General features: G+C 63.4%; 51 protein-coding genes and 1 pseudogene (1 of these 52 running past the window's edge). 28 read left to right on the top strand and 24 right to left on the bottom strand.

The features are described from left to right. The first annotated feature begins 310 nt into the window (after nucleotides 1-310). Nucleotides 311-1726, top strand: coding sequence for a 3-isopropylmalate dehydratase large subunit (gene leuC, locus AC4PTT_RS02220; RefSeq protein WP_113153480.1), 1416 nt, complete (start codon nucleotides 311-313; stop codon nucleotides 1724-1726). A 187-nt stretch (nucleotides 1727-1913) separates the two neighbouring features. Here leuC and AC4PTT_RS02225 read toward each other — a convergent pair whose 3' ends face one another. The 4 genes from AC4PTT_RS02225 to AC4PTT_RS02240 all read right to left on the bottom strand — a co-directional run bounded on the left by AC4PTT_RS02225 (nucleotide 1914) and on the right by AC4PTT_RS02240 (nucleotide 6580). After that, nucleotides 1914-3254, bottom strand: coding sequence for a cytochrome c (locus AC4PTT_RS02225; RefSeq protein ID WP_492162027.1), 1341 nt, complete (start codon nucleotides 3252-3254; stop codon nucleotides 1914-1916). Nucleotides 3255-3265: 11 nt separating this feature from the next. Further along, complete coding sequence (locus AC4PTT_RS02230; protein ID WP_113153478.1) at nucleotides 3266-5035, bottom strand: GMC family oxidoreductase; 1770 nt, start codon at nucleotides 5033-5035, stop codon at nucleotides 3266-3268. Nucleotides 5036-5037: 2 nt separating this feature from the next. Then, on the bottom strand, nucleotides 5038-5739 hold the full coding sequence (locus tag AC4PTT_RS02235) for a gluconate 2-dehydrogenase subunit 3 family protein (protein WP_206548013.1): 702 nt from the start codon (nucleotides 5737-5739) through the stop codon (nucleotides 5038-5040). A 223-nt stretch (nucleotides 5740-5962) separates the two neighbouring features. Continuing rightward, a complete protein-coding gene (locus AC4PTT_RS02240) occupies nucleotides 5963-6580 on the bottom strand; it encodes a hypothetical protein (protein WP_492162028.1) in 618 nt (205 codons plus the stop codon). 83 nt (nucleotides 6581-6663) lie between these two features. On the opposite strand from AC4PTT_RS02240, the gene AC4PTT_RS02245 reads away from it, so the two are divergent. Continuing rightward, the gene (locus AC4PTT_RS02245; protein ID WP_297563361.1) at nucleotides 6664-7209 is read left to right on the top strand and encodes a DUF2975 domain-containing protein; all 546 of its coding nucleotides are present in this window, start codon (nucleotides 6664-6666) and stop codon (nucleotides 7207-7209) included. A 5-nt stretch (nucleotides 7210-7214) separates the two neighbouring features. Continuing rightward, nucleotides 7215-7433, top strand: a complete 219-nt coding sequence (locus AC4PTT_RS02250) for a helix-turn-helix domain-containing protein (protein WP_206553241.1) — start codon at nucleotides 7215-7217, stop codon at nucleotides 7431-7433. Nucleotides 7434-7727: 294 nt separating this feature from the next. Here the strand turns inward: AC4PTT_RS02250 and AC4PTT_RS02255 are convergent, their stop codons facing one another. The 3 genes and pseudogenes from AC4PTT_RS02255 to AC4PTT_RS02265 all read right to left on the bottom strand — a co-directional run bounded on the left by AC4PTT_RS02255 (nucleotide 7728) and on the right by AC4PTT_RS02265 (nucleotide 10282). Beyond that, nucleotides 7728-8507 carry a COG3904 family protein gene (locus tag AC4PTT_RS02255; RefSeq protein ID WP_412033264.1) on the bottom strand — a complete coding sequence of 260 codons (780 nt, stop codon included), beginning with the start codon at nucleotides 8505-8507 and terminating at the stop codon, nucleotides 7728-7730. A gap of 47 nt (nucleotides 8508-8554) precedes the next feature. Then, nucleotides 8555-9879: pseudogene (locus tag AC4PTT_RS02260) on the bottom strand (hypothetical protein). Between the two features lie 37 nt (nucleotides 9880-9916). Further along, the gene (locus tag AC4PTT_RS02265) at nucleotides 9917-10282 is read right to left on the bottom strand and encodes a hypothetical protein (protein WP_283800565.1); all 366 of its coding nucleotides are present in this window, start codon (nucleotides 10280-10282) and stop codon (nucleotides 9917-9919) included. A gap of 134 nt (nucleotides 10283-10416) precedes the next feature. Here AC4PTT_RS02265 and AC4PTT_RS02270 point away from each other — a divergent pair, with 134 nt between their 5' ends. The 6 genes from AC4PTT_RS02270 (at nucleotide 10417) to AC4PTT_RS02295 (ending at nucleotide 14948) form a co-directional block, all read left to right on the top strand. Next, nucleotides 10417-10908, top strand: a complete 492-nt coding sequence (locus AC4PTT_RS02270; RefSeq protein ID WP_113153472.1) for a GNAT family N-acetyltransferase — start codon at nucleotides 10417-10419, stop codon at nucleotides 10906-10908. A 7-nt stretch (nucleotides 10909-10915) separates the two neighbouring features. Then, on the top strand, nucleotides 10916-11278 hold the full coding sequence (locus tag AC4PTT_RS02275) for a hypothetical protein (protein ID WP_113153471.1): 363 nt from the start codon (nucleotides 10916-10918) through the stop codon (nucleotides 11276-11278). 225 nt (nucleotides 11279-11503) lie between these two features. Further along, a complete protein-coding gene (gene sdhC, locus AC4PTT_RS02280; protein ID WP_113153470.1) occupies nucleotides 11504-11911 on the top strand; it encodes a succinate dehydrogenase, cytochrome b556 subunit in 408 nt (135 codons plus the stop codon). A gap of 2 nt (nucleotides 11912-11913) precedes the next feature. Next, a complete protein-coding gene (gene sdhD / locus AC4PTT_RS02285; RefSeq protein WP_113153469.1) occupies nucleotides 11914-12297 on the top strand; it encodes a succinate dehydrogenase, hydrophobic membrane anchor protein in 384 nt (127 codons plus the stop codon). An 8-nt stretch (nucleotides 12298-12305) separates the two neighbouring features. Next, nucleotides 12306-14153 carry a succinate dehydrogenase flavoprotein subunit gene (gene sdhA, locus AC4PTT_RS02290; protein ID WP_113153468.1) on the top strand — a complete coding sequence of 616 codons (1848 nt, stop codon included), beginning with the start codon at nucleotides 12306-12308 and terminating at the stop codon, nucleotides 14151-14153. 12 nt (nucleotides 14154-14165) lie between these two features. After that, nucleotides 14166-14948 carry a succinate dehydrogenase iron-sulfur subunit gene (locus tag AC4PTT_RS02295; protein WP_113153467.1) on the top strand — a complete coding sequence of 261 codons (783 nt, stop codon included), beginning with the start codon at nucleotides 14166-14168 and terminating at the stop codon, nucleotides 14946-14948. Nucleotides 14949-15154: 206 nt separating this feature from the next. Here the strand turns inward: AC4PTT_RS02295 and AC4PTT_RS02300 are convergent, their stop codons facing one another. Next, nucleotides 15155-16468 carry an MFS transporter gene (locus AC4PTT_RS02300; protein WP_492162029.1) on the bottom strand — a complete coding sequence of 438 codons (1314 nt, stop codon included), beginning with the start codon at nucleotides 16466-16468 and terminating at the stop codon, nucleotides 15155-15157. Between the two features lie 184 nt (nucleotides 16469-16652). Between AC4PTT_RS02300 and msrA the strand changes: the two genes are divergently transcribed. Then, nucleotides 16653-17294, top strand: a complete 642-nt coding sequence (gene msrA / locus AC4PTT_RS02305; RefSeq protein ID WP_394374062.1) for a peptide-methionine (S)-S-oxide reductase MsrA — start codon at nucleotides 16653-16655, stop codon at nucleotides 17292-17294. 61 nt (nucleotides 17295-17355) lie between these two features. On the opposite strand, the gene AC4PTT_RS02310 is transcribed toward msrA, so the two are convergent. The 3 genes from AC4PTT_RS02310 to AC4PTT_RS02320 form a co-directional block, all read right to left on the bottom strand. Next, complete coding sequence (locus AC4PTT_RS02310) at nucleotides 17356-18486, bottom strand: Glu/Leu/Phe/Val family dehydrogenase (RefSeq protein ID WP_492162030.1); 1131 nt, start codon at nucleotides 18484-18486, stop codon at nucleotides 17356-17358. Nucleotides 18487-18614: 128 nt separating this feature from the next. Then, nucleotides 18615-19052 carry an OsmC family protein gene (locus AC4PTT_RS02315; protein WP_113153463.1) on the bottom strand — a complete coding sequence of 146 codons (438 nt, stop codon included), beginning with the start codon at nucleotides 19050-19052 and terminating at the stop codon, nucleotides 18615-18617. A gap of 56 nt (nucleotides 19053-19108) precedes the next feature. Then, the gene (locus AC4PTT_RS02320) at nucleotides 19109-20353 is read right to left on the bottom strand and encodes a ubiquinone biosynthesis hydroxylase (RefSeq protein WP_113153462.1); all 1245 of its coding nucleotides are present in this window, start codon (nucleotides 20351-20353) and stop codon (nucleotides 19109-19111) included. A gap of 131 nt (nucleotides 20354-20484) precedes the next feature. On the opposite strand from AC4PTT_RS02320, the gene tesB reads away from it, so the two are divergent. From tesB to AC4PTT_RS02350, 6 genes are all read left to right on the top strand, one after another. Further along, complete coding sequence (tesB, locus tag AC4PTT_RS02325; RefSeq protein ID WP_492162031.1) at nucleotides 20485-21351, top strand: acyl-CoA thioesterase II; 867 nt, start codon at nucleotides 20485-20487, stop codon at nucleotides 21349-21351. A 219-nt stretch (nucleotides 21352-21570) separates the two neighbouring features. Beyond that, the gene (locus AC4PTT_RS02330; protein ID WP_113153460.1) at nucleotides 21571-21909 is read left to right on the top strand and encodes a P-II family nitrogen regulator; all 339 of its coding nucleotides are present in this window, start codon (nucleotides 21571-21573) and stop codon (nucleotides 21907-21909) included. 25 nt (nucleotides 21910-21934) lie between these two features. Beyond that, entirely contained in the window at nucleotides 21935-23281 is a 1347-nt protein-coding gene (gene amt / locus AC4PTT_RS02335; RefSeq protein WP_492162032.1) for an ammonium transporter, read from the top strand. 393 nt (nucleotides 23282-23674) lie between these two features. Continuing rightward, nucleotides 23675-26287, top strand: coding sequence for an FtsK/SpoIIIE family DNA translocase (locus AC4PTT_RS02340; RefSeq protein ID WP_492162033.1), 2613 nt, complete (start codon nucleotides 23675-23677; stop codon nucleotides 26285-26287). 108 nt (nucleotides 26288-26395) lie between these two features. Then, a complete protein-coding gene (locus tag AC4PTT_RS02345) occupies nucleotides 26396-27031 on the top strand; it encodes an outer membrane lipoprotein carrier protein LolA (RefSeq protein ID WP_224924896.1) in 636 nt (211 codons plus the stop codon). 144 nt (nucleotides 27032-27175) lie between these two features. Next, a complete protein-coding gene (locus AC4PTT_RS02350) occupies nucleotides 27176-27985 on the top strand; it encodes an exodeoxyribonuclease III (protein WP_113156068.1) in 810 nt (269 codons plus the stop codon). Nucleotides 27986-28080: 95 nt separating this feature from the next. Here AC4PTT_RS02350 and AC4PTT_RS02355 read toward each other — a convergent pair whose 3' ends face one another. After that, nucleotides 28081-28536 (bottom strand): Crp/Fnr family transcriptional regulator, encoded by a 456-nt coding sequence (locus AC4PTT_RS02355; protein ID WP_206553236.1) that lies wholly within the window; start codon nucleotides 28534-28536, stop codon nucleotides 28081-28083. A 53-nt stretch (nucleotides 28537-28589) separates the two neighbouring features. After that, entirely contained in the window at nucleotides 28590-29273 is a 684-nt protein-coding gene (locus AC4PTT_RS02360; protein WP_113153456.1) for a response regulator transcription factor, read from the bottom strand. 154 nt (nucleotides 29274-29427) lie between these two features. On the opposite strand from AC4PTT_RS02360, the gene AC4PTT_RS02365 reads away from it, so the two are divergent. Then, a complete protein-coding gene (locus AC4PTT_RS02365) occupies nucleotides 29428-29976 on the top strand; it encodes a L,D-transpeptidase family protein (RefSeq protein WP_206553235.1) in 549 nt (182 codons plus the stop codon). 19 nt (nucleotides 29977-29995) lie between these two features. Here AC4PTT_RS02365 and AC4PTT_RS02370 read toward each other — a convergent pair whose 3' ends face one another. After that, nucleotides 29996-30577, bottom strand: a complete 582-nt coding sequence (locus AC4PTT_RS02370) for a peroxidase-related enzyme (protein ID WP_492162034.1) — start codon at nucleotides 30575-30577, stop codon at nucleotides 29996-29998. A gap of 125 nt (nucleotides 30578-30702) precedes the next feature. On the opposite strand from AC4PTT_RS02370, the gene AC4PTT_RS02375 reads away from it, so the two are divergent. Beyond that, nucleotides 30703-35502, top strand: coding sequence for an NAD-glutamate dehydrogenase (locus AC4PTT_RS02375; RefSeq protein ID WP_492162035.1), 4800 nt, complete (start codon nucleotides 30703-30705; stop codon nucleotides 35500-35502). A gap of 28 nt (nucleotides 35503-35530) precedes the next feature. Continuing rightward, nucleotides 35531-36931: an MFS transporter gene (locus AC4PTT_RS02380; RefSeq protein ID WP_113153452.1), complete on the top strand. Its 1401-nt coding sequence runs from the start codon at nucleotides 35531-35533 to the stop codon at nucleotides 36929-36931. Nucleotides 36932-37046: 115 nt separating this feature from the next. Here the strand turns inward: AC4PTT_RS02380 and purH are convergent, their stop codons facing one another. Further along, nucleotides 37047-38663, bottom strand: coding sequence for a bifunctional phosphoribosylaminoimidazolecarboxamide formyltransferase/IMP cyclohydrolase (purH, locus tag AC4PTT_RS02385; protein ID WP_206545692.1), 1617 nt, complete (start codon nucleotides 38661-38663; stop codon nucleotides 37047-37049). 141 nt (nucleotides 38664-38804) lie between these two features. Here purH and AC4PTT_RS02390 point away from each other — a divergent pair, with 141 nt between their 5' ends. The 3 genes from AC4PTT_RS02390 (at nucleotide 38805) to AC4PTT_RS02400 (ending at nucleotide 40576) form a co-directional block, all read left to right on the top strand. Continuing rightward, nucleotides 38805-39230: a GNAT family N-acetyltransferase gene (locus AC4PTT_RS02390; protein ID WP_206548001.1), complete on the top strand. Its 426-nt coding sequence runs from the start codon at nucleotides 38805-38807 to the stop codon at nucleotides 39228-39230. A 268-nt stretch (nucleotides 39231-39498) separates the two neighbouring features. After that, a complete protein-coding gene (locus AC4PTT_RS02395; RefSeq protein WP_206548000.1) occupies nucleotides 39499-39951 on the top strand; it encodes an Lrp/AsnC family transcriptional regulator in 453 nt (150 codons plus the stop codon). Nucleotide 39952: 1 nt separating this feature from the next. Beyond that, nucleotides 39953-40576, top strand: coding sequence for a LysE family translocator (locus AC4PTT_RS02400; protein WP_113153448.1), 624 nt, complete (start codon nucleotides 39953-39955; stop codon nucleotides 40574-40576). Here AC4PTT_RS02400 and AC4PTT_RS02405 read toward each other — a convergent pair. Next, on the bottom strand, nucleotides 40567-41580 hold the full coding sequence (locus AC4PTT_RS02405) for a helix-turn-helix domain-containing protein (RefSeq protein WP_492162036.1): 1014 nt from the start codon (nucleotides 41578-41580) through the stop codon (nucleotides 40567-40569). The genes AC4PTT_RS02400 and AC4PTT_RS02405 overlap by 10 nt on opposite strands. A gap of 446 nt (nucleotides 41581-42026) precedes the next feature. Next, entirely contained in the window at nucleotides 42027-43070 is a 1044-nt protein-coding gene (locus AC4PTT_RS02410; protein WP_492161578.1) for an IS110 family RNA-guided transposase, read from the bottom strand. Between the two features lie 309 nt (nucleotides 43071-43379). On the opposite strand from AC4PTT_RS02410, the gene AC4PTT_RS02415 reads away from it, so the two are divergent. Then, complete coding sequence (locus AC4PTT_RS02415) at nucleotides 43380-44399, top strand: alpha/beta hydrolase family protein (RefSeq protein ID WP_492162037.1); 1020 nt, start codon at nucleotides 43380-43382, stop codon at nucleotides 44397-44399. Between the two features lie 11 nt (nucleotides 44400-44410). Here AC4PTT_RS02415 and AC4PTT_RS02420 read toward each other — a convergent pair whose 3' ends face one another. From AC4PTT_RS02420 to htpX, 3 genes are all read right to left on the bottom strand, one after another. After that, nucleotides 44411-46132, bottom strand: a complete 1722-nt coding sequence (locus AC4PTT_RS02420) for a heparinase II/III family protein (protein WP_492162038.1) — start codon at nucleotides 46130-46132, stop codon at nucleotides 44411-44413. Nucleotides 46133-46237: 105 nt separating this feature from the next. Then, a complete protein-coding gene (locus tag AC4PTT_RS02425; protein WP_492162581.1) occupies nucleotides 46238-47638 on the bottom strand; it encodes an RsmB/NOP family class I SAM-dependent RNA methyltransferase in 1401 nt (466 codons plus the stop codon). Continuing rightward, nucleotides 47629-48675 (bottom strand): zinc metalloprotease HtpX, encoded by a 1047-nt coding sequence (htpX, locus tag AC4PTT_RS02430; RefSeq protein ID WP_492162039.1) that lies wholly within the window; start codon nucleotides 48673-48675, stop codon nucleotides 47629-47631. The genes AC4PTT_RS02425 and htpX overlap by 10 nt, the downstream gene beginning before the upstream one ends. A 119-nt stretch (nucleotides 48676-48794) precedes the next feature. Here htpX and AC4PTT_RS02435 point away from each other — a divergent pair, with 119 nt between their 5' ends. Next, nucleotides 48795-49001 carry a DUF1674 domain-containing protein gene (locus AC4PTT_RS02435; RefSeq protein ID WP_206547995.1) on the top strand — a complete coding sequence of 69 codons (207 nt, stop codon included), beginning with the start codon at nucleotides 48795-48797 and terminating at the stop codon, nucleotides 48999-49001. 40 nt (nucleotides 49002-49041) lie between these two features. Next, nucleotides 49042-49497: a thermonuclease family protein gene (locus tag AC4PTT_RS02440; protein ID WP_492162040.1), complete on the top strand. Its 456-nt coding sequence runs from the start codon at nucleotides 49042-49044 to the stop codon at nucleotides 49495-49497. 10 nt (nucleotides 49498-49507) lie between these two features. On the opposite strand, the gene AC4PTT_RS02445 is transcribed toward AC4PTT_RS02440, so the two are convergent. The 3 genes from AC4PTT_RS02445 to acs form a co-directional block, all read right to left on the bottom strand. Beyond that, a complete protein-coding gene (locus tag AC4PTT_RS02445; protein WP_492162041.1) occupies nucleotides 49508-49927 on the bottom strand; it encodes a hypothetical protein in 420 nt (139 codons plus the stop codon). Then, complete coding sequence (locus AC4PTT_RS02450; protein ID WP_492162042.1) at nucleotides 49920-50393, bottom strand: Panacea domain-containing protein; 474 nt, start codon at nucleotides 50391-50393, stop codon at nucleotides 49920-49922. The genes AC4PTT_RS02445 and AC4PTT_RS02450 overlap by 8 nt, the downstream gene beginning before the upstream one ends. A gap of 415 nt (nucleotides 50394-50808) precedes the next feature. Next, a complete protein-coding gene (acs, locus tag AC4PTT_RS02455; protein WP_113153442.1) occupies nucleotides 50809-52764 on the bottom strand; it encodes an acetate--CoA ligase in 1956 nt (651 codons plus the stop codon). 296 nt (nucleotides 52765-53060) lie between these two features. On the opposite strand from acs, the gene AC4PTT_RS02460 reads away from it, so the two are divergent. Both AC4PTT_RS02460 and AC4PTT_RS02465 read left to right on the top strand, forming a co-directional pair. Then, nucleotides 53061-53333 (top strand): usg protein, encoded by a 273-nt coding sequence (locus tag AC4PTT_RS02460; protein WP_113153441.1) that lies wholly within the window; start codon nucleotides 53061-53063, stop codon nucleotides 53331-53333. 177 nt (nucleotides 53334-53510) lie between these two features. After that, entirely contained in the window at nucleotides 53511-53894 is a 384-nt protein-coding gene (locus tag AC4PTT_RS02465) for a hypothetical protein (RefSeq protein WP_113153440.1), read from the top strand. A gap of 120 nt (nucleotides 53895-54014) precedes the next feature. Here the strand turns inward: AC4PTT_RS02465 and AC4PTT_RS02470 are convergent, their stop codons facing one another. Beyond that, complete coding sequence (locus AC4PTT_RS02470) at nucleotides 54015-54677, bottom strand: YggS family pyridoxal phosphate-dependent enzyme (protein ID WP_206545699.1); 663 nt, start codon at nucleotides 54675-54677, stop codon at nucleotides 54015-54017. Nucleotides 54678-54787: 110 nt separating this feature from the next. On the opposite strand from AC4PTT_RS02470, the gene leuS reads away from it, so the two are divergent. Next, nucleotides 54788-55920: the 5' end (the start) of a leucine--tRNA ligase gene (leuS, locus tag AC4PTT_RS02475; protein WP_492162043.1), read on the top strand. It continues 1498 nt past the right edge of the window; the window shows 1133 of its 2631 coding nt (coding positions 1-1133); the start codon lies at nucleotides 54788-54790; its stop codon lies off the right edge, out of view.

Here is a 55920-nt window from a genome sequence, read left to right on the forward strand (position 1 = left end):
CGTGGCAGACATTTGCCTTCTGCCGAAGACGCCCGGCACGGATAGATTGCCGAGCCCGGGAAAGGCTGGTATTAGCCCTCTCATGGAAGCACTTTTTGGAAATCCGGCCTACAAGGGCTTTGTTCTGCAGGACGTCAAGCGCCTGCCGGGCCGCTTCTTTGCGCGGGTTTCCGGCTCGCTTCTGAGCCGACTGCCTTAGGCGGACACGCCAACCGGCTCGGCCTTCCCGTCCGCAACGCGCCGCGGGAACGCAACGAGACAAGAGATTAGCCGGCCAGCCTTCCATTTCGCTCCGCTAGGGATGAACAAAATGACCAAAGCACGCACGCTCTACGACAAGATTTTCGACGACCACCTGGTTGATCAGCAGGACGACGGCACCTGCCTGCTCTACATCGACCGCCACCTCGTGCACGAGGTGACGAGCCCGCAGGCCTTCGAGGGCCTCCGCATGGCCAGCCGCGATGTGCGCCATCCGGAAAAGACGCTCGCCGTCGTCGACCACAACGTGCCCACCTCGCCCGACCGCAAGTTCGGCATCAAGAATGAGGAAAGCCGCATCCAGGTTGATGCGCTGGCAAAGAACGCCGCCGATTTCGGCATCGAATATTACGACGCCAATGACGAGCGTCAGGGCATCGTCCACATCGTCGGGCCGGAGCAGGGCTTCACTCTGCCGGGCATGACCATCGTTTGCGGCGACAGCCACACCTCCACCCATGGCGCGTTCGGCGCTCTGGCGCACGGCATCGGAACCTCCGAGGTCGAGCACGTTCTGGCCACGCAGACGCTCATCCAGCGTCGCGCCAAGAACATGCTGATCCAGGTCGATGGCGCGCTGCCCGCCGGTGTCACCGCCAAGGACATCATCCTTGCCATCATCGGCGAGATCGGCACCGCCGGCGGCACCGGCCACGTCATGGAATATGCCGGCGAGGCAATCCGCGCGCTTTCCATGGAAGGCCGCATGACCGTCTGCAACATGTCGATCGAAGGCGGCGCACGCGCCGGCCTCATCGCGCCGGACGAGACCACCTACGCCTACATCAAGGACCGCCCGCGCGCGCCGAAGGGCGATGCATGGGAGAAGGCGCTTGCCTACTGGGATTCGCTGCGCACCGATGAGGGCGCGGAGTATGACCGCATCGTTCGTCTCGATGCCGCCAACCTGCCGCCCATCGTCACCTGGGGTTCCTCGCCCGAGGATGTCATCTCCGTCACCGGCGTCGTGCCGAACCCGGACGACATCGCCGAAGAGACCAAGCGTATCTCCAAGAAGCGCGCGCTTGAGTATATGGGTCTGACGCCGGGCACGAAGATCACCGACATCGCCGTCGACCGCGTCTTCATCGGCTCCTGCACCAATGGCCGCATCGAGGATCTGCGCGAAGCCGCGAAGGTCGCCGAGGGCCAGAAGGTCAAGGACAGCGTCAACGCCATGATCGTGCCGGGCTCCGGCCTCGTGAAGGCGCAGGCCGAGGCCGAAGGTCTCGACAAGATCTTCAAGGCTGCCGGCTTTGACTGGCGTGAGCCGGGCTGCTCCATGTGCCTTGCCATGAATGACGACCGCCTGAAGCCGGGCGAGCGCTGCGCTTCCACCTCGAACCGCAACTTCGAGGGCCGTCAGGGCTTCAAGGGCCGCACGCATCTCGTGTCGCCGTCCATGGCCGCCGCTGCCGCCATCGCCGGTCACTTCGTCGACATCCGCGAGTGGCCGAAGGGCTGATCCGCGCACCGCATCGCGCACCAATAAAAAAGGCCGGTCCCAGCGACCGGCCTTTTCTTTTGCTGTCTTGAAACGATGAACCGCTCTAGAGCGTTTCCGCTTTTCGCTGAGTCTTGAAAACGCTCTAATTCATTGTTTTCGTGCAATTCCGGACGGAAAACCGGTTCCCACTTTTCCTGGAATTGCTCTAGTGCGTCGACTGCGCCGCGCGAACCTTGGCCACGTCCTCCGCCGAGATGGCGGCTGCGTCATTGCCCCAGGAGGAGCGCAGGAAGTTGACGAGTTCGGCAACCTCCGCGTCGTCCAGACGCTCTGCATAGCCCTGCATCACGAGCTTCATTGGCCGCTTCTCGGTCGAGGGAACCTCTGCGCCATTCAGAATGACGGAGATCAGCGGGCCAACCTCGGCGCTCACCACCATCGGGTTGTTCTCGAGCTCCGGGAAGATCTCCGGCGCGCCCTTGCCGGTCACGAAGTGACAGCCCGAGCAATTGTCGAGATAGAGGCGCGGTCCGAGCGGCATGTCGGGGCTGGCTTCCGTCAGCATGGCTGCGGTTTCTTCACCTGCCGCATCCGCTTCCGGCTGCGGCATCGCCTTCATCACGCCGGCCACCTCGGTGGTCTCCGCATCCTTGCCCTTAAGGAAGGCGGCGATGGCGAGATTGTCCGCGTCGGTCAGATGCTGGAGCGAATGCTCCACCACCAGCGCCATTTCGCCATTGGCGGCAGAATGCGCGTTGCGGCCGGTGGCCAGATAGTTTGCCGTCTCTTCAACGCTCCAGCCCGCAATGGTCGAATTGGGACCATAAAGCGCCGGCGCTTCCCAGCCGTCGATCACGCCACCGGCGAGAAACGTCTTCTGGCTCGCCGTCACACCGTCCTGCATCATCAGCTCGTTGCGCGGGCTGTGGCAGGCGGCGCAATGGCCCGCACCCTCCACCAGATACTGCCCGCGATCCTGCATCTCCGATGCGCCCAGCGGCTTGAACCCGGCCTCATGCGAGAGCGCCATCCAGTTCCAGGCGCGCAGGCCCCAGCGCTGGTTGAACGGGAAGGCGAGTTGCGTCGCCTGCACCCGGTTCTCCACCGGCTCCACACCGTTCATGAGATAGTCGTACAGCGCGCGGATGTCCGCCTCGCTCATGAAGCGGAAGTTCTCATACGGCATGGCCGGATAGAGATGCGTGCCGTCCGGCATCAGGCCGTCGACCATGGCCGCGCGGAAATCGTCAAGCGACCAGCCGCCGATACCGGTCTTCGGATCGGGCGTGATGTTGGTGGACCAGATCGTGCCCATGGGGCTTTCGATGGGGCGGCCGCCGGCCAGCGGTTCGCCGCCTTCCGCCGTGTGGCAGGCCACGCAGTCGCCCGCATACATCACATACTGGCCCTGGCCCTCTTCCGGCTGCCAGTCGGCCGTCAGGTTCTGGGTGGGGGCGGAGCGTTTCACCGGAACGAACACGAATGCCAGAAGGGCGATGACGCCCACCACAACGAGCCCGGCGAGGATTCTGAGAAAGGTTTTCATCTGTATGCTCCTCAGACCAGCGGACGCGGATTGGGCAGATACTGGGTGCGGATCGCCTGAACCGTCCAATAGGCCAGGCCGCCGAGCAGGCCCGTCGGGTTGTACTGCGTGTTCTGCACGAAATTGCCTGCGCCCATGACGAAGACATTGTGCTTGTCCCAGGCTTGGCAGTAGCGGTTGACGACACCTTCCTGCGGGGTTTCCGACATGATGTGGCCGCCGGTGTTGTGCGTCGTCTGGTAGGGGCGCACGTCATAATGCGCGCCCGGTCCCTTGAAGCCGACCTGCATGATGTCCGGGTTCATGGATTTGGCGAGCGGCTCCATTTTGCTCTTCATGAACTGGTTCATGCGCAGATCATTGTCGTGCCAGTCGAAGGTCATGCGCATCAGCGGACGGCCATGACGGTCCGTATAGTTCGGATCGAGGTCGAGATAGTTGTTCGCATAGGCAAGGTTCGAGCCGTGCGAGCCGATCGACATGGCGTGGCCGTACCAGCGCCCGATGCCCTCTTTCCAGCCTGCGCCCCATGCGGGCGTGCCCTTGGGCAGCGGCATGTTGCGGATCGGCTGGCCGTTGAACGTGCCCGAGCGCCAGTAAGCGCCGCCAATGAAGCCTTCTTCGCCGAAATCGATCTGGTTGATCGCGAAATCGTCGATGCAGGTGCCGTTGGCGCCATGCCCGACGAACGGGTTGAAATTGTCGTCCTCGAAGAACATCGAGATGCCGCCATTCATCTGGTAGGCATAGTTCTTGCCGGTAACGCCCTTGCCCGTGGCCGGGTCATAGGGTTCGCCGATGCCGGAGACGAGCATCAGGTGCACATTGTTCAGCTGATAGCTCGACAGGATCACCAGATCCGCCGGCTGGAACACCTCTTCCTGCGCTTCCTCATCGAAATAGGTCACGCCCGTCGCCGTCTTGCCGTCTTCGGCCATTTCCACCCGCAGCACTTCGCAATGGGTGCGGTAGGAGAAGTTCGGCTTGCGCTTCAGCGCATCGAGGATCGTCGTCTGCGGCGAGGATTTCGAATACTGGTAACAGCCATAGCGCTCGCAGAAGCCGCAGAAATTGCACGGCCCCATCTGCATGCCATAGGGGTTCACATAGGCGGTGGAGGCGATGCCCGCCGGCGCAGGGAAGGGATGGTAGCCCGACGCGATACAGGCATCGTGGAACTTCTGGCTGTCCCATGTGCGCGGCAGCGGCGGCATCGGGAAGTCCTCGGAGCGCCAGCCCTCAAACGGGTTGCCGCCTTCGCGGATCTCGCCGTTGAGATTGCCCGCATAGCCGGAAATGCCCGCCACTTTCTCGAACTGCGTGAAATACGGCTCGAGTTCGTCATAGCTCACCGGGTAGTCGCCGATGGTCATGTCTTCGGCAATGATATCCTCGCCCCAGTTTTCGATGACGTAGGATTTCAGCTTCAGCTCTTCCGGCATCGGACGCCAGTTGAGGCCGTTCCAGTGGGTGCCTGCGCCGCCAACGCCATTGCCCGGCAGGAAGGAGCCGAGCTTGCGGTAGGGGCGGGCGGTCTCGTCTTCATTGCGACGCACCGTCACCGTCTGCTGGCTCAGCTTCTGCATCATTTTCAGACGCACGCCGTATTTCAGCTCATCAATCTGGTTGGGATACTTGAAGTTCGGCACGGTCGACTGGTCCGGGCCGCGCTCCAGCGCGACGATCTCAAGGCCGTCCTGCGCCAGCTCGATGCCGGCAATGGCGCCGGTCCAGCCCAGGCCGACGATGACGACGTCTTTCTTCTTTTCCTGACGCGCCATGATCAAGCCCTCTCGCCGCTGATGGAAACCGGTCCGAGCGGATATCTGATGTTGTGGCGCTCGGGCCATTCGCGGAATGCGGCGCGCGCGCCGGGAAAGCCGATATAGACCCACGACTGCATGCCGTGATTGCCGCCATACATCGGGTCGGCGAAATAGCCTTCCTTCGTGTTGGCAAGCAGAATGGAGAAGAAGTCGCGCACCTCCGGCTGCAGTTCCACATCGCCGTTCTGCAGCGCAGTCAGCGCCTCGTCCTGCTGGCTGGCTTCAAGCCCGGCGAAGACGTCGCCATGGGTTTTTGAGCACCAGGCGTCGAAGGCTGGAATGGCCTGACGGTAGACTTCGGCAGGCGTCAGCGGCGTCTGCCAGCCCAGTTGAGGCGAAGCGGACGCATCGTGCGGGCCTTCCATGTACCAGTCTTCGGCGCTGCCATAGTCGCCTGCGAGCTGGCGGTCGATGAACACGGGAACGCGCGCCTCGATCGCGCCGGGACCGTCGCCTTCGGACGGGATGAGCCGCGCGGTCGCGGCCATCACGAACGCCCATTCGGCGTCGTTCAGAAATTCACGCTTGTAGTCTTCGAGGGAAACCGGGGCTTCGGCCTTCTCGGCGCTTGCACTGGTCGCGAGCGCGGAAAGGGCCACGCCAGCTGCAGAGCCTTTGAGAAAGCTTCTGCGGCTGGGCAGACCGGGAATGTCAGTCATGGGAAGGTGTCCTGCCAGCGGGTTGAACATCAATCTGCCTGGGAAAGGCAGCATGTTCCTCTCCTAGGACGAGCCCGCTCGACAAACAACTTCAATTTATTGCTCCAGAAAACATAACGCGACGTAATGTTTTTTCATTCAGTGAATTGTATCGATTTAAACTTCGCTTTTTAAATCCTTGGTTGTAGGAATAATTTTATTCTTCAGAGGATTGTTTTGTTTTTTATTTCGATAATTTTATTTCGCAGGAGGGGATTCGAATCGTTGACGATTTTTTATTTCCCAGAACTTCTGTGATTTTCATCTCTCCCGTCAGCGGAAAGAAGCGCCCGCCTGCCTGTGTGCGCATATAGCTGCGCACCGTTGTTTCCTTCAGGTCCAGCGGGCTGCTTGTGCAGCCGCCATTGATCGAGACGCTGATCGAGCCCTTGCCTTCCGTTGCATCTTCGGCCCGCGCCGCGCGGGCTCTGGCCTGTGCAGCCCTGAAGCGCTGCCGGTCTTCTGCCGCGATGGCGGCGGAGAGGACATGCTCATTGGGCTTCAACGCCTGACCGAAGCCCGCAGGCTCCTTGTCTTCGATCACCGTCAGCACGAAGCGTTCATCGAAAGCCCTGTTCTTGTCCTCGCTCGCGAGCGCCATGCGCACCATCACGTCTCCCTGCCTCAGATGAAGCGTCCTGTCCGTTTTGACCGCCACGGCGATGCCTGCCGGGTCGGCGCTGAGCGGATCGAACTTTGACAGTTCGTAAAGCGTACGGGGATTGCCCGAAACACAGGCGGAAAGCGCGGCAGCGCAGAAGATGCCGGCAAGGCTTGTCACGGTGCGTTTGCGAAAAAACATCGGTATGGCCCTTTTCATGAGAAACGAATCGAGATAATTAATTATCGTAATACATTAATTAATTCAATCAAACGGAGATTGGTATGCAAGACGTGACGCGCCTGCGGCGGCTCAGCCGGCTGATGCAGGGCATTGTTCTGGTGTGCGGGGCTTTGATCGCCCTTGCGGTGGCGGTGTTCTTCTTCGCGTCGCTGAACGACGCAGTGTTCTTTGAGGAACAGGTGCGGGAGAAGCTCGACCTGTCAGGCCCGCTTGTGTTCACCTCGTCTGCGGTTGCCATCACCGCAGCGCTGATTGCCATCCAGCTTGGTCTTCTGTTTGCCGCGCTCTATAGCGTCTGGCGCATGTTCGGTGCGTTTTCTGCCGAAGAGCCCCTTTCGGGCGAATCCGCGCACTGGATGGGGCGCGCCAGCACGGCCTTTGTCGCCTTGGCCGCCGGCGGCATTCTCCTGCGCATGCTGATGATCCTGGCGCTCACCATGGGCAATCCGCCCGGAGAAAAGATGCTGACACTTGGTTTCGGCAGTTCGGAGCTGCTGACGCTTCTCATTGCCTGCATCATGTACATGACGGGCCGGCTCATGGCCGTTGCGGCCGATGTCCGCGCCGAACAGCGCGACTTCGTGTGATCGCCATGCCGATAGTCGTCAATCTGGATGTCATGCTGGCGCGCCGCAAGATGCGCTCCAAGGAACTCGCCGAGATGATCGGCATTACGGAGCAGAATGTGTCCCTGCTCAAGTCCGGCAAGGTGCGCGGTGTGCGCTTCGAGACGCTGGAAAAAATCTGTCAGGCGCTCGATTGTCAGCCGGGCGACCTGCTCGAATATCAGCCTGCGCCCGAGGAAGGCTGAGAAGACAGGCTTTAGACCGTGCAGCGGGCGTGACCTCCGGGTTCACGCCCGTTTCTGTTGAAGGGGGCTCTATCGAGGCACCGCCTTCAACGCCCCCTTCTCCCCGCGAGCGGGGAGAAGGTGAGGATGAGGGGCGAGCGCCAGGTTCTGTGAATGCACAATACGGCGAGGTTCTCATGCGCCGCGCCAGCCCCTCATCCCCCCTTGCCGGCCCCTGCCGGGACCTTCTTCCCTCCGGCGGGTAGAAGGACGCTGTCATCCGGCCAGAGCGTTCCCGCTTTTGCTGGACTTGCTCTAGTTCCGCGCCAGTTTCAGCGGGCCGGTGACGAGGCGATAATCCTTCATCTGCTCGGGCGTCAGATAGTAGAGCGCGCGCGGTGGCGTATCGAGCGCGTGCAGCCAGAGCGCCGGGTCAACGCCCATCTCGTCCAGATGGCGGGAGATCCGGGCCGTGATGATCTGCGCATCGGCCATCGCCTGCGCCGGGTTGTTCATTTCTTCCGCTGCATAGAACTGGTGCACGCCAATGGCGGCCCTGTCTCCGGCCTGCCGCTCCACGCCGCCGGCCAGAATGAGCGGGCATGACGAGGCGCAGATCGCGCCATCGGCAACACTGGTCGCCAGATTGCGTTCCCGCACCAGGCGGGAAATCGCCATCGCGTCCTCAAGCGAACCGCCGGGCGAATTGAGCGCCACATGCGTCACATATTCGCCGCGCGCCTCCAGCTCGCTCTCAAAGCGCGCCGCCGCCCCCTGGTCGATTGCGCCATTGGCGGCCAGCACGCCGCCCGCCTTCAGCGTGAAGCTGATCGGGTCACGCAGCGCATCGCGATCCGTCCGCACGAACCGGCGCGGATCGGCCGACTGTTCGCGCGCGCCATGCGTTTCCACCGCCGGCGGAAGAACCGTCACGCTGCGCTTCATCGGGTCGGCGCTCTCCGCCGGCCATAGCCCGCCATTGCGGTCCACCATCTCGCGCAGATCCATGCCCAGCACGGCTGCCGAGCCAATCAAAACGCCCACAAAGGCCCAGCGCATCAGCTTGCCGTCATCGAAGCGGCTGAAATAGCGCATCAGAAGGCCGCGCTGCGGTTTCTCGTCGAGGGAAGCCAGATGGTCGCTCATGGTTCCTGCCGTTTGCGGTCGGTGAGTGTGGAAAGCGGGGTGATGTTGCGCGCCGGCTGCGGCTCGGCCTCGGGCGGAGCAGGCTGCGCTTCTGTCGGTTCGGGCGGTGTCTGCGTCTCCGCAGCAGCCTTGCGGTCCACGATCGCGTCATGCAGCTCGAGCGAGCGCATCATGTCCGCCGCCGTGATCCGGTCTGCCGGGGTCAGCTCGGCCTCGCCCCGGCGGATCGAGGCGAACACCACTGCAAGCACGCCCACCAGAACAGCCGGCAAAAGGTCGATGGAGATCGCGCCTGCCCAGCTCGGGAGGAAGCTGCCTGCGTAGCGCAGCACGGCTTCAGCCGAGGAAAGCGGCACATAGCGGCGTTCCGCCACTTTCGGCTGTGCGAGAATTTCCTCCGCCGCATCCGACAACGCCTTGGACTGGGCGGCGACCGAGCTGCGCACCGTCGCCATCACCGCATCCTGACGGTCTGCCAGATCGCCTGAGCGGCCATCCGCAACCGGCGCGATGAAGCCGGCGGAAAGATCCGCTGCCGCGCGCGCCACGGAGGGCGCGATGGAGGTCTGCTCCAGCGCGGCGATCACGCCCGCCAGCGCCACGGCTTCCTCCGCGAAACGGTCGGAGCGCGGCTGGATGGGGCCGGGGGCCGAAACCAGCGTGCGCATTTCCGCAAGCCGCTCCTGCCCGCGCTGAAACTGCTCGCTCACCGTCTCGCGTGAATTCTGGATCGTGCTTTCCAGCTCGCGCATTTGCGCAGACATCTGGGTCAGAAGCTGCACCACGCTGCCCGAGCCCGACGTGCCGGTCAGCGCGCCGGAATTGCGCTCCTCTTCGGCAAGGCGCGAGAAGCGTTCCGCCGCGCGCTGAATGTCGGGCAGCAGGGATAACGCGCCCAGCGCATTGGAATGAGCCTGATCGAGATCGCCCGTATAGTCTTCCAGCGTTTCCGCCAGATGCTGCTCCACCGCAGCCGAGCCGGCCAGCGCGGCCGCGTTCAGCCAGGAGGACATGGCCACGATCATCAAACAGCCCACGCCATCACGCCGAACAGCGCCATGCGCGAGCCCGCGTCGCGCATTTCCGGCAGAAAGCGGATGAGATAGGTCCAGAACCCGTAAATGCCGACCGAAACCGCCGCCGAATAGATGACGGCGGCGAGAAACACGAGCGTCGCGGTGCCGTCCAGCAGGCTGCGCACGCCGAGATAGGTGTAGACACCGCTTGCCAGCGCCAGCGTCGCCAGCACGAAGCGGGTCATGGTCTGCATCTGGTCGATATGGCCGCGCAGCGCGCGGGCGGTTTCGGCCTCTCGGCTCATGGGGCCTCCCGTGCTCGCCTGTTCCGGTTTTAATGGTTCAGCGGCAGGGCGCGACCAGAACCGGCAACACGCCGTCTGGCAGGCCATACATGTAGCTGCGGCCCTTGATCAGCACGCCCTCGGTGCACGGGTTTGCCCGGCGCAGATAGAGCTTGCCGCCGTCGCGCTCCAGATAGGCTGTCTCGCGCGGTGTTTCGAGGTCGAGCGCCTGATAGTCGCCGGCCATATAGCCCTTGCCGACCATGATGCGCTTGAAACCCGCGCGGCTCTCGATCACCAGATTGCCATAGGCGTCCGCATAGACGCGGCCCTGGCCTGCGCCATCAAAACTGCCGGCCAGCGCCGGCGCAGTCGTCGCTGCGGCCACAAGGGCCGCGGCCACGAATAAAGATCGTAAAGGCATGCGCCATCGCTCCTTAAATCCTCGTGGCCCCCTCGATCCTCATACATTAAGCTTTTCTTAACCTTTGTCACGTCGAGCATGCAGCGCGAACATGCCGATTGACAGACGTGGTTAATTTCGGGGAAGGGTGCTCCATGGGCGAGAATCATCAGATCGACATCAATCCGCTGCGTCTCAAGGATGCGCATGTTCTGGCGCCGCTTCTGGCGGCTTACACGCAGTCGCTGAAGCGCGGTGCGCCGCGCCGCCCCGACGAATATTACGCCGAGACGCTTCTGCAGGACCGCGCGGTCGAAGTCGTTGGCGCGAGCCTTGATGGCGCGCTGGTCGGCTTTGCGCTGTTCTACGACCTGCCGGACCCGGTGTCGGGCATGCGTCACGGCCTCGTCGATCATCTGTTCGTGCACCACGATCACCGCCGCAAGGGCATCGGCAAGGCGCTGGTCGATGTGATCGCCGACCAGGCCGAAGAGCGTGGCTGGGCCCGTCTGGCGCTCAATGCGCCGCGTCAGCCGGATGAAGGGCGCAAGCTCTACGAGGCGCTGGCCGCCCCCGCCGACTGGACCACGCATGTCATTCGTTTCGACCAGGGTGCGGATCGGTCCCCCGGCTCGGACGCGCAATAGAGGCATTATGAAATCTACAGGAACGACCTTCATGCGGCTGCGCCAGCGCGGCCTTTCAGGGCTTGTGGCCATTTGCTGTGCGGGCATTCTCGCCGGCTGTGTCGCCGCAACGCCTGAAAAGCCGGATGCCGCGAAGCCGGCCTTCACCGGTCCCGTCACGCTCACCTGCGATGACGGCATGCAGATGAGCATCACCCCGAAGGGCTCGAGCATTTCCGTCGTCAGCCCGCGCGGGCTGGAGCTGGAGCTGCCGGCGTCGCCGCCCGGCCAGCACGTTCGTTTTGGTGAGTCGCTTTATGCCGTCGTGATTGAAGGCGGCGAGGCGCTCTGGATGGTCAGCGGCAAGGTGCCGATCACCTGCCGCCGCTGATTTCGGGAGTCGCCGCGCGAAAAATCCTCTTCAATCGTTTGAAGCCGCGCAATGCCGCTCGCCACGCGTTACACCTGCGATATATTCGTTGAAGGGAACGCTGTTGCGGCTTTGACGCACTGCAAAAACCGCATTAGAAAGCCACAGCCGCAGGGCGCGAGTTCGGGATACGATATCGCTCTCGCAACAGCCACCCCGCCGCGCCGGTATCGAATTGGGGAAGCCATGAGCAAATCCACAACTGTCAAAGCCAGGCCGCTTTCACCGCACCTGCAAATCTATCGCCCGATTCCGACGATGGTCATGTCGATCGTGCACCGCATCACCGGCGGCGCGCTTTATTTCGGCATGGTGCTCTTCGTCATCTGGCTGGCCGCCGCCGCCGGTTCGAAGGAAACCTTCGACCTGGTCAACGGCATTTACGGCTCCTGGTTCGGCCGCATCGTCCTGTTCGGCTTCACCTGGGCCATGATCCATCACCTGATCGGCGGTCTGCGCCATCTCGTGTGGGACACGGGCCGCGGCCTCGAAAAGGCCACCGCGACGAAAATGGCCAAGGCCACCATCGCCGCTTCCATCGTGCTCACCATTCTCGTGTGGGTCATCGGCTACGCCGTTCGTGGAGGATTTTGATCATGAGCGACATGCGCACACCGCTTAACCGCGTTCGCGGCCTCGGCTCCGCCAAGGAAGGCACGGATCACTTCTGGCGTCAGCGCCTCACCTCCGTGGCCAACGTCCCGCTCGTCATCTTCTTCATCGGCTTCGTCATCGCCATCAATGGCGCATCCTATGAAGAGGTCCGCGCGACCATCGCCAACCCGGTCATCACCGTGCTTCTGGCGTTCGCGCTCCTGTCGGTGCTCTACCACATGAAGCTCGGCATGCAGGTCATCATCGAGGATTACATCCACGCAGAGGGCTGCAAGGTCGCCCTGATGATCGGCAACATCTTCTTCACCCTCATTCTGGGCGTCGTCTCCCTCTTCGCCCTTCTCAAGATCGCCTTCGGAGGCTGAACCCGGTTATGGCAAAGGCAACAGATAAAAAGGCGGCAGACGCCTACACCTATGTCGACCACAAGTTCGACGTTGTCGTCGTCGGCGCTGGCGGCGCAGGTCTGCGCGCCACGCTCGGCATGGCCGAGCAGGGGCTGAAGACGGCCTGTATCACCAAGGTCTTCCCGACCCGCTCGCACACGGTCGCCGCCCAGGGCGGCATCGCCGCGTCGCTCAAGAACATGGGCCCCGACCACTGGCAGTGGCACCTCTATGACACGGTGAAGGGTTCCGACTGGCTCGGCGATGTCGACGCCATGGAATATCTCGCCCGTGAGGCGCCCGCCGCCGTTTACGAGCTCGAGCATTACGGCGTGCCCTTCTCGCGCACCGAGGAAGGCAAGATCTATCAGCGGCCGTTCGGCGGCCACATGCAGAACTTCGGCGACGGCCCGCCCGTGCAGCGCACCTGTGCTGCGGCAGACCGCACCGGCCACGCCATCCTGCACACGCTCTACGGCCAGTCCGTCAAGAATCACGCAGAGTTCTTCATCGAGTATTTCGCGCTCGATCTCATCATGACCGACGGTGTCTGCACCGGCGTCGTGGCGTGGAACCTTGAAGACGGCACGATCCATCGCTTCTCCGCCAAGATGGTGGTTCTGGCGACGGGCGGTTATGGCCGCGCCTTCTTCTCCTGCACCTCCGCCCACACCTGCACGGGCGACGGCAACGGCATGGTCGCCCGCGCCGGCCTGCCGCTGCAGGACATGGAGTTCGTGCAGTTCCACCCGACCGGCATTTACGGCGCTGGCTGCCTCATCACCGAGGGTGTGCGCGGCGAGGGCGGCTATCTGGTCAACTCCGAGGGCGAGCGCTTCATGGAGCGTTATGCGCCGTCGGCCAAAGACCTCGCCTCCCGCGACGTGGTTTCGCGCTGCATGACCATCGAGATCCGTGAAGGCCGCGGCGTCGGCAAGAACAAGGATCACATCTACCTGCATCTCGATCACCTGGACCCGGCGGTCATTCACGAGCGTCTGCCCGGCATCGCCGAATCGGCCCGCATCTTCGCTGGCGTCGATGTGACCCGCGAGCCGATCCCGGTCCTGCCGACCGTCCACTACAATATGGGCGGCATCCCGACCAACTACTGGGGTGAGGTGCTGAACCCGACGAAGGACGATCCGGATGCGATCGCGCCGGGCCTGATGGCCGTCGGCGAGGCCGCCTGCGCCTCCGTGCACGGTGCAAACCGTCTCGGCTCCAACTCGCTGATCGATCTGGTCGTGTTCGGCCGCGCCGCCGCCATCCGCGCCGGTGAGGTTGTCGACCGCGATGCGCCGGTTCCGGCGCTCAACGAGGCCGCCTGCGACAGGATCATGGAGCGCTTCGACCGCCTGCGTAACGCCAACGGCTCCCAGCCGACGGCAGAGCTGCGCGAGAAGATGCAGCGCGCCATGCAGGAAGACGCCGCCGTGTTCCGCACCCAGGAATCGCTGGAGCAGGGCTGCGAGCGCATCACTGCAGTCTGGAAAGAGCTTCCCGACATCAAGGTCACCGACCGCTCGATGATCTGGAACTCCGATCTCATGGAAGCGCTGGAGCTGGAAAACCTGATGGCCAACGCCATCACCACCGTCTTCGGCGCCGAGGCGCGCAAGGAAAGCCGTGGCGCACACGCCCGCGAGGACTACAAGGATGGTCCGATGGGCGGCCGCAACGACGAGGACTGGCGCAAGCACACCCTGTCCTGGGTCGATGAGAGCGGCAAGGTGACGCTGGACTATCGTCCCGTTCACACCGACCCGATGCTGAAGCCGGAAGACGGCGGCATCGATCCCAAGAAAATCGCGCCCAAGGCGCGGGTTTACTGAGCCGAGGAAGTCATGGTCGAAATCACCCTTCCCAAGAATTCCCGTGTCCAGGAGGGCAAGGTCTGGCCGAAGCCCGAGGGCGCGACCAACCTGCGCGAGTACAAGATCTACCGCTGGTCGCCGGACGACGAAGCCAATCCCCGCGTCGACACCTATTATGTCGACATGGACGATTGCGGGCCGATGGTCCTCGACGGGCTGATCTACATCAAGAACAAGATCGATCCGACGCTGACCTTCCGCCGTTCCTGCCGCGAGGGCATTTGTGGCTCCTGCGCCATGAACATTGACGGCACCAACACGCTTGCCTGCACCAAGGGCATGGATGAGGTTGCTCAGGACGCGGTCAAGATCTACCCGCTGCCGCACATGCCGGTGGTCAAGGATCTGGTGCCGGATCTCAGCGTGCCCTACGCGCAGCTCTCCTCCATCGAGCCGTGGTTGCAGACGGTCACGCCCGAGCCCGCGACCGAATGGAAGCAGAGCCATGAGGACCGCACCAAGCTCGACGGGCTTTACGAGTGCATCCTGTGCTTCTGCTGCCAGACCTCGTGCCCGAGCTACTGGTGGAATGGCGAGCGCTATCTCGGCCCTGCCGTGCTGCTTCAGGCCTATCGCTGGCTGATCGATTCGCGCGACGAGAAGACGGGCGAGCGCCTCGACAATCTGGAAGATCCCTTCCGGCTCTATCGTTGCCACACGATCATGAACTGCACGCAGGCCTGCCCGAAGGGCCTGAACCCGGCCAAGGCCATCGCCAACATCAAGAAGATGATGGTGGAGCGTCGCGTCTAGCGCAATTCCAGGAAAAGCGGGGACCGGTTTTCCGTCCGGAATTGCGAAGACAAACAGAGAGAGCGGAGCGGCGTTTCCATAAAACGGTGTTCCGCGTCCAACCGGGTTGCCTTTGCCCGTATGGGTGAAAGGCTTTCAGATCAGATTGACGGGCTGGCTTTTGCCGGCCCGTTTTCGTTTCCGCTTCTCGGAATCCCGGCCCCCTGTCAGGCCGCGCTCGGCCAGCGTGGGTGCAGGTCGTCGATCACATAGGCATGACGGTGCTTCCCGCCTGTCCTGTGTTCGCGCAGATGCGGGTGATCCGGCGCAAGTTCCGGATGCTCATGCGGAATGTCCGCTGCCTCCTCTGCCGGCCAGAATTTTACGGCAAGCACGATGGCGACCGCCGCGATCGCGGCCATCACTAGGAAGGTGGCTTCAAGGCCGATGCGCGCGCCAAGCTGCCCCGCCAGCGGATATGAGACAAGCCAGCAGGCATGCGACAGAGCGAACTGTGCGGCAAAGATCGCCGGACGGTCTTCCGACTGCGCCGAGCGTCGTAACAGCCGGCCTGAGGGCGTTTGCGCGGCGCTGTAGCCGATGCCGATCACCAGCCAGAGCGGCAGCAGGGCCGCATAGTTCTTCACCGCCGCTCCGAGTGCGGTGCCGACGGTCAGGATAAACGCCCCCGCGATCATCACGGGCCGGTCTGCAACCCGGTCCAGCAATTGCGGCAGCGCCAGCGCGGCCACCATTGAGCCGCTGCCAAAGGCTGCGAAAGCCCACGCGACTTCGACCTCGCTCAGGCCGAACCGCGCCTGCACGATAACCACCGTGTTCACGATCACCATCGCGCCCGCCGCAGCCACGGCAAGGCTGATCGCCAGCAGGCCGCGCAGTCTGGGTGTGGCGAGATAGATCCGCATCCCCCGTGTCGTGCGTTCGGCAAAGCTGCGGCGCGTTTTGGCCGTGGCGGCGGGCAGTGTGATGCTGAGAATCAAAACCGCCGAAACCAGAAAGCCGGCCACCGTCCCTGCAAACAGATAATGGAAGCTGACCACGGTCAGGAGTGCGGCTGCGAGCATCGGCGAGATCAGGTTTTCCAGGTCATAGGCCAGCCGCGAAAGCGAAAGGGCGCGGGTGTATTCCTCCTCGTCCGGCAGAATGTCGGGAATGACCGCCTGAAAGGTGGGCGTGAAACTTGCCGAGGCCACCTGCAACAGGAAGATCAGAACATAGATCTGCCAGACCTCGGTGATGAAGGGCAGCGAGAGCGCCACCGCCGCGCGAAACACATCCAGCGACACGAGCAGCGCGCGCCGGGGCAGATTGTCCGACAGCGCCTGCGCCACCGGCGCAACGCCCACATAGGCAATCATCTTGATGGCCAGCGCCGTTCCCAGCACCGCGCCCGCATCCGCCCCGGCAAGCTCATAGGCGAGCAGTCCCAGCGCCACGGTCATCAGCCCGGTTCCCAGAAGGGCGATCACCTGCGCGGTGAAAAGCCGGCTATATGTCTGGTTTCTGAGAATGCCGAGCATCGTCTTCCTGCCTGCGCGTTCGTCGGGTCGCGATACTGCCTCCCGGCAGCCTGTGTGTCCATGGCGGCATGCCGTTGCGGGAAGGTGGCCCGCCGTCCCGTCACCTCACGCAAGCGTGTAGCGGCTTGATTTGAATTCGTCGCCCGGCGCGGTAGCTCTGTGCGGGAACACAGGAGAGACTTTCATGTTGCGACGTTCCCTTTTGGCTGCTGCCTTTTCCTTCACCGCCATGGTGGCGGTGTCGCAGCCGGCATCGGCTGAAAAGCAGACGGCCATTTTCGCCGGCGGCTGCTTCTGGTGTGTCGAGGCGGATTTCGACAAGGTGCCGGGCGTGCTCGACACGGTGTCCGGCTATGCCGGCGGCAGAACCGAGAACCCCACCTACCGCAACTATGCCTCGGGCGGGCACCGTGAAGTGGTGAAGATCGATTTTGACGATGCGAAGGTCAGCTATGACCGGTTGCTGGAAATCTTCTTCCGCTCGGTCGATCCCACCGATGCCGGCGGCCAGTTCTGTGACCGGGGCGAAAGCTATTCCACCGCTGTCTATGCGCTGAACGATAAACAGAAGGCCGCTGCCGAAAAGGCAAAGGAAGAGGCCAATGCGGCGCTTGGCGGCGCGGTCGTCACGCCGGTTCTTGGCGCGGCCACTTTCTGGCCGGCGGAAGACTATCACCAGAACTACTATCAGAGCGACGAGCGCATTCTCTCCCGCTTCGGACTGGTGAAGAAGAAGGATGCCTATAAAGGGTATCGCAAGGGCTGTGGCCGCGATGCGCGCGTCCAGCAGGTCTGGGGCGACGCCGCCTTCACCGGCATAAAGTAATTCTCATCCGGCAGGGCGGGCGGGTTGTTCCCCGCCCGTCGTCCAAGCTTGGATCAGAGCCTTATCCCGCAGCGTCGTTCCGCGCGGCGTCGATGCGTTCAAAGGCAATCTCCGCCGCAACGTCATTGGTTGGCCGCTTCTGCGCTTCCGCGCGCTCGAAAATGTCGGTCAGCGTTTCGGGGATCTTCGCCACTTTCGCCATGGTCGCCTCGCGGTCATAGCCGCCGGGCGCGAGTTCTGCCGCCACATTGATCAGCCCGCCGGCATTGATCACATAGTCGGGCGCATAGAGCACGCCGCGCTCCATCAGAAGCCGGGCGTCTTCATGGTTCACGAGCGGATTGTTGGCCGCGCCCGCAACGATCTTTGCCCCAAGCAGGGGGATCGTTTTGGCCGAAAGCACGCCGCCCAGCGCGCATGGCGCAAACACATCCGCCTCAACCTGCAGGATCGCATCGAGCGCGACAGGCTCTGCGCCGAACGCCTCTTTCGCCTGTTCCATGCGGGCCGTGTCGATGTCGGTCACAGAAAGCCGCGCGCCTTCCGCATGCAGTTTCTCGCACAGCGTCCAGCCGACCGAGCCCAATCCCTGAACGGCCACATGCACGCCCTCAAGTGTGTCGACGCCGCGATGCTTCAGCGCCGCTTTCACGCCCAGGAAAACGCCATGCGCCGTCACGGGCGAGGGGTTGCCGCTGCCGCCCACCGTGGTGCCCGTCACATTGGGGGTGCGGGCGCGCAGGAAGTCCGCATCGGCGACCGTGAAGCCCACATCCTCGCCGGTGAAGAACTGGCCTTCCAGTGCGGCCAGCATCTCGGCATAGGCTTCCAGAAGAGCCGGCGTCTTGTCGGTCTTGGAATTGGCAATGATCAGCGCCTTGCCGCCGCCGAACGCCATGCCCGCCACGGCTGATTTGAAGGTCATGCCGCGCGAGAGGCGTAAAACGTCCGTGAGGGCGGCCTCGAAGGTTTCGTGCGGCCACACGCGCGTGCCGCCCAGCCCGGGGCCAAGCACCGTGTTGTGGATCGCCACGATGGCGTTCAGGCCGCGTTCCTCATCGCGGCCGTGCCAGACGCCCTCGTGATTGTCGAACGCGTCCAGCTTCGCGGCCTTAGCCGTGATGTCGGTGATTGTGAGTGTCGATTTCTGCGCCGCGGTTTTCAGGGTCCGCGGTGTGTGGGTCTGCAGCATGCCATTCCTCCCGAACGACTTGTTCCGTAAGGAAAGTCTAGCTGCATCACCCGGTTTTTGGTTGCGAAGTGTGTCCATCGAACGACCTTCCGTTGCGTCGGCCGACGGTTTTCATCGCGAAAGTGTCGTCAGCCGTATTTGGCGTCCAGCGTGATCTCGATGGCGCCAAGCGCCTTGGAGACGGGGCAGGAGGCCTTTGCCTTCTCGGCGATCTCGATGAATTTCGCTTCATCGAGGCCGGGCACGCTGCCCACCAGTGTCAGCGCGCTTTTGGTGATCTCGAAGCCGCCGCCCTCGGCCGGCTGCAGCGAGACATCGGCGCGCACGTCCAGCTTGTCGGCCGGCGTGTCGTTGCCGGCCAGCATGTGCGAGAGCTGCATGGCGAAACAGCCTGCATGCGCGCCCGCGATGAGTTCTTCCGGATTGGTGCCGGTCTTGCCGCTTTCGTCCTCGAAGCGGGCCTTGAAGCCGAGGGGGAGGCCCGAAAGCGCACCGCTTTGCGTGTCGAGGCTGCCTGAGCCCTCAACCAGCGATCCCTTCCAGGTGACGTTCGCATGCCGTTTCATAGCCATGGTCTTCTCCTCGTTGAAATAGTGCGTTGAGACGGAAAGGCCAGATCGCCCTAGATTGCCTCTCCGCGCAGCAGTCTCGGCGTGCCGGGGGCGATGCCCGAGGCCTGCTGGATGAAGTAACGCTTCATGGAGGGCATTCGTTCAACCAGCCCGAGGCCGAAATCGCGCAGCGCCCGCACCGGGGCGATGTCGTTGGAGAACAGCCGGTTCAGAACGTCGGTCGTCACGCCCATCTGCACCGTGTCGAAGCGCCGCCAGCGCTCATAGCGCTGCAGCACGTCGAGCGCGCCGATATCCTCGCCCAGCCGCTCGGCCTCGACGATCACCTCGGCCAGCGCCGCCGCGTCCTTGAAGCCCAGATTGAGCCCCTGTCCGGCGATGGGGTGGATGCCATGCGCCGCATCGCCCGCCAGCGCAAAGCGCGGCTTCACGAAGTCGCGCGCCAGCGTCAGTCCCAGCGGCCATGCCCGGCGCGGACCCTCGACGCGGATCTCGCCGAGCTTCAGGCCGAAGCGCAGCTCCAGCTCCTGCTCGAACACCAGGTCGTCCTCATTGACCAGCCGCTCCGCATCCTCGGTGCGTTCGGTCCACACGATGCACGAGCGGTTGCCTTTCAGCGGCAGGGTGGCGAAGGGGCCGGCCGGCAGGAAATGCTCTTCCGCGCGGCCGTGATGCGGGCGCTCATGCGCCACCACGCACACAATGCCCGACTGGCCATATCCCCAGTGCACGGTCTTGATGCCCGCCATGTCGCGCAGCCGCGAGCGCACGCCATCGGCGGCGATCAGCAGGCGTGCCCGGCAGGTGGAGCCGTCGGCAAGGCTGGCCTCCACATGGCCGCCCATATCGGTGAAACCCTCCACCGCCACGCCCTCGATGATCTCGATGCCGCATTCGGCGGCGCGGGCGCGCAGCGCCCCGTTGGTGTGCCGGTTCATCACCATATGCGCGAAGGGCTCGCCCGCTTCGGCTTCGCCGCCAAAGGTCAGGAGCACGGGGCGCACCGGGTCGGCGGTGCGCGAATCGGTGATCTCCATCTCGGTGATGGGCTGTGCTTCCGGCTCGATCTCGTCCCAGCAGTCGAGACGCTTTAGCATCCGGCAGGCCGCTGCGGCGATGGCCGATGCGCGTCCGTCGCGCTGCCAGACGCCTTCGGGCGCGGCATCCACCAGCGCCACTTTCAGGTTCGGCTGCGCGCGGCAGATCGAGACGGCGGTCGCCAGGCCCACATAGCCCGCCCCGGCAATCAGGATGTCCAGCTCACGCGTGGAAGTCTGTTTCGTGCTCTTGGCCATGCCGTTACCTCGTTCGTCACCGGTTCTGTGCCCGTATTCGCCGGGCGTGTCACTGCTTGGCTTGACTTGACCCCCGCCTTCGTCTTGGAAACCGTCAGCCATTGTTTCAAGCTGCCGGAGGGGATCCGTTAATGTCGTCGGCCATGCAAGACCTACTCGCCATACTCGATCTTGAGACATTGGAACACAATCTGTTTCGTGGTCGCAGCCCTCAATCGGCCTGGCAACGCGTTTTTGGCGGTCAGGTCATTGGTCAGGCCCTTGTCGCGGCGCAGCGCACCGTCAATGCCGCCCGCCATGTCCATTCGCTCCACTGCTATTTCATGCGGCCGGGCGATCCCGCCGTGCCGATCATCTACGAGGTCGACCGCATCCGCGATGGCGGCAGCTTCACCACGCGCCGCGTCGTCGCCATCCAGCATGGCCATGCGATCTTCTCGCTTTCGGCCTCCTTCCAGAAGGAAGAGCCCGGCCTCGATCACCAGATCCCCATGTCGCAGGATGTCACCCCGCCGGAAAACCTGCGTACCCAGCGCGAATTCCTGCAGGAGTTCGGCGACAGCGTGCCGGAAAACATCCGCCGCTACTGGGCGCGCGAACGTCCCATCGAGGTGCGCCCCGTCATCGTCGAGCACTACACCAGCCGCGACAAGCTCCCGCCGCGCCAGGATGTCTGGATCCGCACCACCGGTCCTGTGCCGGATGATCGCGCGCTTCAGGCCGCCGTGCTTGCCTATCTCTCCGACATGACCCTGCTCGATACCTCCACCTTCGCCCATGGGCGAAACGGTTTCGATCCCGATATCCAGATGGCAAGTCTCGACCATGCCATGTGGTTCCATCGCCCGCACAGGCTCGACGACTGGCTGCTCTACACGCAGGACAGCCCGTCCGCGCAGGGCGCGCGCGGCTTCTCGCGCGGCAGCCTCTATGCGCTCGATGGCACGCTGGTCGCTTCCGTGGCCCAGGAAGGTCTGGTGCGCCTGCGCACAAAATAGGCAAATCGCATATTCTGCCTAAGTATTGTTCATTTATGATTTGCCGGCGTTGAGCTTTCTCAGCGCCGGTTTTATTTTTTCATAACTTTTTCAATGTCTTGAGTGACGCGCCGTCAAACTGGCACGGCATTTGTTTCTCCTTTGCTGACGCGGCCCGCATGGCGGTTCGCGCGATGCAGGCAACCCGCGGGAACCCCGCAACAGCAAAGGTGAACTGCCATGAAAATCGTGATGGCAATCGTCAAGCCCTTCAAGCTGGAGGCCGTGCGCGAAGCGCTCACCGGCCTCGGCATTCAGGGCCTCACCGTGACAGAGGTGAAGGGCTACGGACGACAGAAAGGACACACGGAGATCTATCGCGGCGCAGAATACGCCGTGACGTTCCTGCCCAAGATCAAGGTCGAGGTGGCCGTCGATTCCGACCTGGTGGACCGGGCGGTCGAGGCCATCGCCGAGGCCGCGCGTACGGGCCAGATCGGCGACGGCAAGATTTTCGTCCACGCGCTCGATCGCGCGGTGCGCATCCGCACCGGCGAAACCGGCGTCGAAGCGCTTTAGGCGGCATATTCCGATGGAGAATCAGATGATGTATCGAACACTGAAAAGCGCCGCACGTCCGCTGGCGCCGGGCGGGCTCGCACTGGCGACCATGTTGGCAACCATGCCCCAGCCGGCGCTGGCGCAGGAAACAGCGCCCGAATTCGCCTCGGCCGCCGAGACGGCCTTCATCTTCAACACGCTGCTGTTCCTGATGGGCGGCTTTCTGGTCATGTGGATGGCGGCCGGCTTCGCCATGCTCGAGGCCGGCATGGTGCGCACCAAGAACGTGTCCATGCAGCTCCTCAAGAACATCGCGCTCTATTCCATCGCCGGCCTCATGTACTGGGTGGTGGGTTACAGCCTGATGTATGTGGATGTGTCGGGCTATATCGGCTCCTTCGCGCCCTACAGCTGGCCGGCCGCCGGCACGGCCAACGAAGGTGACTATTCGGTCGCCTCCGACTGGTTCTTCCAGATGGTTTTCGTCGCCACGGCGGCATCCATCGTGTCGGGCACGCTGGCCGAGCGAATCAAGCTGTGGCCGTTCCTGATCTTCGTCGTCGTTCTCACCGGCTTCATCTATCCCATCGCCGGGTCGTGGAAGTGGGGCGGCGGCTGGCTCGACGCCATGGGCTTTCAGGATTTCGCCGGTTCCACGCTGGTCCACTCGGTTGGCGGCTGGGCAGCCCTTGCCGGCGCACTTCTTCTGGGTGCGCGCAATGGCAAATATGCCTCTGATGGCCGTGTCTCGCCGATCCCGGGGTCCAACATGGCGCTCGCCACGCTTGGCACCTTCATTCTCTGGCTCGGCTGGTTCGGCTTCAACGGCGCATCGCAGCTCGCCATGGGCACCAATGCCGATGCTTCCGATATCAGCCGCATCTTCGCCAACACCAACCTCGCGGCGGCTGCCGGCGTGGTGGCGGCGCTGCTTCTCACGCAGGTGCTCTACAAGAAGGTCGACATCACCTTCGTGCTGAACGGCGCGCTGGCCGGCCTCGTGTCCATCACCGCCGAGCCGCTCACGCCCAGCCCGTTCATGGCGATTGTCATCGGCGCTGTCGGCGGCATCATCGTGGTGCTCACCGTGCCGCTGCTCGACAAGCTGCGCATCGATGATGTGGTCGGCGCCATCCCGGTCCACCTTCTTGCAGGCATCTGGGGCACGCTCGCCGTCCCGCTCACCAACAGTGACGCCAGCTTCAGCGTGCAGATTGTCGGCATCGTCGCCTATGGCGCGTTCACCTTCGTCGTCTCCTATGTGGTCTGGATGGTGCTCAAGCAGACCATGGGGCTGCGCGTCAGCGCCGAGGACGAAATGAACGGTCTCGACGTGGCCGAAGTCGGGGTGGAAGCCTATCCCGAGTTCATGCCCATGCATGGCAGATGAGCATCGGACCGAAAAAGCATCGGACCGAAAAGTGGGAACCGGTTTTCGGGTTGTTCCGATGCTCCAGCAAAAGTGTAGATCGTCCTTGGTGCGCCCAAATGGACGCACGGCGATCTAAAGCATCGGACCGAAAAGTGGGAACCGGTTTTCGGATGAATCCGATGCGCTAACAACGACTTAAGTCGTCGCATGCCTTGCCTGACAATCGGCCTTCGGGCCGGTTGCCTTCCTGATGGGCCCGGTTCGCCGGGCCCTTTTTTGTCGGGCGGCGAGAAATCATCGCCCACCCCTCCATGGTTAATGCCGCCTTAACCATCGGGCCGCTAGGGTCGGCCTTGAGTCATTACGGCGCGGTTCGCGTCGGAAACCAAGCGCGAGCGGAGAATTGTGCGCATGAGTTCCGGGTCTTCGGCATTCCTGGCCATGAGTGAAAACAGCTACGGTCTGCAGGCATTTTTGCGTCGTCAGGCGGCGCGAATCGGTGGTTTGGCGCTTCTGGCGTTTGTGGCCTTCGCGGTGGCCGCGCTGGCCACGTGGAATGTCGCAGACCCCAGTTTCAGCCACGCCACGGCAAATCCGGTCACCAACGCCATGGGTTATCCCGGCGCGGTGTTCTCCGATCTCGCCATGCAGTTCTACGGCCTGGCCGCGCTGGTCGGTCTGGTTCCGGCCGTCTGCTGGGGCGCGCTGCTCCTGCTCGGCCGTGAAATCGACCGCGGCCTGAAGCGCGCCGGCGCATGGTTCCTGGGCGCGGTTCTGGCTGCCGGCATTGTCGGCGCTTTCGCGCCGCCCGCCACCTGGCCACTGCCCACCGGACTTGGCGGCGTTCTCGGCGATGCGATCCTGTCCCTTCCGGCCAAGTTCACCGGTGCTTATCCGCGCGGCATTTTCGGCTTTGTCATCGCCGCCGTTCTGGCGCTGCCTTCTGGCTGGCTGCTTGCGTTTGGCGCCGGCATTCTCTCGCGCCCCGACGCCGAAACCTTCGACGACGAGATGGAAGACGAATCGCCCTTCGACACGCTTGATGAAGATGAAGAAAGCGGCGGTTCGGTCATTCTTGGCTACATGGCCCATTGGTGGCTGTCGTTCTGCGCCTTCTTCCGCCGCAACCTTGTGCGCGGCGAGCGGAGCGAGCGGCGTCGCGGGCGTGCTGCCGAGCCGATCGCGGACGATGTTCCCTTCGATGATTTCAATGACGATTTCGGCGACGATTTCGGCGACGATTTCGGAGATGAAGCGCGCGTCGAGCCGGACTTCAATGATGCGCCCGTGGCCGCACCCCGCGTCCATGTGGAGCCAGAATTCGATGAGCCCGCTCCGCGCCGTGTCGTGGAGCAGCCCGCCGCGCCGAGACGCGTTGTCTCTCAGGCGGCTCCTGCTGCCGCGCCGGCTGCGCCGCAGCGCGTGGAAAACCCGGCTCCCCGGCCTGCCGAGGGCGCGCGGGTGCGCCGCGAGGCCCAGCCTTCCTTCCTCGATAGCGGCACGTTCGAGCTGCCGGAGCTGCACCTTCTGGCCGAGCCCAAGACGTCGACCAAGGATCCGTCGCTTTCCCGCGACGCGCTTGAGCAGAATGCCCGTCTTCTCGAAGGCGTTCTGGAAGATTTCGGCGTCAAGGGCGAGATCATTCACGTGCGGCCCGGCCCGGTCGTCACGCTCTACGAGCTGGAGCCGGCCCCCGGCATCAAGTCGTCGCGCGTCATTGGCCTGGCAGACGACATCGCCCGCTCCATGAGCGCCATAGCGGCCCGCGTGGCCGTTGTTCCCGGCCGCAACGCCATCGGCATCGAGCTGCCCAATTCGACGCGCGAAACCGTGTTCCTGCGCGAGCTTCTGGCCAGCCGCGATTTCGAATCGAGCAAGGCCAAGCTGGCGCTCACGCTGGGCAAGACCATCAATGGCGAATCGGTCATCGCCGATCTCGCCAAGATGCCCCACCTCCTCGTTGCCGGCACCACCGGTTCGGGTAAGTCGGTGGCCATCAACACCATGATCCTGTCGCTGCTCTACCGCATGACGCCCGAGCAGTGCCGCCTGATCATGATCGATCCGAAAATGCTCGAACTGTCGATCTATGACGGCATTCCGCATCTTCTCACCCCGGTCGTGACCGATCCGAAAAAGGCCGTGGTCGCGCTGAAGTGGACCGTGCGGGAGATGGAAGACCGCTACCGCAAGATGTCCAAGGTCGGTGTCCGCAACATCGACGGCTTCAACCAGCGCGTCGTCGCCGCCAAGAAGAAGGGCGAGACGATCAAGCGCACGGTGCAGACCGGCTTCGACCGCGAGACCGGCGAGGCGATCTACGAGAGCGAGGAGCTGGATCTCGAGCCGATGCCGTTCATCGTCGTCATCATCGACGAGATGGCCGACCTGATGATGGTCGCCGGCAAGGACATCGAGGGCGCAGTTCAGCGTCTGGCGCAGATGGCGCGCGCCGCCGGCATCCACGTGATCATGGCCACGCAGCGTCCGTCGGTCGACGTCATCACCGGCACGATCAAGGCCAACTTCCCGACCCGTATTTCCTTCCAGGTGACGTCGAAGATCGACAGCCGCACCATTCTGGGCGAGCAGGGCGCCGAGCAGCTTCTGGGCATGGGCGACATGCTCTACATGGCCGGTGGTGGCCGTATACAGCGTGTCCACGGTCCCTTCGTGTCCGATGGCGAGGTGGAGAGCATCGTCGCGCATCTCAAGACGCAGGGCATTCCCGATTATCTCGACGCCGTGACCGAGGATGAAGACGAGGATGATGGCGGTTCCGGCGGCTCAGGCTCCGGTGGCGGCGGCAATCTCGGCAATTCCGAAGACCCTTACGATCAGGCCGTGGCCGTGGTGCTGCGCGATGGCAAGGCGTCCACCAGCTACATCCAGCGTCGTCTGGGCATTGGCTACAACCGCGCCGCCTCGATCATCGAGCGCATGGAGGAAGAGGGCGTCGTCGGCCCGGCAAATCACGCCGGCAAGCGCGAAATCCTCGTGCCCACCGAGCAGGACGAGGTCTGACACCGGCCCGCAACGCTGGAACCCGGGGCCCGTCAGGTCGTTATTGGGCAGCCAAAATTCGGCCCTACTGGTTGGTTACCGGTGGGGCAAATGTGGAGATCGAACACGATGATTTTTCGGGCAACCGACTTTCTGGCGCGACGCGCAGCCATTGCAGCACTGGCTCTGGCGGCATCTCTTGTCGCGCCGATGGTGGCGCAGGCCGCCCAGAGCGCCGATCAGATTGCGGCGCATTTTTCCAGCGTCCGCACCATGATGGGCGAGTTCGTGCAGTTCGGGCCGCGTGGCGAGCAGACCGGCGGCAAGTTCTACATCGAGCGCCCGGGCAAGATCCGCTTCGACTATGAAGCCCCCTCCGGCTTCCGCGTTACCTCCGACGGCAGCTCGGTGGTGATCATGAACAAGAAGCTCAACACGGCGGATCTCTATCCGCTGTCCAAGACGCCGTTGAAGCTGCTGCTCGACGAGCGCATCGACCTGTCCGGCGACAAGGTTCAGACCGTTCGCGAGGACGATGACCTGACGACGATCAAGATGTCCGACAAGTCGGTCTTCGGAAACTCGACCATCACCATGATGTTCGATTCCGCCTCCTACGATTTGCGCCAGTGGACCATCACCGACGCGCAGGGCAAGGACACGACGGTCATGATCTTCAACGTCCAGCAGGGCGTGACCTTCGATCCGAGCGTGTTCGAGATCGACTATCGCCGCGTCGACAAGATGAGCCGCAACAAGCGCTGATCGGGCGTTTCTGTGCCTTTTTATGAGGGGCCGGGCTGTGGACAGCCCGGCCTTTTCCTTTTCGGCAGAATGCCGCGCTTGTCTTCGCGGCGGCTTCCGGGCAATTTTACGCTTCTCGCAAGCGATCAATCCCGGACCCGTTTCATGCCCTTCTCCATCGCCACCTGGAACATCAACTCCGTGCGGCTGCGCATGCCGCTCGTCGAGCAGTTTCTGGAGCGCTACAGTCCGGATGTCCTGTGCCTGCAGGAAACCAAATGCGCTGACGACCAGTTCCCCGCCGCCGCTTTCCGCAAGGCCGGCTATGAACACATCGCGATCCATGGCCAGAAGGGCTATCACGGCGTCGCCACCGTTGCCCGCCGGCCGCTGAAACTGGTCGAGAAGCGCGAATTCTGCGGCATGGGCGACACCCGCCACATCTCCGTTTCCGTCGAGGCCGCGCCCGGCCGTTCCGTGCTCTTGCACAATTTCTACGTTCCCGCCGGCGGCGACGAGCCCGACCCGGACATCAATCCGAAGTTCCGCCACAAGCTCGACTTTCTCGCCGAGATGCACGCCCTGCGGGCGGAAGAGGACGGCAACTCCGGTTCTATCCTTGTCGGCGATCTGAACATCGCGCCACTGGAAACCGATGTCTGGTCGCACAAGCAGCTTCTGAAAGTGGTCAGCCACACCCCGGTCGAGACCGAAGGGTTGGAGCGGCTGCGCAGGGAAGGCGGCTGGGTGGACCTGATGCGCGAGAAGATTCCGCCGGAAGAGAAGATCTTCACCTGGTGGAGCTACCGCGCGAAGGACTGGGCGCTTTCCGACCGCGGTCGCCGACTCGATCACATCTGGTCGTCGCCCAACCTCTCGCCGGCGCTCAGCCGGATCGAGGTGCTGCGCGAGGCGCGTGGCTGGGACCGTCCGTCGGACCATGTGCCGGTGATTGCCGGCTTCGATTTCGGCTGATTTCTTTTTTCGGAATTTTTCCGGTTTTTTCCTGAAACGGCGTAAAACGAGCCCGTTTCAGAGCAAATTCCGGAAAAATCCCCAAACCGTGCGAATCACCGGATAAGGCGCGACGCAGCCTCTTCCATGCGCGCGATCATCGCCTGCAGATTTTTCGAAATCCGCTGGTGCAGGCGCATGGCCGTTTCGGGAAATTCTTCGAGAATGCGGTGAAAGGTCGAGCGGCTGACGCGGATCAGCCGTGTTTCGCTTTCGGTCATCGCGCTGGTCATGCGCCGGCCTTCCGCGATCAGCGCGAATTCGCCCATGATCTGGCCCGGCCCAAGCGTTTCGATGATCTGCCGCCTGTCGTCATATTCGGTGAAAAGGACGACTTTTCCCGAGGCGACAATGAAGGCGCAGTCGGCAAAAGCGCCTTCCCCATAGATATCCCGTCCGGCGGAAAGCGTCATGCTTTCGGCGCCGAAGGCCATGAGGCGCAACTGCTCCCGCGTGAACCCTTCGAAAAGACTCACACCGGACAGAATGCGAATGTCATCGTCCAGCGCCATTTACGTCGTCCCCGACCCGTCCCCGACGATCTGTAAACGCCTTACGCGCTGACTCACGGAACGAGCTTATAACCACCGCTTTCTGTCACAAGAATTTCAGCTTTGGAAGGATCACGTTCGATCTTTTGCCGAAGGCGATAAACATGTGTCTCAAGCGTGTGCGTCGTCACGCCCGAATTGTAGCCCCATACCTCTTCCAGGAGCACGTCGCGGGTCACCACTTTCTGCTCGGCGCGGTAGAGATATTTGATGATCGCGGCTTCCTTCTCCGTCAGGCGGATCTTGCCGCCGCGCTCGTCCAGGAGAAGTTTCTGCGATGGCTTGAACGTGTAGGGGCCAACCGCGAAGGTCGCGTCCTCGCTCTGCTCGTGCTGGCGAAGCTGTGCGCGGATGCGGGCCAGAAGCACCGCGAAGCGGAACGGCTTGGTCACATAGTCGTTGGCGCCGGCCTCGAGCCCGAGAATGGTGTCCGAATCGGTATCCTGCGCCGTGAGCATGATGATCGGCGCCCGGTAACCGCCCTTGCGCAGAAGCTTGACGGCCTCGCGGCCATCCATGTCGGGCAGGCCGACATCCATGATGAGCAGATCGACAATTGCGCTGCGCGCAGCCTGTATGCCCTTCGTTGCCGTTTCTTCCTGAAGAATGTCGAACTCTTCATAGAGCGACAATTGCTCGACGAGAGTCGTCCTCAGGTCTTCATCATCATCAACGATTAGGATGGTGCGTGACGTCATAATTCGATCCACTATCCAGGAAAACGTTTGCTGGTTCAAATGGAATTGCAGTGTTGACCATTCCAGCTTTATGCGGAACGTGACAGTGCGAAAAGACCATGGCGAACATTTGTTCCACAGGGCAACATATTCGAAGACGCGGGTTTTTCCCAGAATGCAGTACAAAGCCGGCAAAAAGGTTGATCTGATCGAGGTGCGGCGCAGGCCGGGAAAACCGACCCAGGCGCTGTTGACGGTCGGGCCGCTCGTTTTTCCCTGTGCGCTCGGGCGCGGCGGCACGACCATGCTGAAACGCGAGGGCGACGGCGCAACGCCGCTGACGGAGATGCGCCTGCTTTACGGTTATTTTCGCGGCGACCGCGCCCGCTCCGGCCCGCCCGCATCCCGCCTTGCGATGACGCGCATCGATCCGCGCGATGGCTGGTGCGATGCTTCCGGCGACCGCAATTACAACCGCCCCGTCCGGCTGCCCTATCCGGCAAGCCATGAACGGATGGAGCGTGAAGACCGGCTCTATGATGTGTGCATGGTCTCCGACTGGAACATGCGCCCGGCAATGCGCAATCGCGGCAGCGCGATCTTTTTCCACATCGCCAGGCCCGGTTTTCCGCCGACCGAAGGCTGTATCGCGGTTTCGCCGCAGGCCATGGCCCGCATTCTGCCGCTGATCGGCCCGCGCACCCGAATCAGGGTTCACCGCTAGGGGCAGGACCCTGGGCCCGTTACCTCTCTGCGGGCTCCCGCGCCACGGCATGATATTCGGGGTTGGGATGCATATCGACGGCAGCGGCCATGCGGTTGGTCATGTTGAAGAAGCTGGCGACGGCGGCGATGTCCCAGATATCGCGCTCGGAAAAACCGTTCTCGCGAAGCGCCTGCCGGTCCTTTTCCTCGATCTTGTCAGGGGTTTCGGTCAGCTTCACCGCGAAATCGAGCATCGCCTTCTGTCGCGGATGGAGCCGGGCCGCGCGGTAGTTCATGACCATCAGTTCGCCAAGCACGGGATCACCCGAAAGCTCGCGCACCGCCGCGCCATGGGCAGTCAGGCAGTAGAAGCAGTGGTTCACGCTGGAGACGGCAACGGCGATCATTTCACGTTCGAGCTTGGAAAGCCCCGAATCGCTCAGCATCAGGTCGTTGTACATCTGGGTAAACGCCCTGAGCTTGTTCTCATCGAAGGCGTAGGCAAGCAGAACGTTGGGAACGAGGCCCAGCTTTTCGCGGCACTTTGCGAAATAGGCTTCCGTCTCTTCGCTCAAGCCTTCAAGAGGCGGAAAATGCAATGCAGTGACCGGTTGCGTCATTTTGCGAACACCCTTTCGATAGGAATAGAGGTGTATGGAGCCTGCATGGTGGAATGACGGGTCGTCAAACCGCTTTTGTCTGAATACGATGGGCCAGTTTGGTAAACCAACAGGGATTTTTCGGCATGGTAGCCAAAGCAAAGACCTCCAAGACCGCCAAGAAGGGCGGAGCCAAGGGCAAGACTGGAGGCGTGGAGAGCGTGCATCAGATCATTCTGTCGCGCGCGCCAGCGGAGGACCTTCGCGCGTATGAGGACGCCGCACTGCTGCTGGCGGCCGAGGACGCAGCGTCGGCGATTTCGGCGCACAAGCCCGGCACCAGCGTGGTTCGCGTGGACAACAGCACCGGCGTGGAGCGTTGCGGCCGGGGCGTCACGACGGTGACGCTCGTGAACGACAACATGCCGTTCCTGTTCGACTCGGTGATGAGCGAACTCAGCGAATTCGGCGTCGAGGCGACGCTGGTGCTGCATCCGGTTCTGGTTGTCCGGCATGGCAAGAACGGCGTGGACGAGATCGTCGGCGACGTGTCGAACACCAAGGTCGGGCCCGACGATGACAAGGTGAGCCTTATCCATGTTCACCTGCCGAAACTGACCGACGAGCAGAGCGAGAGCCTGAAGGCGCAGCTCGACAAGACGCTGGCGCAGGTGCGTGCAGCCGTCGCCGACTGGAAGCCGATGCTGGCCCGGCTCGACCAGCAGATCACCGAGCTGCGCTACGCGCCGGTGCCGCTGGAAAAAGACGCCGTGGCCGAGGCCATTGCCTTCCTGGAATGGCTGCGCGACGACAATTTCACCTTCCTCGGCATGCGCGAATTCCTCTACACCGGCGGTGAGGAAAGCGGCACGCTGGAGCGCGCCGACAAGAAGGGCCTCGGCATCCTGTCCGATCCCGACGTTCTGGTTCTGCGTCGCGGCAATGAGACCGTTTCGACGACGCCGGAAATCCGCGCCTTCCTGCATGGTCCCGATCCGTTCATCGTGACCAAGGCGAATGCCAAGACGGTGGTGCACCGCCGCGCCTATCTCGACTATATCGGCATCAAGACATTCGACGATGAGGGCAAGCTGACCGGCGAGCTGCGCATCGTGGGCCTGTTCACCTCCACCGCCTACACGCGCTCGGTGATGAAGATCCCGTATCTGCGCTCCAAGGCGGAAGCCGTGATCGTCAAATCCGGCTTTGCGCCCACCGATCACTCGGGCAAGGCGCTCACCAATGTGCTGGAATCCTATCCGCGCGACGAGCTTTTCCAGATCGGCCTGCCGATCCTGCGCAAGCATGCCGAGGCGATCCTTGCGCTGGGCGAGCGCCCGCGCGTGCGCGCCCTCTATCGTGTCGACCAGTTCGACCGCTTCGTGTCGGTGATCGTTTTCGTGCCGCGCGACCGCTACGATTCGCAGGCGCGCGTGGAGATCGGCAATTACCTGAAGGACGTCTTCAAGGGTCGCGTCTCGGCCTATTATCCGGCCTTCCCGGAAGGCACGCTGGCGCGTGTTCACTTCATCATCGGGCGTTCGGGCGGCAAGACCCCGCGCATCGAGACGGAGACGCTGGAAGCCGAAATCCGCAAGATCGTGCGCACCTGGGACGACGCGCTGCAGGAGGCGGTGGAAGAAACCGGCGCCGACATCAAGCTCGCCAAGGTGGCGGCTGGCTTCCCCGACAGCTACCGCAACGGTTTCTCTGCGGAGACGGCGCTGATCGATGCCGAGCGCATCAGCCGGCTTTCCAGAAAGAACCCGATCGCCATCGATTTCCATCGTCATGAAGATCAGGACGAGGCGCAGGCAGCGCTGAAGATCTATCATTACGATACGCCGGTGCCGCTGACCGAGCGCGTGCCGCTGCTGGAGAACATGGGTTTCCGTGTGATCAGCGAGCGGACCTTCGAGGTCGGCGACGCCGACGACACCGACAGCGCCCAGATTTTCGTGCATGACATGGAGCTGGAGAACGCCTTTGACGGGGCCATCGACCTTTCGGACGAGGGTGCGCTGTTCGAGGAGATGTTCCTTTCGGTCTGGCGCAGCGAGCATGATGATGACCGCCTCAACGCGCTGGCGCAGACGGCGCGCCTGCGGGTGGACGAGATCGCCATTCTGCGCGCCTACAGCCGCTTCCTGGCGCAGGCCAACATTCCGCAGAGCCAGGGCTTCATCGCGGCGACGCTGAACCGCTATCCGCAGATCGCGCGCAGGCTGTTCGAGTTCTTCGTGGTGCGTTTCGACCCGGCGCGGGCCGAAAAGGCCAGCGCGAAGGACGAGGCCGAAGCGCTGTGCAAGGCCATCGAGACCGATCTGGATGCGGTGCCGAACCTGGATGATGATACGATCATCCGCCGCTTCCTGAACCTCATCGAATCCACGCTGCGCACGAACCATTATCGTCCGAAGGAGGACGAGGCGGTGCGGTCGCTGGCGCTGAAATTCGATTCCCGCGCCATCACCGGCCTGCCGCAGCCGCGCCCGTGGCGCGAAATCTTCGTCTACGGTCCGGAAGTGGAGGGCGTGCATCTGCGCTACGGGCCGGTGGCGCGTGGTGGCCTGCGCTGGTCCGACCGTGCGCAGGACTACCGCACCGAGGTACTGGGACTGGTGAAGGCGCAGCAGGTGAAGAATGCCGTGATCGTGCCCGTGGGCGCGAAAGGCGGCTTCTACCCGCGTCGTCTGCCCGTTGGCGGCAACCGCCAGGAAGTCTTCGAGGCGGGCCGTGCAGCCTATATCAACTTCATCTCCAGCCTGCTGTCGCTGACCGACAATTTGGACGGCGACAGGGTTCTGCCGCCGGAAGGCGTGGTCCGCCATGACGGCAACGATCCGTATTTCGTGGTGGCCGCCGACAAGGGAACGGCAACGTTCTCCGACACGGCAAACGGCATCAGCCAGGCACATGATTTCTGGCTCGACGATGCGTTCGCCTCGGGCGGTTCGGCCGGCTACGACCACAAGAAAATGGGCATCACCGCGCGCGGTGCGTGGGAGGCCGTGAAGCGGCATTTCCGCGAGATGAACCGCGACATCCAGACGGAGCCCTTCACCGCCGTGGGCGTGGGCGACATGTCGGGCGACGTGTTCGGCAACGGCATGCTGCTTTCCACCTGCACGAAGGTGGTGGCGGCATTCGATCACCGCGACATCTTCATCGACCCCGATCCGGATACGGCGGTTTCCTATGCCGAGCGCAAGCGCCTCTTCGACATGGGGCGTTCAAGCTGGCAGGACTACGACAAGGACAAGCTCTCCAAGGGCGGTGTCATCGTCTCGCGTTCGCAGAAGTCGATCACGCTGCCCAAGGCGGCGGCTGACGCGATCGGGCTCGACAAGGTGACGGCGTCTCCCACCGAGATCATGATGGCGATCCTGCGCGCTCCGGTGGACCTTCTGTGGTTCGGCGGCATCGGCACCTATGTGCGCGGCGCTGGCGAAAGCGATCAGGATGTGGGTGACCGCGCCAATGACGCGATCCGCGTGGCTGCGCGCGAAGTGGGCGCGAAAGTGGTCGGCGAAGGGGCTAATCTGGGCATGACCCAGCTTGCCCGCATCGAGTTCGGCATGAAGGGCGGCCGCTGCAACTCCGACGCCATCGACAACTCGGCCGGGGTGAACTCGTCGGACGTGGAGGTCAACATCAAGATCGCGCTGGCGGCGGCGATGCGTGGCGGCGGGCTGGAACGGCCTGCGCGCGACAAGCTTCTGGCCGAGATGACCGACGAGGTTGCCGGGCTTGTGCTGGCCAACAACTACCAGCAGACGCTGGCCATCTCGCAGGTGGTCAAGCGGGGCATGCCGGAAATGCCGCACCAGGCGCGCATGATGACGCTGCTCGAGCAGCGCGGGCTTCTCGACCGGGCGGTCGAGTTCCTGCCCGGGCCGCAGGAGCTGGCCGACCGCGAAAGCCGCGGCGAGCCGCTGACGCGTGCGGAGATCGGCGTGCTTCTGGCCTATGCCAAGATCGTGCTGTTCGATGAGATCGTTGCGAGCCCGGTGCCGGATGCGCCGCATCTGGAAGAGGATCTGTTCGCCTACTTCCCCGACCGCATGGCGAAGAAGTACGAAACGGAAATCCGTGCGCACCGTCTGAAGCGCGAGATCATCGCCACCGAACTGGCAAACGATGTGATCAACCGTGGCGGGCCGAGCTTCGTGACGCGCCTGCAGGATCTGACGGGGCAGCCGGCTGCCGATATTGTCGCCGCCTTTGCCGTGGTGCGCGAGGGCTTCGAACTGCGTGACGTCTACAGGGCCATCGACGCGCTGGACAACCGGATCGACGGCATGGCGCAGCTCGAGCTCTACCAGCTCGTCTGGCGTCTGATTTACGCGGCGACCTCCTGGCAGCTCAAGAATGTGAGCGGCAAGGAAACCGTCGGGCAGCGCATCGAGCGCCTGCTGGCCGCGCGCAAAGCGCTGGAGCCGAAGCTTCTGCCGATGCTGCCGGCCTTCATGCGCGAGCGTCTGGACAACCGTCAGGCGCAGCTTGTGGCGTCGGGTGCGCCGGACGAACTGGCCAGGCGTCTCGCCTTCCTCTCGGTTGCGCAGATGGTGCCGGACATCGAACTGGTGGCGGAGAAATCCGGTGCGCCGCTGGAGAAGGCCGCAAGGGCGTTCTTCGGTGTCACCGAGGCCTTCCGCATCGGCCGGATCGAGGATGCCGCGCATGCAATCGTGCCGTCGGACTATTATGACGGGCTGGCGCTGTTCCGCGCCACCGACATGATCAGCGCGGCCCGTCGTGGCATGAGCATTGCAGCACTCACCGATTACGCGAAGGACGATGATCCGGCTGCGAAATGGGTCGAGGCCGGCGGCGAGCATGTCGTGCGCGTGCGCGAACGTCTGCACTCGCTGGTGGAGGGCGGTGATCTGACCGTGTCACGTCTCACCGTCGCGTCCGGTCTGATGAGTGACCTGAGTGTCTGATGCAGCCGGGGCGCCGGACGACGCGGTTATGAACCGGCCAGAGGCGGAGCACAGGACTGTGCCCCGCCGTGGCATCTGGGGCTGGATGCTGTTCGACTGGGCGCAGCAGCCCTTTCATACCCTCATCATCACCTTCGTCTTTGCGCCCTATTTCGCCGCCTCCGTGGCGCCGGATGCGGCGCGCGGACAGGAGCTGTGGGGGCTGGCGACGGGGATCGGCGGTCTCACGATTGCGCTTTCCTCGCCCATTCTTGGCGCGATTGCCGATGCGACGGGGCCGCGCAAGCCGTGGATCTTCGTGTTCTCGCTGATCGGCATTATCGCCTGCGCCTCGCTGTGGTTCGCCACGCCGGGCGGCGGGCATGTCACGCTCATTCTCATGGGCGTCGCGCTGGCCGTGTTCGGCATGGAATTCGCCGCCGTCTTCAACAATGCGATGATGCCGGACCTTGTGCCGCGCTCCGAGCTTGGCCGGCTTTCGGGCTCGGCCTGGGGGCTTGGCTATATTGGCGGGCTTCTGTCGCTGGTGCTGGTGCTTGGCTTCATGGCGGCGCAGCCGGACACGGGCCGCACGCTGCTCGGCTTTGAGCCGATCTTCGGCCTTGATGCGGCGACGCATGAGGGCGACCGCGCGGCGGGACCGCTGACGGCCCTGTGGTATGCGCTGTTCGTGCTGCCGATGTTCCTGTTCACGCCGGATGCGCCGCGCCGCAGGGCGGCGACGGGAGCGATCCGCGAGGGGATGAAGCGGCTGGGCGGCACGCTGAAGCGGCTGCCGGGACAGCGCAGCTATTTCAGCTTCCTCCTGTCATCCATGTTCTATCGCGATGCGCTCAACGCGCTCTATGCCTTTGGCGGCATTTATGCGGCGGGCGTGCTGTCCTGGTCGATCACGCAAATTGGCCTGTTCGGCATTCTCGCCAATGTGACGGGCGCGCTGGGCGCGTGGCTCGGCGGGCGGATGGACCGGCGTTTCGGGCCGAAACTCGTGGTGAGCATCTCCATCGTGGTGCTGACGCTGTGCGCGCTTCTGGTGATCTCCACCACGCGCGACGAGCTCCTGTTCATGCCGATCAGCGGCGGCGGGGCAAGCAGCCTGCCGGACATCGCCTTCTTCGTGGCGGGTGCGTTCATCGGGGCTGCGGGCGGTTCGATACAGGCGGCGTCGCGCACGCTTCTGGTGGACCAGGTGCCGCGCGAGCGGGTGACGGAAGCCTTTGGGCTCTATGCCCTTTCGGGCAAGGCCACGGCCTTTATCGGGCCGTTCGCCATCGCCATTGCGACGGGCTATTTCGCTTCGGAGAGTTTCGGCTTTTCGAATGAGGATGCACAGCGGCTTGGCGTGACGCCGATCCTGGCGCTGTTCCTCATCGGCCTTGTGCTGGTGCCCTTCGTGAAGAGCAGGCATCAGGAGGCGGATGCCTCCTGATCTGTCTGTTCAGGCGTAGCGTTCCCGCTTTTCCTGGAATTGCGAAAACGCTCTAGCTTATTGTATTTGCGCAATTCCGGACGGAAAACCGGTTCCCGCTTTTCCTGGAATTGCTCTAGTGGCGGAAGTGGCGCATGCCGGTCATGACCATGGCGATGCCATGCTCGTCGGCGGCGGCGATCACTTCGTCGTCGCGCATGGAGCCGCCCGGCTGGATGACGGCGGTGGCGCCGGCCTCAACGGCGGACAGAAGTCCGTCGGCGAAGGGGAAGAAGGCGTCTGAAGCGACGACCGATCCCTTGGTCAGCGGCTCTGCATTGCCGGCAGCTTCGGCTGCATCTTCCGCCTTGCGGGCGGCGATGCGGGCGGAATCGACACGGCTCATCTGGCCGGCGCCAACACCCACGGTCGCGCCGTCGCGGACATAGACGATGGCGTTCGACTTGACGTGCTTGGCGATGCGGAAGGCGACGATGAGGTCGGCCATTTCCTTCTCGCTCGGCGCGCGCTTGGTCACGACCTTGAGGTCGAGATCATCGACCACGCCATTGTCGCGCGACTGGACCAGAACGCCGCCGGCCACGGTCTTGACGGAGAGGCCGGGTGCGCGCGGGTCGGCAAGGCCGCCGGTGACGAGCAGGCGCAGGTTCTTCTTGGCGGCGACGATGGCGCGCGCCTCTTCGGTCGCGTCGGGCGCGATGATGACCTCGGTGAAGATCTTGACGATCTCGGTGGCCGCTTCCGCGTCGAGCGGGCGGTTGAGCGCCACGATGCCGCCGAATGCAGAGACGGGGTCGCAGGCGAGCGCCTTCTCATAGGCTTCACGCAGCGTCGCGCCCTCGGCCACGCCACACGGATTGGCATGCTTGATGATGGCGACGGCGGCGGAGCGCTCCGGCGAGAACTCGGAGACGAGTTCGAAGGCGGCGTCCGTGTCGTTGATGTTGTTGTAGGAAAGCTGCTTGCCCTGAAGCTGGGTCGCGGTGGCGACGCCGGGGCGGCTTTCGCCGGTGACGTAGAAGCCTGCCTTCTGGTGCGGATTCTCGCCGTAGCGCATCACTTCCTTGAGCCTGCCGCCGACGGCGCGGAAATCCGGTGCGTCGACCTCGAGCGTTTCAGCGAACCAGCCGGAGATGGCCGCATCATAGGCTGCGGTGCGGGCGAAGGCCTTGGCGGCCAGTTCCTGACGCAGGCGATGGGGCAGTGCGCCATCGTTTTCGGCAAGGGCCTCGAGGATGCGGGCATAGTCTGCCGGCTCCGTGACGACGGCCACATAGGCGTGGTTCTTGGCTGCCGCGCGCAGCATGGCCGGGCCGCCGATGTCGATGTTCTCGACCGTGGTTGCATAATCGCCACCGCCGAAACGCACCTCTTCGAACGGATAGAGATTGATGACCAGAAGGTCGATGGGCGCGATGTCGTGCTCTTTCATCGCGCTCGCATGGTCCGCATCGTCGCGAATGCCGAGGAGGCCGCCATGAACGCCCGGATGCAGCGTCTTCACGCGCCCGTCCATGATCTCGGGAAAGCCGGTCAGCTCCGAAACGTCGCGCACGGCGATGCCTTCGCCGGCGAGTGTTTTGGACGTGCCGCCGGTGGAGACGATCTCGACATTGCGGCCCGAAAGCGCGCGGGCGAAATCGACGATGCCGCTCTTGTCGGAGACCGACAGGAGCGCACGGCGGACGGGAACGAGATCGGGTGCGGGAATGTTCTTTGCTGCAACGGACATGCGAGGCGGCTCCGGCTTTGGGAAAGGATGCTGGGGACGTACCGGCAGGCGGCATGCAAATCAAGCGTGGCGCGGGTTGCGGGGCGCTTTTGCCACTGAAACGGGTTGCATTGTCGGGGCAAAACGGCATTGCTGCGCGTCATGATGGAGAAACCCGCTGTTCTTTACGCCTGCGAGCCGGATTTACCGGTGTCCGAGTTTGCCCAGGTGCTGCGCGAGTCCGGTCTGGATGCGATCCGCCCGGTGGATGACGAGGCGCGGCTTCAGCGCATGATTGCGGGCGCTGGTCTGGTGATGACGGCGCGGCGCAATGTGGAAGGAAAGCCGCTGGTGGGCGTGGCCCGCTCGGTGACGGACTTTTCGTGGTGCGCCTATCTTTCCGACCTCGCGGTTTCTTCGAAGGCGCAGGGGCTTGGCATCGGCCAGGGGCTGATCGATGCGACCCGCCGCGAACTCGGCCCGGAGGTGAGCCTGATGCTGGCTTCCGTGCCGGATGCGGTGGGCTTCTACGAGCGCATCGGCATGAACCGGATCAGTGATGCGTTCTGGCACGGTCGGGAGCGGTAGACCGCTGGCCGCAGAAATGGTTCTCCTGCCCTGAAGCCGGGCATGGACGCTGGACGGGGTGGCGCTCGACCCGCGCCTTTGGCTGTGGCAAAAAGAAACGCGCTGCCGTTTTTTGCCAAAGGCAAGCCTGACGGCCTGAACGTGAGAAGTGACGCGGAGCCGCAAATTATGCGGCATAAACTCTAAAAACTGTATATTTTGCATATTGCAATTCATTTTGCGATAAAATATACGGTATTGAGTTTGTTTCTCAGGATCAGGGCCTGACATGGATCAGATCGACCGTAAAATCGTGACTCTTCTCGCCGAAGACGCCCGGCGCTCGCTTGCCGATATTGGCGGCGTGGTGGGGCTTTCCGCATCGGCGGTCAATGAGCGCATCCGCCGGCTGACGGCAAGCGGCGTGATCCGGCGTTTCACGGTGGACGCCGATCCTGACGCGCTTGGCTGCCCGGTTCTGGTCTTCATCTGGGTGTCGCTGGTTCAGAACGTCAATGAAGAGGCCTTCCGGATCTTTGCCTCCGCGCACAAGGCGGTGGAGGAATGCCACCATGTGACGGGGCCGTGGTCCTATCTCATCAAGGCGCGGGTGCCGGAGCTGGCCGATGTGGAGAGCGTGCTGGACGACATGAAGAAGCATGGCTATCTGGCGCGCAGCGAGTCTGTCGTCGCACTGTCGACCGTGGAGCCCGGCTCCTTCGCACCGGTCGAGAAGCCCTGACATGGACACGCTGCTGTTCGGCAAAAGCCTGCTGCTCGGGCTGGCCGTGGCAGCGCCCCTTGGACCGATTGGCGCCCTGTGCGTGAACAGGACGCTGGAGCATGGCCTGTGGGCCGGTGTTGCCGGCGGGCTGGGCACGGCGCTGGCCGATGCCGTCTATGCCGCGCTGGCGGCCATCGGGTTTGCGGCCTTCGCGGCCGCGCTGGCGGTCGTGGATGTGCCGCTCAAGCTTGTCGGCGGGGCGTTTCTCGCCTGGCTGGGCTGGAAGAGCCTGTCGCCTGCGCCCGTTCGGGCTGCGGCGGAGGCGCGGGCGAGCGATCTCGCCGGAACGGCTGCCGCGACCTTTTTCCTGACGATCACCAATCCGATGACCATTCTGGCCTTTGCGGCGATGTTTGCCGGGCTCGGGCTGGCGGATTCTCCGCATCCCGCCGATGCGCTGGTGGTGGTTGTGGGCGTGTTCCTCGGTTCGCTGCTCTGGTGGTTCATTCTGAGCGGCGGGGTGGCGCTGGCGCGCACGCGGCTGCCGGACAGCCTGTCACGCTGGGTGTCGCGCATCTCCGGCGTGATCCTTCTGGCGTTCGCCGCTTTCGCAATCGGGTCGGTGGCGCTCGCCTATCTCTGACCGGCGGGGCCGGGTTTCCATTCGCTTGGCGTCGTGCCGGTGATGCGCCGGAATTCACGATTGAAATTGGACTTGGTGTTGAAGCCGCTTGAGAGCATGGCGTCGGTGATATTCGCGCCATCCTCCAGCGCGCGGCAGGCATGATGAATGCGGTGCGCGTTGATGTAGCGCGAGACGTTTTCGCCACTCACCAGATTGATGGCCGCAGAGAGCTGCTTGACCGGCACGTGGAGCCGTCGGGCGAGCCGCGCAAGCGTGAGTGCGGGATCGAGATAGAGCGTTTCGGACTGAAGCAGCGCGTCGAGCCGCTGGACGAGATGGGCGTCTTCTTCGCTTGGATGCGGGGGCTCGGCCATGGTTTCCGGCTCTGGCTCGCCGGTGGCGCTGGGCGACACGCTCAACAGGCCGATGGCGAGCAGGGCGGCTGACGAGAAGACGCTGATGATGAGCGGCGGCAGCCAGCTCTGGCCGGTCATGACGGCGAGCGCAATGAGCGCGTCGCTGAGCGCGGACAGGATGAGAGCGAGGCCGATGCCGCCCCAGAGCCGGGCCGGCAGGCGACCGGCCTCAAGCCGCGCCAGAGGCAGGTCGTCGCCACTGCGGCGCAGCTTCACCAGAATGGCGACCCCGTAGAGAACGAAGACGCCCGGCACCACAACGTCCAGCGTGCCGGGCGCAAAGATGACGCAGAAGGCGGCGAAGGCCGGCGCCGTCAGATGCACGAGATCGCGCGGCAGCGAGAATGGCCGGAACGAGGCCGTCTGGAATGCCAGCCATGTGAGCGGCGGCACGAAGGTGGCGGTGACGGGCTGAAGGGGCAGGAGTGCGTCTATGCCGTAATGCTGGCGCAGCGAAACGATGAGGCTCTGCAGTGCGCAGGCCGCAAGAAGCGCCATCAGGAATGGCGGGCGCTCGCCGGAAATGGCGATCCGGATGAGGAGCGCACCGAGCACGAGCGCGACGATCATCGGAATGGGAAGAACCAGCATGGGCGGTGTCTGCATGTTTCCTGCAAGGGCTTGGGTTGTGGCATCGCCACCGGCCGGTGGCAATATCCGCCGAAGCATCGGATCAAAAAGTGGTCTCCGGGTTTCCGATGCTCCGGTGCTTGTTCAGTAGGTTGAAACGCCTTCTGTGCGTTCGAATTCGGTACGCGGTGTTTCCACTGCGTTGACGTTGTGCGTGGTTCGACAAGCTTCTGTAATCACGGTCAATAGGAATGCGTGTCCGGGCTTCCTGCTTCTGTTCGCGGGTCAGCGCACGGGCTGCCGCTCGATGGCGTCGGAAACGGGCATGACCATCTCAGGAACGTCGTGCGGCCGGTTTGTATCGTGGCCGCCGTCCAGCCTGTCGTCGTCGATTGCCCGCGCCGGTGCGTCCCGGACGGACGCGCTCCTTTTCGACCGCTGTCAGAGCTGTCGAAGAAGGGGCTGGAAAGTCTCTGGCGCGCTCATGCGCTGGACGAAGCCGGCCTTTCCTGCAGCATGAGGCGGAAGTCGCGGCCATCGACCCACATGCGGTGAAGGATGATGGCGAGCCGCCGGGCGACCGCCACGCGGGCCCGGTTCATGCCACGTCGCCGGGCCACCTTCAGCCCCCACCGTTTGAGGGCAAAACTCTTCCTCGTGCGCGTCAGGAGCGCGTTTGCGGCTTCGAACAGGAGGCTGCGCATCATGACGTCACCGGTTTTGGAGATGCTGCCAATATGCTCGTACTCGCCAGACTGGTCGATGCGCGGCACGAGGCCGAAGGCCGCCGGCACATCGGCCGAGCGGGCGAAACGCTCCGGCTGGTGCACGGTTGCCTTGAAGGCAAAGGCCGTGATCGATCCGACGCCAGGCGCCGTCATCAGCCGCCGGCACACCGGGTCGGCGGCGGCCTGACGTTTGATCTCGCGCTCATAGGTGCGCACCTGTGCAAGAAGGGCGGTGCGCATGGTCAGCATCGGCGCAACCAGAGCCATAAGGTCGTCACGCGCGGCAAGCCGCTCCTTGACCCGCCCCGCAAAGCCTCCCGGGCCCACGCGGCCAAGCCGGATGCCGAACGGCTTCAGATCGCCACGGATCTTGACCTGCAACTGGCGGGCCTGGGAAAGCAGGGTCGCGCGCGCCGTCAGCATCAGGCGCTGCCTATGGGCCGCCTCGTCCTTGACATGCACCCCCCGATACAGCCCCGCCCGCAATGCCTGGGCGATCATCCTGGCATCGCGCCGGTCGGTCTTCACCGGGGAGGCTTTGGCATAGGCCTTCATGCGCCGCGTCTCGATCACGGCAACCGGCAACGCCTGCGCCTTCAGCTCCCGGGCCAGCCATGGCGTCAGCGCGCCGGCTTCCAGACCGATCAGCGCAAGCGCATCGCCAAAACCCGACAAAGCAGATGAGAGGCTTGCAGGCGTCGTGGAGACCTTTATCTCCTCAACCACATGCCCGCGCCCATCAATCACGCAGACCGATGTGGCTTCCTCTGAAACGTCCAATCCGGCATAATACTCCATGGTTGCTCCCTCCTTCGCTTTGTGGCGACACCATGTCGACCACGGTTCAACCGAAGCGCCGGGGGCAACCGCTGCCCCCTGAGAAAGCGATTATGCCATCTCACCATGAGGGAAGTGGTGCTTTGCAAAGAGCTTCCGTTGAGGGGGGCACAACCAATGCCATCCCTCATGGTGAGCTTGTCGAACCACGCACGGCATCCAGAACCCATGGTGCGAAATTCGGTTTGGCGCGACCTGAAACCGGTTCAAGGACGCGGATTGCCGGTGGCCCGGGCAGATTGGCGTCATCCAGATGAAAGGATGACGGATATGAAAAAACTGCTTTCTGCTTTTCTCATTGGCATGGGTCTGACGGGCGCGGCCTTGGCCCAGCCGTTTGCCGGCTATGACCGACTGACCGTGAAGGCGGATCACCGCCCGTCGGTTCTGGCGGCTTCGGTGTGGTATCCGGCGGGCACGCCGACCTATCGCGGGCTGGTGGGCGACAATGCGGTGTTTCAGGGCACGTCCGCCTATGTGGGCGCGGGGGTGGCGGAAGGGCGGTTTCCGCTGTTCGTGCTGTCCCATGGCTCGGGCGGCAATATGGACGCCATCTCGTGGCTTTCCTCAGCGCTTGCCCTGCGCGGCGCGATGGTGCTGGCGGTGAACCACCAGGGCAGCACGTCGGGCGATTCCTCGCCACGCCGCTCGGTGCGGCTCGATGAGCGGGCGGCCGATCTGAGCGCTGTGCTGGATGCGCTGTTTGATGAGCCGGCTTTTGCTGATCACGTGGACCGGTCCCGCATCGCATCGCTGGGTTTTTCGCTGGGCGGGGCTACGGCGCTGAACCTTGCCGGGCTGCGCTTCGATCCTGATGCGTTTGCCGACTATTGCGCCTGGATTGGTGATGGTGGTCAGGACTGTGTGTTCTTCTCCAAAGGCGGTGTCGATCTGAATGCCTTGCCGGATGGCTTTGGCGCGGAACTGCGCGATGATCGCATCGGACGGGCCATCGCCATCGATCCGGGCATGACCTATGCGGCGACGCCTGAAAGCATTGCGGGGACCGACATGCCGGTGCTGCTCATCAATCTTGGGGAGGCGCATCTGTTCAAGGCGGCGGATGTGGGGCCGGACGGGAGCGATCTTGCCGGAAAGCTGCCCTCTGCCGTGTTGAAGACGATTGCGCCGGCGCATCACTTCACCTTCCTTGCGGAGTGCAAGCCGGAAGGGGCGGCAATGCTGGCCGAGGAGAAGGACGACCCGGTGTGTGACGACCCGGACGGCGCAGACCGGGCGGCGGTTCACGAGGCGATTGTCGAGGAGATCGCGGCATTTGCCGGGCTTTGAGCCGGCCTGATCTAGCTGTTGCCGTTGATGGCGTGTGTCTTGCGCAGTTGCCAGCGGATTTCCGGGTTCTCGGAAGCCGTGGTGTAGAGCACGATCTGGCGGCTCTTGCGGGGGCCGCCAAGGCCGGCGAAGAAGATCGATTCCTCGACCACGGGAACGATGTTCTCGACCGTGAAGAGCCAGGTGTCGGTCGCCTCGCCGGCGAGGATGTGGCGGCCTTCGGGATCGCGGTAGATGTCGATGTCGGGGTGGATGTGGAAGCGCACGGCCACGGCATCGTTTCCGACAGCCGTGGACGGCGAGCCATCCGGGCGCATGATGCGGTCGACGCCTTCGAGAAATGCGCCGTCTTCGGAAAGGGAGAGGGCGCGCTCATGCAGGAGGCCGAAGCGCGAGACATAGCCATTGTGGCTGGCGGTGAAGCGGTGGACGCCATTGGCGTCGTCGCGCTGGCATTCGACCTTGCGCGGGCCGCCGATGAGCGGCGTGCCGATCAGCTCGCTCCAGCGCGAGGAGAGGCTGAAGCGGGCCTGCGACGTGTCGTTGAGCGTGACGGTGGAATGGGCCGCCGTGGTGCGGGCAAGCGGGCGGTAGCTGTCATCGCCGTAATTGTCGATGCCGCTGTTGACCACGAACTGGTGCCGGCCCGACGACATCTCGAAGGAGAGGCAGCCCGCATGGGCGAAATGGGAGAGGTCTGCCGGTGGCGGAGCGGCCGTGTCGGCGATGACCGTGGTGGCGCCGAGCGCGAGCCGCTCATAGCCCGAATGGGGTGCATGCAGGAGCGGCGCGCCGCCGGTGTCGTCATAGCGCAGGATGGCGGCGACGCTGTCGTGCTGGGTGATGCCCATGCCGTTGAAACGGGCGAGCGAGCCGTCGCGGTGGCGAAAGAAGCGCAGCGCCGGCAGCATGCGCTCCACGGCGTCGATGAGCGCCTGCGGCGGCTGCTCGGCCTGATTGGTGTAGGTTTGCCGGAGCGGCAACAGGTCGGTCAGAAGTTCCATGATGGCGCGCGGATTGCGCGATACATGGCCACCATCGGCGAGGATCTGGCGTTCGAGCTCCTGGGCGAGATTGCGGCTGGCTGTCTTGACCGCGGCGGCGGGGGCTGGCAGCGAAAGGGCGCAGAAGGCGAGCGCGATGCGGGCGCGCAGCCGGTCTTCGCCATCGGGCATCTCGCGGGTGTTGGTGCGCAGATAGCGCATCTGCACGGCGAGCATTTTCAGGAACTGGCGATAGAAGGGCAGCTCCGCCCCCTGCAGCACCACCGAGGAATGCTGCAGCCAGGCGATGAGACGCTTGGCCGTGGCGCCGGGCTCCCATGGTGTGCCGGAGATGCGTTTGCCGTAGAGCGTCATCCACTCTTCCACCAGCGCGCGGGCATTGGCAGAGGCGAGGTCGCTCTGGGCGGCGCGCATGTGGCGCAGCCAGCGGAAGCTGTGCAGGGCCTCCTGCCAGGGGCGGTCGGTAACGGGAACGCGGAACGGCGACTGGCCGCGTGTTTCGACCAGCTGGCCGGCGAGCAGGAACTGGCCGTGATAGATGTCGCGCGCCACCTGCGGGTCTGCGATGCGCAGATCAGGCGGGGCGATCAGCACCCGCTCGGGCGTGCGGCCGGAATAGCGCCAGCGATAGGTTGGACCCGCGCGCAAGCGGCGGCGCAGGCGCGCCCACGCCTGCCGCGCAACAAGGCCCCACAGCTCGTGGGGGGAATGTCCTCGTGCTTGATCCAACGACCGAGTTTTCTTTCTGTGACCCCAAATCAGGCGAGAGTCTAAATGATTCAAAGATTTGTGCGAAGTTGAAATATATCAGGACGCACAGATGGCAGGGCCGGCTCAGCGCTGGCGAATGAGGCGCGCAGCGAAGAAGCCGTCGAGCCCCCGCGCCAGCGGATCCTCGCCGAGCGTGTCGGCGGGCGTGGTGCGCAGGAAGCCTTCGGGCGTGACGAAGGCGGCGATGCCGGGCACTTCGTCAGGCTGGATGGGATCGAGCGCCACGTCCGGCGTTTCGGCCAGGAAGGCTTCAAGCATGTCCTCGCCTTCGGCCCGGTCGAGCGAGCAGTTGGAAAACACGATCCGCCCGCCGGGTTTCACCAGCGTGACGGCATGGTCGAGCAGGGCGCGCTGCAGGGCGGCGAGCTTCTCGATGTCTTCAGGCGACTTGGTCCACGGCACATCCGGGTGGCGGCGCACCGTGCCGGTGGACGAGCAGGGGGCGTCGATGAGGATGGCGTCGAAGGGCGTGTCCGGCTGGAACTTGCGGATGTCGGACTCGACGATCTCAGCGTCGAGGCGAAGCCGCGTCAGGTTCTCGGCAAGCCGCTTCAGGCGGCTCTTAGACAGGTCGACGGCGGTGACATTTGCGCCGGCATGGATGAGCTGTGCGGTCTTGCCGCCGGGGGCGGCGCAGAGATCTGCCACGCACGCGCCGGCGATGTCGCCGAGTAGCTTTGCGGGCAGGCTGGCTGCCGTGTCCTGCACCCACCACGCGCCTTCCTCGAAGCCCGGAAGCGTGTCGACGCCGGCCTCGAGCCGGGCGATCCGCACCGTGCCCGTGGGCAGAACGATGCCGCCCAGCGCCCCGGCCCAGCGCTGCGGGTCTTCCTTGACGGTGAAGTCCACCGGCGGCTCGACGCGATGCATGGCGAGAATGGCGGCGGTGGTCTCCGCGCCATAGGCCGCTTCCAGCCGCCCGGCAAACCAGTCCGGCGCTTCGCGCGTCTGGTCGAGGGCGGCGGGCAGTGCGCGCGCCTTCACGCGGATCAGATTACGCAGCACGCCATTGACGAGACCGGCAAAGCGGGCAAGGCGCGGGTCGCTCCTCGCCTGGGTGACGGCGAGGTCGACGGCGGCGCTGTCGGGCACGTCGAGAAACAGGATCTGCGCTGCCGCCACATGCAGCGCGTGAGAGAGCGCGCGGGCATTGGCCGGCAGGGGGCGCTCCAGACGGCGCGCGAGCAGGGCCTCGATGGTGCTGCGATGGCGCAGGGCGCTCATCAGGATGGCGCGCACCAGCGACCGGTCGCGCGCATCGAGCGCGCGGAAATTGAGCTGTCCATGGGCCGGGTCGGTAAGACCGTCGAGCGAGGCATGGGCATCCACGACGGCGGCGAGCAGCTTTGTCGCCACGCGGCGCGTTTCAAGGCCGGGCTTGTCTGGCTCTTGGTTTGTCGGGCGGTTCTGACCGGCCGGCTTCTTCCCGGGCGTGCGGCGTGCGTTCGGGCGGCTCACGACCAGGGGCCTTTCGATCCATCAGCGTCACGGCCCCATTTCTGCTGGGGCTTTGGGGCGGGCTTTGGTCGCTGAGGCGGTTCGTCTGGCCGTGCGTCCGGTCTCGCCCCCGGTCTTGCCCCCCACGGGCCGTGGTTCGCATCCTCTTCGGGTGCGGGATCGCGCTGTGGGGCGGAAGGCCGGGCCTGCCGCCCGCCACGGGGTTCCTCCGCCATGGCGTAGAGGGCCGCGATGCGGTTGTCCGTGTCGGGGTGGGTGGAGAACAGATTGTCCATGCGCTCGCCCGACAGCGGGTTGATGATGAACATGTGTGCGGTGGCGGGATTGCGCTCGGCGTCCTGATTGACCACCTGTTTGGCGCGCCGGGCGATCTTGTCGAGCGCGGAGGCGAGCCACAGCGGATTGCCGCAGATCTCCGCGCCGCGCCGGTCGGCCGAATATTCGCGGGTGCGGCTGATGGCCATCTGCACCATCATGGCGGCGAGCGGAGCGACGATCATTGCAACGAGCACGCCAATGAAGCCGAGCGGATTGTTGTTGTCGCGGTTGCCGCCGAAGAAGAAGGCGAAATTGCCGAGCATGGAGATCGCGCCGGCCAGCGTCGCCGTGATCGTCATGGTCAGCGTGTCGCGGTTCTGCACATGGGCGAGCTCGTGCGCCATCACGCCGGCGACCTCTTCATAGCTCAGCCGGTCAAGCAGGCCGGTGGTGGCTGCGACGGCGGCATTCTGCGGGTTGCGGCCGGTGGCAAACGCGTTGGGCTGGTCGTTCTTGATCAGGTAGACGCGCGGCATCGGAAGACCGGCGCGGGCCGCCAGATCGCGCACGATGGCGTAGTATTCGGGGGCGTTGCGCTCGTCCACTTCGACGGCGTGGTGCATTTTGAGCACCATCTTGTCGGAGTTCCAGTAGCTGAACAGATTCATGCCGGCGGCAAACAGGAAGGCGATCATCATGCCGCCACTGCCCCCGATCAGATAGCCCACGCCCATGAAAAGGGCCGTCATGAAGGCCAAGAGCATCGCGGTGCGTATCGTGTTCATTGTTGTCCAAGCTCCAGAAACAGGCCGCGCCGGGCATTTTCGACCGCGCGACCAATCGCTTATATGATGGGGAACGCGCTTCGTGTATTCAATAATCCGGTTTTCGAGAGGAAGTTGCGGTGAAAGACGAAACGGACCGAAAAGAAGATGCGTCGGCAAAGGTTCTCTCGCCGGCAGCCGAGCGTGCGCTGGCGGAAGCCGAGGCGCGCCGGAAGAACATCGAGGCTGCTGCGGCAAAGGCTCCGAAGGAGCTGGGCGGGCGCGGCGGCCATGACCCGGCACGCTACGGCGACTGGGAAGTGAAGGGCATCGCCACCGATTTCTGACAGGGTTGCCCGGATCCCAATGAAGGAATATATTCCTTCCATGATCCGGTCTCGCCTGAAATGCATGGTCATTGTCTTGCTTGCGCTCTTCTGGAGCGGGCAGACGGCTGCGCTTGCCGGGCGCAGAGAGGCGATACCCGGCCCCGTGCGGGCGAGCGTTCTGCGCGTTGTTGACGGCGATTCCTTCATTGCCGAGGCGCATATATGGCCGGGGCAGCGCATCACGGTGAGTGTGCGCATTCGCGGCGTCGATGCGCCGGAGCTTCGCAGCCGATGCGCCGCCGAGAAGGCGGCGGCCCGCCAGGCGAAGGCTGCGCTTCAAGTGCTTCTGGATGGCGGAACGGTGTGGATCAGCGCCATCAGCGGCGGCAAATATTACGGGCGGGTTCTGGCCGATGTTGCGACGGAACCGGGTGGCGATGTGGCCGCGCGGCTGCTCGATGCGCAGCTGGTGGCTGCCTATGGTGGAGGCCGGCGGGTTTCGTTTGTCTGCTGATGCGCAAAGATCAGTAGATGCCGCGCATCGCGCTTACCGCTCCATTCGCACCGTTTCCTAAGGTGTCTAAGTCCTTCTCGTCAAACTTACGGAATGCGCCGACGAAAAGTGCAACAGTGATTGTCGTAATAGATAGTATGGGGGCTACTATCATGGCGACGGATAGGGCGGGCGTTACGAAGATGAAGGGGCCCCAGAATACGCTGTGCACCATATGCCAAAGGGCTGCCGCCATGCCGATTATGACAAACACGCCGGCAACGACGGCCACCCATTTGATCATATAGCGTTGCCCAATCTCTCGTTTGGCGAGGCTGCGAAGGGCGGATTCAGCCTGTAATAGTTCAAATTCTAGCTCTTCGCGGCGCGAATTTCTGGCCGCATCGTTAGCGTCTAAGTCGGGATCTATTGGCGGGATATCATCAGGCATTCGCAGCCTTCTTATTAGCTTCCGTCCGCTTGTGAACGTAGTGTTGCTTGATCAGCTCGTCCGGAATGGGAGCATAATAACCGCCAGTTTTTGTTGCGATGTCCCAAGGTCCTCCCTGTATATGTGTCAAATCAGAGAGGATGAATGCATCCAGTTTTCCGTATATGTTGTATATTTCTTCGAGTAACTTTTGATCCTCCGGCCTTATCTGCGTTTCTGCGATTGTGGCCGGATTGTCTACATTTATGCCTTGGCTTCGAAATGCTCGGTACACATCAGGAATTACAGGGCCGTACTGCCAAGCTTCAATCCGATTGGAAAAAAGCGGGGCATTTCGTGTTTCGAGGTGCCAGCCATGTGCAATATAAGTGAGTTTAAGAAGTGACATAATAGATAGCCGCTTCCCATCTCGCTTAGAGCGGGCAACAAACCAATTTGCAATTTGGCGAGCATCGTATCCCATCATCTCACTCCTTAACATCTATATGGATAAATTGGAAAGAGACTTAAACACGGTCCTTCATTCTTTGGGTGCGCTGTGTGGAGCGAAGAACAAAAGGCCGTTCCCGAAGGAACGGCCCCGTGTTTTCGAATTCGCACGCGGTCATGGTCAGGCTGCCGGAGCAGGCCGTCCGCGTTTCATGCGCTTCAGCGGGAAGTCTGCTCCCCGTGAAGGCAATCCATCGAGACCACGTTTGAACGGAAATCACTCGACATTGGATCACCCCCTTTCGGTTCGTTGACGATACACACAATGTGGAGATGGATGCCGTCTCGTGCAAGGGGCAAAGAAAACGCCGCGCATTCGGGTGAATGCGCGGCGTTCTGCCCAAGGTCAGTTTGTATGCGCCCGGGAGCCGCTTCCGGCTCCGGGCAGGGCGTCAGCCCTTCTTGTTCTGACGGTTGTCGATCAGATCGTCGACCACGGCCGGATCGGCGAGCGTCGAGGTGTCGCCCAGCGCGCCATAATCGTCCTCGGCGATCTTGCGCAGGATGCGGCGCATGATCTTGCCCGAGCGGGTCTTCGGCAGGCCAGGCGAGAACTGGATCTTGTCCGGCGAGGCGATCGGGCCGATCTCGCTGCGTACATGCGCAACCAGCTCTTTCTTGAGCTCCTCGGAACCCTCTTCTCCGGCCATCAGCGTGATGTAGCAGTAGATGCCCTGACCCTTCACATCGTGCGGGTAACCGACGACGGCGGCTTCCGACACCTTGTCATGGCTGACCAGCGCGGATTCGACCTCGGCCGTGCCCATGCGGTGGCCGGACACGTTGATCACGTCATCGACGCGGCCGGTGATCCAGTAAAAGCCGTCCTCGTCGCGGCGGCAGCCGTCACCCGTGAAATACTTGCCCTTGTAGGTGGAGAAGTAGGTCTGGATGAAGCGCTCATGATCGCCATAGACCGAGCGCATCTGGCCGGGCCAGGAATCCGTGATGCACAGATTGCCGCTGGTCGCGCCTTCGAGCACCTTGCCCTCGCCATCGACGAGCTGCGGCTGCACGCCGAAGAAGGGGCGGGTGGCCGAGCCGGGCTTGAGATCCGTTGCGCCGGGCAGCGGCGTGATGAGAATGCCGCCGGTCTCCGTCTGCCACCAGGTGTCGACGATGGGCGACTTCTTCTCGCCGACCACGTTGTAATACCACTCCCATGCTTCCGGATTGATCGGCTCGCCGACCGAACCGAGAATGCGCAGGGAGCTGCGCGAGGTGCGGGTGACAAAGTCGTCGCCGGCGCCCATCAGCGCGCGGATGGCGGTGGGGGCGGTGTAGAAGATGTTGACGTTGTGCTTGTCGACCACCTGCCAGAAGCGGGATGCGTCCGGATAGTTCGGTACGCCTTCGAACATCAGCGTGACGGCGCCGTTGGCCAGTGGACCGTAGACGATGTAGCTGTGGCCCGTGACCCAGCCCACATCGGCCGTGCACCAGTAGACGTCGCCCTCGTGATAGTCGAACACATATTCATGCGTCATCGAGGCGTAGACGAGATAGCCGCCCGTGGTGTGCAGAACGCCCTTCGGCTTGCCGGTGGAGCCGGAGGTGTAGAGGATGAACAGCGGATCTTCGGCGTTCATCTTCTCCGGTTCGCACACGGGCTCCGCCTTCGCGGTTTCCTCGTGGTACCAGAGGTCGCGGCCCTCGAACCAGTTGATCTTGCCGGCGGTGCGCTGCACGACCAGCACGTGTCGCACCTTCGCTCCGGCTGCTTCGGCAAGCGCGATGGCCTTGTCGGTGTTCTCCTTGAGCGGAACCTTGCGACCGCCGCGCAGGCCCTCATCGGCGGTGATGACGAAATCGGACTTGCAGTCCTCGATGCGGCCGGCGAGCGAATCGGGCGAGAAGCCGCCGAACACCACCGAGTGAACCGCGCCGATGCGCGTGCAGGCGAGCATCGCATAGGCCGCTTCCGGGATCATCGGCATGTAGATGGTGACGCGGTCACCTTTCTTGACGCCGTTCGACTTCATCACATTGGCGAGCCGGCAGACCCTGTCGTGCAGCTCGCGATAGGTGATCTTCCTGTCGTCGTAGGGGTTGTCGCCTTCCCAGATGATGGCGGTCTGGTCGCCGCGCTTCTCCAGATGGCGGTCGATGCAGTTGTAGGAGACGTTGGTGACGCCATCCTCGAACCACTTGATCGACACGTCGCCCTCGAACGAGGTGTTCTTCACCTTGGTGTAAGGCGTGAACCAGTCGATGCGCTTGCCGTGCTTTTCCCAGAACTTCTCCGGGTCCTTGATGCTGTTCTCATACCATTCGAGATACGTCTCATTGTCGATGAGCGCGTTTTCCTTCCACGCTGGCTGGACGCGGTGAACATGCACTTCGGACATTTTTCCTCCTCCGGGTAGGCACTTGCTGGGACTGGAATCGCGTCATGCGACGCGGAGGCTCCTGGCTCGCGCGCATTATTACCATTCTGCCTGTTGCTACAACATTAGACATTTGGCGGCACGGGTGCGGCGGCGAAAGAACGCATGGTCCAGACCGTTAGCACCGATTCCGAAAGGCTGCTAACAATATGTAATAACACGATAAATTTACGTCTGCGTGAGCGCTTTCAACTGGACGGTCGCCGGTTTTAGCCCGACACTTTTTTGATCCGGAACCTGATTCGGAAAGGCAGCACATGCAGCAAACGGGCGAAATGGAGCTGATGCTCCGGGGCTATGGGCTGACGACGGCGGAGTTTCTCTACCACCTGCCGGACCACCCGACGATATTGCAGAGTTTCATCTGGCAACACTACGACACCGCGCCGGACTTTCCCGCGCTCTACCGGTTCATCGACTTCTGGAACGAGACCCTCGACGGGCCGCTTCACTCGGTGACCTACACGCACAGGAAGCTGATTTCGCCGAGCGAATGGCGCAGCCTGGCGGGAGAGCTGGTTCTGCACTGAGGCGCAAGGCCCATGGCTGAGGTGCCGGGTCTGAAGGAACTACGCCTTTTTGATGATCTTTTCACCCACCTCCCGTGGGGCGTAAATTTGTGATCCGCAAAAACAACGCGGGGGGAAACGCGCAGGGCGCGAACGGTGTCGCGGCCTGCGCAGATTGGGCGCAGATTGGGCAAAGACATGAAAACACTTGCAAGAATCTGCTGGGTGACGGCGGCTCTTTACGCCGTGCTCGGAATGAGTTTCGGCATCTACATGGCGGCGTCCGGGGATCACACCCTGTCGCCGGCCCATGGGCACCTCAACCTGGTGGGCTGGGCGAGCATCGCTCTTTACGGAACGTTCTACACGCTCGTGCCGACGGCGGCCGAAAGCCGGCTGGCCGGGGTGCAGGTGATCCTCGCTGAAGTGGGCGTGATCATCATGGTGCCGGGCATTGCGATGGCGATCATGAATGCCGGCGAGGGCCTCGCCAAGGCGGGCGCGACCCTCGTTCTGCTTTCCGCGCTTCTGTTCCTGATAATCGTGGCGCGCTCGACGGGCCGTGCGACCTCCGGCGGGTGATGGGCGGAAGGCGCAGGTCTAGAGCGTTCCCGCTTTTCCTGGAATTGCGAGAACGTTCCAGTTCACTGTTCTTGCGCAATTCCGGACGGAAAACCGGTTCCCACTTTTCCTGGAATTGCTTTAGCGTGCGCCGAAGATCGCCGATCCCACGCGCACGCTGGTCGCGCCGAAGGCAACGGCCTTCTCGTAATCGCCGGACATGCCCATGGAGCATTTCTCGACGCCGGCTTCGGCCGCGAGTTTCCTGAGCAGCGCGAAATGCGGGCCGGGGTGTTCGTCAAAGGGCGGAATGCACATGAGGCCTTCGATGGCGAGGCCGTATTCCTCGCGGCAATGTTTGACGAAGGTGACGGTCTGGCGCGGATCTATGCCGGCCTTCTGTTCTTCAAGCCCCGTATTGACCTGGACATAAAGACGCGGGGCTTTGCCCTGCTTCTTGATCTCGGCGGCAAGCGCGCGCGCGATCTTTTCGCGGTCGACGCTCTCGATCACATCGAACAGGGCGACGGCGTCGGCGGCCTTGTTGGACTGGAGCGGGCCGATCAGGCGAAGCTCGATATCGGGGAAGGCTTCCTTCAGCGCGGGCCATTTGCCCTGGGCTTCCTGAACACGGTTTTCGCCGAAAACGCGCTGGCCGGCTTCGATGACCGGACGCACCTGATCGGCCTCGAAAGTCTTGGAAACGGCGACCAGCGTGACCGCGCCCGGAGCGCGGTCTGCGGCCTTTTCGGCGGCGGCGATCTTCGCTTTGACGTCCTGCAGATTTTCGACGGCGTGGCTCATCCTGTCGCTGATCCCTCTTTCAAAAAGGCCTCTTGGAGTTGACGGTTCGCCGAAACCATGGTGAAGGTCCGCCAACATAATTTCCGCTCTTATCTTGTGAAAATCCGGCCATGGCAACCGAACGTTATAACCCCCGCGTAGCAGAACCCCGCTGGCAGAAGGCCTGGGACGAGGCCAAGCTGTTCGAGGCCAGCAATGATGACGGGCGTCCGAAATACTACGTGCTCGAGATGTTTCCCTATCCCTCGGGCCGCATTCACATCGGTCACACCCGCAACTACACGATGGGCGACGTGGTTGCGCGCTACAAGCGCGCCAAGGGCTACAACGTTCTGCACCCGATGGGCTGGGACGCCTTCGGCATGCCGGCGGAAAACGCCGCGATGCAGAACAAGGTGCACCCCAAGGAGTGGACCTATCAGAACATCGCGGTGATGCGCGATCAGCTCAAGACCTTCGGCCTGTCGCTGGACTGGAGCCGTGAGTTCGCCACCTGCGACGTGGACTACTACCACCGCCAGCAGATGCTGTTCGTCGACTTCTTCGAGAAGGGTCTGGTGACGCGCAAGACCTCCAAGGTCAACTGGGATCCGGTGGATCAGACCGTGCTCGCCAATGAGCAGGTGATCGACGGTCGCGGCTGGCGTTCGGGCGCGGAAGTCGAGCAGCGCGAGCTGGCGCAGTGGTTCTTCAAGATCACCGATTACGCGCAGGATCTGGTCGACGCCATCGACGATCTGGACCAGTGGCCGGAGAAGGTGCGCCTGATGCAGCGCAACTGGATCGGCCGTTCCGAGGGCATGCTGGTCCGCTGGGCGCTGACGGAAGAGAGCGCGCCCGGGGGCATGAACGAGGGCACGAACGAGCTGGAAGTCTATACGACCCGGCCCGACACGCTGTTTGGCGCATCCTTCATGGCGATTGCCGCCGATCACCCGCTTGCAAAGACGCTTTCCGCCGACAATGCCGAGCTCGCCGCATTCTGCGAAGAGTGCCGCCGCATGGGCACCTCGGCAGCGGCGCTGGAAACGGCCGAGAAGAAGGGCTTCGACACGGGCGTGCGCGTGCGCCATCCCTTCGATCCGGAATGGACGCTGCCGGTCTATGTCGCCAATTTCGTGCTGATGGACTACGGCACGGGCGCGATCTTCGGCTGTCCGTCGGGCGACCAGCGCGACCTGGACTTCGCCAACAAATACGGCCTGCCAGTGACGCCGGTGGTGATGCCGGAGGGCGCGGACGC

This window comes from Nitratireductor sp. WH36-1, from assembly GCF_058725515.1.

Excerpts from the sequence above, each read along its gene's own strand:
- leuC (WP_113153480.1), top strand. The coding sequence starts at position 311 with ATGACCAAAGCACGCACGCTCTACGACAAGATTTTCGACGACCACCTG.
- AC4PTT_RS02225 (WP_492162027.1), bottom strand. The coding sequence starts at position 3,254 with ATGAAAACCTTTCTCAGAATCCTCGCCGGGCTCGTTGTGGTGGGCGTC.
- AC4PTT_RS02230 (WP_113153478.1), bottom strand. The coding sequence starts at position 5,035 with ATGGCGCGTCAGGAAAAGAAGAAAGACGTCGTCATCGTCGGCCTGGGC.
- AC4PTT_RS02235 (WP_206548013.1), bottom strand. The coding sequence starts at position 5,739 with ATGACTGACATTCCCGGTCTGCCCAGCCGCAGAAGCTTTCTCAAAGGC.
- AC4PTT_RS02240 (WP_492162028.1), bottom strand. The coding sequence starts at position 6,580 with ATGTTTTTTCGCAAACGCACCGTGACAAGCCTTGCCGGCATCTTCTGC.
- AC4PTT_RS02245 (WP_297563361.1), top strand. The coding sequence starts at position 6,664 with ATGCAAGACGTGACGCGCCTGCGGCGGCTCAGCCGGCTGATGCAGGGC.
- AC4PTT_RS02250 (WP_206553241.1), top strand. The coding sequence starts at position 7,215 with ATGCCGATAGTCGTCAATCTGGATGTCATGCTGGCGCGCCGCAAGATG.
- AC4PTT_RS02255 (WP_412033264.1), bottom strand. The coding sequence starts at position 8,507 with ATGCGCTATTTCAGCCGCTTCGATGACGGCAAGCTGATGCGCTGGGCC.
- AC4PTT_RS02265 (WP_283800565.1), bottom strand. The coding sequence starts at position 10,282 with ATGCCTTTACGATCTTTATTCGTGGCCGCGGCCCTTGTGGCCGCAGCG.
- AC4PTT_RS02270 (WP_113153472.1), top strand. The coding sequence starts at position 10,417 with ATGGGCGAGAATCATCAGATCGACATCAATCCGCTGCGTCTCAAGGAT.
- AC4PTT_RS02275 (WP_113153471.1), top strand. The coding sequence starts at position 10,916 with ATGAAATCTACAGGAACGACCTTCATGCGGCTGCGCCAGCGCGGCCTT.
- sdhC (WP_113153470.1), top strand. The coding sequence starts at position 11,504 with ATGAGCAAATCCACAACTGTCAAAGCCAGGCCGCTTTCACCGCACCTG.
- sdhD (WP_113153469.1), top strand. The coding sequence starts at position 11,914 with ATGAGCGACATGCGCACACCGCTTAACCGCGTTCGCGGCCTCGGCTCC.
- sdhA (WP_113153468.1), top strand. The coding sequence starts at position 12,306 with ATGGCAAAGGCAACAGATAAAAAGGCGGCAGACGCCTACACCTATGTC.
- AC4PTT_RS02295 (WP_113153467.1), top strand. The coding sequence starts at position 14,166 with ATGGTCGAAATCACCCTTCCCAAGAATTCCCGTGTCCAGGAGGGCAAG.
- AC4PTT_RS02300 (WP_492162029.1), bottom strand. The coding sequence starts at position 16,468 with ATGCTCGGCATTCTCAGAAACCAGACATATAGCCGGCTTTTCACCGCG.
- msrA (WP_394374062.1), top strand. The coding sequence starts at position 16,653 with ATGTTGCGACGTTCCCTTTTGGCTGCTGCCTTTTCCTTCACCGCCATG.
- AC4PTT_RS02310 (WP_492162030.1), bottom strand. The coding sequence starts at position 18,486 with ATGCTGCAGACCCACACACCGCGGACCCTGAAAACCGCGGCGCAGAAA.
- AC4PTT_RS02315 (WP_113153463.1), bottom strand. The coding sequence starts at position 19,052 with ATGAAACGGCATGCGAACGTCACCTGGAAGGGATCGCTGGTTGAGGGC.
- AC4PTT_RS02320 (WP_113153462.1), bottom strand. The coding sequence starts at position 20,353 with ATGGCCAAGAGCACGAAACAGACTTCCACGCGTGAGCTGGACATCCTG.
- tesB (WP_492162031.1), top strand. The coding sequence starts at position 20,485 with ATGTCGTCGGCCATGCAAGACCTACTCGCCATACTCGATCTTGAGACA.
- AC4PTT_RS02330 (WP_113153460.1), top strand. The coding sequence starts at position 21,571 with ATGAAAATCGTGATGGCAATCGTCAAGCCCTTCAAGCTGGAGGCCGTG.
- amt (WP_492162032.1), top strand. The coding sequence starts at position 21,935 with ATGATGTATCGAACACTGAAAAGCGCCGCACGTCCGCTGGCGCCGGGC.
- AC4PTT_RS02340 (WP_492162033.1), top strand. The coding sequence starts at position 23,675 with ATGAGTTCCGGGTCTTCGGCATTCCTGGCCATGAGTGAAAACAGCTAC.
- AC4PTT_RS02345 (WP_224924896.1), top strand. The coding sequence starts at position 26,396 with ATGATTTTTCGGGCAACCGACTTTCTGGCGCGACGCGCAGCCATTGCA.
- AC4PTT_RS02350 (WP_113156068.1), top strand. The coding sequence starts at position 27,176 with ATGCCCTTCTCCATCGCCACCTGGAACATCAACTCCGTGCGGCTGCGC.
- AC4PTT_RS02355 (WP_206553236.1), bottom strand. The coding sequence starts at position 28,536 with ATGGCGCTGGACGATGACATTCGCATTCTGTCCGGTGTGAGTCTTTTC.
- AC4PTT_RS02360 (WP_113153456.1), bottom strand. The coding sequence starts at position 29,273 with ATGACGTCACGCACCATCCTAATCGTTGATGATGATGAAGACCTGAGG.
- AC4PTT_RS02365 (WP_206553235.1), top strand. The coding sequence starts at position 29,428 with ATGCAGTACAAAGCCGGCAAAAAGGTTGATCTGATCGAGGTGCGGCGC.
- AC4PTT_RS02370 (WP_492162034.1), bottom strand. The coding sequence starts at position 30,577 with ATGACGCAACCGGTCACTGCATTGCATTTTCCGCCTCTTGAAGGCTTG.
- AC4PTT_RS02375 (WP_492162035.1), top strand. The coding sequence starts at position 30,703 with ATGGTAGCCAAAGCAAAGACCTCCAAGACCGCCAAGAAGGGCGGAGCC.
- AC4PTT_RS02380 (WP_113153452.1), top strand. The coding sequence starts at position 35,531 with ATGAACCGGCCAGAGGCGGAGCACAGGACTGTGCCCCGCCGTGGCATC.
- purH (WP_206545692.1), bottom strand. The coding sequence starts at position 38,663 with ATGTCCGTTGCAGCAAAGAACATTCCCGCACCCGATCTCGTTCCCGTC.
- AC4PTT_RS02390 (WP_206548001.1), top strand. The coding sequence starts at position 38,805 with ATGATGGAGAAACCCGCTGTTCTTTACGCCTGCGAGCCGGATTTACCG.
- AC4PTT_RS02395 (WP_206548000.1), top strand. The coding sequence starts at position 39,499 with ATGGATCAGATCGACCGTAAAATCGTGACTCTTCTCGCCGAAGACGCC.
- AC4PTT_RS02400 (WP_113153448.1), top strand. The coding sequence starts at position 39,953 with ATGGACACGCTGCTGTTCGGCAAAAGCCTGCTGCTCGGGCTGGCCGTG.
- AC4PTT_RS02405 (WP_492162036.1), bottom strand. The coding sequence starts at position 41,580 with ATGCAGACACCGCCCATGCTGGTTCTTCCCATTCCGATGATCGTCGCG.
- AC4PTT_RS02410 (WP_492161578.1), bottom strand. The coding sequence starts at position 43,070 with ATGGAGTATTATGCCGGATTGGACGTTTCAGAGGAAGCCACATCGGTC.
- AC4PTT_RS02415 (WP_492162037.1), top strand. The coding sequence starts at position 43,380 with ATGAAAAAACTGCTTTCTGCTTTTCTCATTGGCATGGGTCTGACGGGC.
- htpX (WP_492162039.1), bottom strand. The coding sequence starts at position 48,675 with ATGAACACGATACGCACCGCGATGCTCTTGGCCTTCATGACGGCCCTT.
- AC4PTT_RS02440 (WP_492162040.1), top strand. The coding sequence starts at position 49,042 with ATGATCCGGTCTCGCCTGAAATGCATGGTCATTGTCTTGCTTGCGCTC.
- AC4PTT_RS02445 (WP_492162041.1), bottom strand. The coding sequence starts at position 49,927 with ATGCCTGATGATATCCCGCCAATAGATCCCGACTTAGACGCTAACGAT.
- AC4PTT_RS02450 (WP_492162042.1), bottom strand. The coding sequence starts at position 50,393 with ATGATGGGATACGATGCTCGCCAAATTGCAAATTGGTTTGTTGCCCGC.
- acs (WP_113153442.1), bottom strand. The coding sequence starts at position 52,764 with ATGTCCGAAGTGCATGTTCACCGCGTCCAGCCAGCGTGGAAGGAAAAC.
- AC4PTT_RS02460 (WP_113153441.1), top strand. The coding sequence starts at position 53,061 with ATGCAGCAAACGGGCGAAATGGAGCTGATGCTCCGGGGCTATGGGCTG.
- AC4PTT_RS02465 (WP_113153440.1), top strand. The coding sequence starts at position 53,511 with ATGAAAACACTTGCAAGAATCTGCTGGGTGACGGCGGCTCTTTACGCC.
- AC4PTT_RS02470 (WP_206545699.1), bottom strand. The coding sequence starts at position 54,677 with ATGAGCCACGCCGTCGAAAATCTGCAGGACGTCAAAGCGAAGATCGCC.